This is a genomic window from Neptuniibacter caesariensis, from assembly GCF_000153345.1.
Taxonomy (GTDB): domain Bacteria; phylum Pseudomonadota; class Gammaproteobacteria; order Pseudomonadales; family Balneatricaceae; genus Neptuniibacter; species Neptuniibacter caesariensis.
This window is the reverse complement of sequence record NZ_CH724125.1, coordinates 1,658,082-1,715,752: the sequence shown is the minus strand read 5'-3', so window position 1 is coordinate 1,715,752 and position 57,671 is coordinate 1,658,082. Positions and strand designations below refer to the sequence as shown.

Here is a 57,671-nt window from a genome sequence, read left to right as displayed (position 1 = left end):
GGTGAAGACCTTATTACAGAAGATGAATTTGAAGCCTTGCTTGATGAGCTTCAAGCGCAAGGAAAGGGGGCGTTTACCCCATCAAGCGCACCAGCTCCAGCTCCGCAAGCTGCGCCAGCTCCTACTCCGGCTCCTACTCCGGCAGCTGCGCCGAAGCCTGCAGCTCCAGCTCCGGCCGCTCCAGAAACAAAAGAAAGTGCGGCTGCGGCTGCGGTTAAAGCTGCTCATCAGCAAGCCAAACCACAGGCTGAAAGCAATGTAAGGGTCGATACGCGCCTTCTTGATAAAATCATGAACATGGTGGGTGAGCTGGTATTGGTTCGTAACCGTCTGGTTCGTTTGGGTGTAACCCGTGAAGACGAAGAGATGGCTAAAGCTTTGGGTACACTGGACATGGTCACGGCAGACCTGCAGATGTCCGTTATGAAGACCCGAATGCAGCCCGTTAAAAAGGTGTTTGGTCGTTTCCCTCGCTTGATTCGCGACCTATCGCGTAATCTTAAGAAAGAGATCCGCCTGGAGTTGCGTGGTGAAGATACCGACCTGGATAAAAACCTGGTTGAAGCACTTGCCGATCCATTGATTCACTTGGTTCGTAATGCGGTCGATCATGGTATTGAAGCACCGGATGTACGTGAAGCTGCGGGTAAGCCTCGTGAAGGTCATGTATTGCTGTCCGCTGAACAGGAAGGTGATCATATTCTTCTGGTAATTCAGGACGATGGCGCCGGAATGGATGCAGAGAAGCTGCGAAATCTTGCGATTGAAAGAGGAATGATGGATGCAGAAGCAGCCCGTCGTTTGACTGAGCAAGAGTGTTTTAACCTGATCTTTGCCGCAGGTTTCTCAACGAAGAAAGAGATTTCTGACGTCTCCGGTCGAGGCGTGGGTATGGATGTGGTTAAAACCAAAATTACCCAGCTAAACGGCACGCTAAGTATTGATTCTGTTATCGGCCAGGGTTCTCGAATCGCTATTCAGGTTCCATTGACATTGGCGATCATGCCTACCTTGATGGTTATTCTGGAAGATCAGGCGTTTGCACTGCCACTGGTTAACGTTAATGAGATCTTTAATCTGGACCTGACTAAAACGAATGTGGTTGATGGTCAGCAGGTTATTATTGTTCGAGATCAGGCGCTTCCGCTATTCCACCTTAAGCGTTGGCTGATTGATGGTCAGCAAAGCGCTGATCTGCCTGAACAAGGGCACGTAGTTATCGTAACTGTCGGTACTCAGCGTGTTGGCTTTGTTGTTGATCAGTTGGTTGGCCAGGAAGAGGTTGTTATCAAACCTCTCGGAACGATCCTTCACGGTACACCGGGCCTGTCAGGAGCGACAATTACAGGTGATGGCCGTATCGCTTTAATTATCGATATTCCAAACCTGTTAAAACATTACGCTTCATGAGGCGCGTTGCGGAGAGCGTAATTTATGCCAGTTAAGGTTTTGATCGTTGATGATTCTGCTTTCTTCAGGCATAGAATCAGCGATCTGCTCTCTGGTGACAGCAGGATTGAGGTGGTTGGTTCCGCGCAAAATGGTAGCGATGGAGTTGAGAAAGCTAAGCTGCTAAAACCAGATTTGATTACGATGGATGTTGAAATGCCGCAGATGAATGGCATTGAGGCAGTTCGCGTTATCATGAGGGAATGTCCGACAAATATCCTCATGCTGTCGTCTCTGACGCATGAGGGGGCTCAGGTTACCTTGCAAGCACTTGAAGCGGGGGCTTTAGATTATCTTTCTAAAGATATGCGTGCTTGGATGGAGCATTCTGCGTCATTGGAAAAACAGCTACGTGATAAAGTAGTTGAGCTTGGTCGTTCCCGGCATGCTAAACAACGCAGTACTTTTACTAGCGAGTTCCGCAGCAGTGATTCGCGAAGTAAGTCCATGGTTTTTCGCCCCGACGCTGAAAAACGGCCTTCAAGGTTAGGTTCTGCTTCAGCTCCTCAGCGAAAGGCGATGTCGGCTACAAGCAATAGACCGCTGCCTTCATCTTCTCAATCTAAGAGCTCACCTTTAAATAAGCCGGCTACGCCTGAGCCTAAAACCGCTGTAACAAAGGCTTCGTTTTCTAAGAAAGTCTCTGTTCCTTCGGATTGTAAGATTGTCGTCATTGGTTCTTCAACGGGTGGACCTGCCGCTTTGCAGCAGATCCTGACGGAGCTACCTGCCAATTATCCTTATCCAATATTGCTGGTTCAGCATATGCCAAAAACGTTTACTTCAGTTTTTGCTACGCGGTTGAATCAACAGTGCAATATTAAGGTTAAAGAGGCTGAGGATGGTGACCAATTGAGGCCTGGTACGGCACTGTTGGCACCAGGTGGTCATCAAATGATTGTTGATCCCAGGTCGCAGGACAAAGTGCGAATTATGCCGGGTGATGAGCGTTTAACATATAAACCCAGTGTTGATGTGACCTACGCCTCTGTTTCAAAAACGTTTGGCAAAAAAGTACTCGCTGTTATTCTGACGGGGATGGGAGCGGATGGTTGCGATGGCGCAAAGATGTTGCGCCAGCAGGGAGCGACGGTTTGGGCACAGAATAAAGAGAGTTGCACGATTTATGGTATGCCGCAGGCGGTTGTAAATGCTGGGCTTGCGAATGAAATTCTGGATTTGTCGCAGTTTGCTGCAGCGCTGACTAGCAGGTAGTCGAATGGATTTAACGGCATTTTTTGGAGTCCTACTGGCTTTTGCCGCGGTGCTTGGTGGTAACTATCTTGAAGGAGGTCATGTTGAAGAACTCCTCAATTTACCTGCCGCAGCTATCGTTATTTTAGGAACCCTGGCAGCAGCTATCATTCAGTCTCCGGCTCAGGATGTGCGTCGGGCCGTTCGATTATTGGGCTGGGCGTTCGGTCGGAATAATCAGGATTTTAAGGGTAGCATCGATAGAATTGTGCAGTGGTGTGTAGTGGCTCGTAGAAAAGGACTTTTAGCCCTGGAGAAAGAGGCAGAAAAAGAAAGCGATCCTTTTGTTAAAGCGGGTTTGCTTTTGCTGGTTGATGGTAAAGGTGCAGATGTTATTCGCGGAACACTTGAAGTAGAGCTGATTACAGCTGAGCAGCGAGACCTGCAAGGTGCTAAAGTAATTGAGAGTATGGGTGGGTATGCGCCTACCCTTGGTATTATTGGTGCGGTGCTTGGGTTAATTCACGTGATGAGCAACCTTTCAGACCCTGATAGTTTGGGGGCCGGCATAGCTACCGCTTTTGTGGCAACAATATATGGTATCGGGCTAGCTAACTTATTCCTGATACCGGTTGCTAACAAGATTAAAAATCTGGTCTTGGTACGATACCAATATCAGGAAATGGTTTTGGAAGGTCTGATGTTTATTGCTGAGGGACAGAACCCTAAAGCAATACAGCAGCGCCTTCAGGGTTATCTGAGGTAAACAATGCCTCGCCGAAGACGTTTAGATGAAGACCTGCGCACTGATCGCTGGGTCATTTCATATGCTGATTTTATTACGTTGTTGTTCGCGTTTTTTGTAGTGATGTATGCGATCTCTTCGGTCAATGAGGAAAAGTATAAAAACCTGACTGATGCCCTTGCTGGCGTATTTGTCGGTTTAGACCAGGCTATTGAGGTAAACCCAGCCCCTGGGCAGGGTAAAAGTGAAAGCGGATTTGGTATCTTCATCGGTGGGAAGCATGATATCGATGTGCCAGAGGTAACAATCTCTCCCCCTGATCAGGAAGAGACTGATATTTTAAAGGCATTACAGAGAGAGCTTGAGGTTGCTTTCTCTCAGCATATCAGGGAAGGCCAGTTACGTGTTGTAGGTAATGATCTTTGGTTATCGATAGAGCTGCGTTCTAACTACCTGTTTGAATCAGGGGGCGCGTTACCAAATATTTTGGCAGATCAGTTGTTGGAACAGATTGCTGGGATGCTCAAAGATAAGAGTAATCCTATCCATGTTGAGGGCTTTACCGACAACCAGCAAATTTCAACCGATGAGTTTCCTTCCAATTGGGAGCTCTCAGCAGCGAGGGCTGCCGCGGTTGTACGTTTGTTGTCACAGTTTGGTGTTAATCCCGAGCAGATGGCTGCGGTAGGCTATGGTGAATTTCAGCCTGCATACAGTAATCGCACGGCTGAAGGTCAGCGCTTAAATCGACGGGTTTTGATCGTTGTTTCCAGAGACGAGAAGGTACGGAGGACAGTATCTTCTTTTGGGAGTCAGCAGGTGAGTGCTGATGCGGTATCAACTGTATTGGCTAATCCGGATAAAGAGAAAGTTCCTGTTATTGAGCAGGTTGAAACAGGTGATGGTGGGATTTTGTTCAGACAGTCTGAACAAGAAGGCGCCGAACAGGAAGATAGATGATGCATGTATGGTCTGTTGCTAACCAAAAAGGTGGGGTGGGCAAAACCACAACGGTAGTCACTATAGCGGGTTTGCTCGCTGAGGTTGGTTATCGTGTACTGCTGATAGATTTGGATCCGCATGGATCATTAACCAGCTACTTTGGCTATGATCCTGATGAGCTGGAAGACAGCGTATATGATCTGTTTAATGGTAATAAAAAAGTTGCTAAAGATGATGTGACTCGTTTGTTATTAAAATCCAGTCACGAGCGCATTGAGTTAATTCCAGCATCGACAGCAATGGCCACGCTTGAACGTAAAGCTGTGGGTGCGGAAGGCATGGGCTTACAGGTTGCTAAAGCATTAAGCCATGTAAAAGATCGCTATGATTATGTGCTGATAGATAGCCCACCGGTGTTGGGTGTATTGATGGTCAATGCATTAGCTGCATGTCAGCACCTGCTGGTTCCTGTGCAGACTGAGTTTCTGGCGCTTAAAGGCCTGGAGCGAATGGTGCGTACAATCAATATGATTAACAGGGCCCGGACCAAAAAACTCTCATTTACGATCATTCCCACTTTTTATGATCGCAGGACTCAGGCATCGGTGAGTAGCTTAAGAGAGCTGCACCATAATTACCCCAATGAAATATCTAATGCAGTGATACCTGTGGATACCAAATTCAGAAATGCCAGCATTCAGGGGCTTGTGCCTTCGGTCATGGATTCTAGCAGCCGTGGGGTGCACTCCTATGCGCGTTTACTCCGTTCCTTGCTTGAAAGACAGAAGCAGGAGGCCCTATGAGTAAGAAGAATAAGATCGATAATCAAAGTTCAATTGAGCAAGATGAGCTTGAGGTTCATGGCGTACAGAAGCTGGTTTTTGATTATCTGGAATCCTTACTTTCTGATCCGGATGCAGGGATTGATACCGAAACTGAAATCGCTGCAATTAAAGAACAGTTAGTTGCTGAAGAGCAGTTAGAGCATCAAGGTTTGGATGCGGAGATTGACGAAGTAGTTGCTGTCGTTGAGGAAGAAGACAACACTGATTTGCCAGAGCCAGAGCCAGAGCCAGAGCCAGAGCCAGAGCCAGAGCCAGAGCCAGAGCCAGAGCCAGAGCCAGAGCCAGAGCCAGAGCCAGAGCCAGAGCCAGAGCCAGAGCCAGAGCCAGAGCCAGAGCCAGAGCCAGAGCCAGAGCCAGAGCCAGAGCCAGAGCCAGAGCCAGAGCCAGAGCCAGAGCCAGAGCCAGAGCCAGAGCCAGAGCCAGAGCCAGAGCCAGAGCCAGAGCCAGAGCCAGAGCCAGAGCCAGAGCCAGAGCCAGAGCCAGAGCCAGAGCCAGAGCCAGAGCCAGAGCCAGAGCCAGAGCCAGAGCCAGCACCTGAACCACAGCCTGCCCCAGCTGCGCATGCGGGCACTGGGCGTGAAATAAACTGTGTGCTTATTAAAATGCACGGACTTAATCTAGCGATACCTTTTGATTATATCGAAGGTGCGGTGCATTTGAGTTCGGTCTCTTTAACGCTCGATGCAGCACATGACTGGTGTTTAGGTCGTTTCGGAGGCATGACCTCCGATACTAATGTGATTGATACCGCTTTGTGGCTTATACCGGAGCGTTATAATCCTGAAATGGCTAAATACGATGAGTTGATCATTTTACGCGGAAGACACTGGGCTTTGGCTTGTGATGAGTTGGTGAAATCTGTCCGTATCCCGGAAGATAAAGTGTCCTGGGCCGCTCAGGATAATCCAAGGAAGTGGCTATGGGGCACTTATATGGAAGAGCGCTGTGCCATTCTGGATATTCCGGAATTGATGAAACAGTTTGATCAGGCGTTTTAATCAACAGGAGCGGGATAGAGCATGCAGATTAGCTGGATAGATATTTTGCTCATATTGCTGGTACTGCCGTTAGGTGGAGTCTGTTTTATGTTGTTTCGCCGGTTGCAACAGCAGGAGAGGCGTCATCAGGCGTTAATCAATGTACTTCGCAATGAAATACAAGCGATGACTAATAGTTCTATTGGAATGGGGCGCCGTCTAATCGAGGTTGAGCAGAAGCTCAATCTGACCGCGGATAAGCAGCTAGAACTGGAAAATCGTGATCCTGGTGTGCTTGCTTATAATCAAGCCGCTCGATTAATGGAAATGGGAGCGGATGTCGACGATCTGGTGCAGAGTTGCGGTATAGGTCGGCCAGAAGCTGAATTGATGGCGTTACTTCATAAAGAGTTGGAGGCGCCTCAGCATTCGATCGGCCAGGAGCGTTAAGGTTGTTCAGGGTTATGCTGCTTTGCAGCAGCAATAATCTCTTCCTGGGAGTGTTTAAGGCTGTAAGCAAACGCAATAACTTCAGCAATTGCTCGATAGAGTGATTCGGGTATCTCATCACCTAGTTCCAGGCGTATAAGCACTTCCACTAGCTCCGGACTCTCGTGGATGTGGATCCCGTTTTCCTCGGCAAGATTTATAATTTGTTCGGCAATCTCACCCATACCCTTTGCAACAATCAAAGGAGCTTTACCCAGCTCCTGATCGTATTTAAGCGCAATCGCTTTTTGGCGCTGGTCATCATTTTCGGGTTTTGAAAACTTCATGTATGTAAGTCTACCAGCTGCTTATGGAGTACCTGCTTCTGCTCGGGGGCTGACCCCTCGTGCCAGTTTACCTCGGTATTATTGAAACCGCATTCACGTAGCCTTTCTGAAAACTCTTCAGAACGTTGTCTGAGCCTCTCTGCGGTTTCGGGTTGCTCGCACCAAAATAGGGTACTGATTTCATGTCCGTCAGTTAAGCGGATCTCTGCATCGACACCGCCGAGCTCTTCCAGATCAAAGTGAAGCCTTACGCGCCAGACGGATACCATTTCACCAGCCGCATTACTCCCTCCCTCGCGGCTTAAGCGTAGTTCTAGGTTCTCCCAGTTTTCACCCTGTTTGATCGGTAGGTCAAGCTGGAGTACTCGTTCAAAACCTCCGTCGGGTAGTTCGCGCCATTGTTGCAAAGAGGTGAGTTGCTGACTGGTGATACGTGACTGAATGCCATTGAGAAGTTGTTCAAGTCGATCTCTTTGGCCTTCGGGGAGTTTTTCTGCCAACTGCTGTAGCTGGTTGAGTTGCGAACGCATCTCTTGGGGCTGAGGGACGAAGCCTTTGCTGAGTGTGCGCTCGGTTCCGTATCCTCCAAGCTCAACATTGTTTCTTATTTGTGATGTGGCTTCTGAACTGCCTGGGCGAACGCCGAAAAGCTGCAGCATCGAGCGAACAACCCCGCTGATCTGGCCCGCCTGAGCGGTTTCATTGCTCACCGTTGCGGCGAGTTGGCTAAAAGCGTTTCCTGTCGGAATCTGATTTGGCAGGCTGTTGCGCAGTACTTCCTGAATGGCGGGCTTTTCAAGTGCCGATGCTTGTGTAAGCGGGGGCTCACGCATTCTAAGGATCTGAAGTTCCTGCCCGCTGCTTTTTTCAAGTTGAATCTGCGCACCTTGCGGAAGTGGCTTAGCTGCGACTGTCTCTAATTTTGATCCGTCCGGTAGCGCGAGCGTTACAACATGATGAATAGGAGGGCCGCTCGGTCTCGGTGATACAGGCGCTGTTGTGGTCCCAGCTGATTGAGGCGCGGGCTGATTAGGTGTCGTGCTCAGGGTATTTGAACGTGGGCCTGTGTTGTTACTTGTTTGCGGAGGTTGTCCACTGCCTGAAGCTAACCCCTTACTCTCAGTTGGCGTATTCGTTAAAGGTGGGCTGCTGATTGGCCCGGCTTGCGGTGTAACTGCCTGATTGGGCGATTGGGTATGAATTGCTTGTGCCTGACCTTGATTAGCAGTTGGTAAAGGTGTTTGTGGAGTCGGTTGCGAAATCGTTGTTGTAGCGCCCGCAGATTGGGCAGGTGTTCCGCTTGCATTAGGTGGTGTAGCTTGCGCCGAAACGATCGCGCTATTGGGTGCCTGGGTGGATTGTGGTGATGAGGTAGATTGCCCAGCCCCTGTTTGTGTAGTGTTAATCGTCTGGGGCGAAATAGGTGTTGAGGGTTGGTTTTGTGCCCCGGGTGGTGATGTGGTCTGGTTTGCATATACAGCACGACTACTAATCACCGCTGCGATGATTCGCGTATCAGCAGGAATCTTTGCGGCAGACTCGCTATTTGGAAGGCTGAGCTTTGTTAAATTGGCTTGTTGCTGGTTATTCGGTGCTTGCTCATTTCTTCCTGCGATCGGATTCTGGGGCGAAGGCTGTATGTTCCCCTCGGATTTTGCTGCAGACTGCTGAGGTTGCGGTGTGATCTGAATCTGGCCGTCACTTTGCCGGTTAACGTTGATCTTTTGGCCAACAGGTAATGCCTGGAAGACGCCCATCTGAATCAGACGGTTGTTAACTTCTAATTTAAGGCGGAATATTTCCGGTTGAATCTGGTCCCTGCTAACGGCAACAACAGTCGCACTGACATTCTGCCCGACAGGTAGCAACCGATTGAGGTTTTGCCCTGAATCATTGCTTGAGCCGGTTGTTTGTAGTGGTATTGCTGCTAGTTGAGGTAGCAATCTCAGATCCTCATAGTTTAAGTGCTATAAACGCTGTTTAACTCTTTGAATATGTAGGAAAGATAGATACTCCTAAATGTGGATAAGAATCAACCTTTCAGAAATGAGACAACAGTGTAGAGCAGCTGGATAATCGTATATAATCTCTCGCTTAATAATCGGCAGGTAGTGTCAAAAGTATAGTTTAGAGCACAAGTTTTAGGTGCTGCATTAGCACAGACTGACCATTGTTGCTTTGGGGAAAGGTTTGAGTACAGCGTTATTACAAGTCAATGATCTGTTTTGCGAACGGGATGAACGTATCCTGTTTGAAGGTCTGTGCTTTTCGGTTACGGCGGGAGAGGTCGTCCAGATCGAAGGCCAGAACGGCAGTGGTAAAACAACGTTGCTCCGCATCCTTAGTGGCCTGTCGAATAATTTTGAAGGTGAAATACTTTGGCAGGATGAACCTGTTGAAGAGGTAAAAGAGCAGTTTAGATCTGAACTGCTTTATTTTGGCCACCATCCAGGCGTTAAAGCGGTTCTGACGCCGGAAGAAAATCTCAAGTGGTATGCAGCTATGCACCCTTCTATTTCAGTCGGAGATATTTATTCCGCATTGGAAAAAGTGGGTCTGCAAGGCTATGAAGATGTTCCATGCCATAACTTATCTGCAGGTCAAAATCGTCGGGTGAGTCTTGCGAGACTTTATCTGAGCAAGGCAAAACTATGGATTCTGGATGAGCCCTTTACCGCGATTGATAAGAAAGGCGTAGCTCAAAAAGAAAACCTTATTCTTGAGCATGCCCGTGCCGGCGGCAGTGTGATTTTGACAACTCACCATGAATTGACCCTGGGAGAACAGATCCGACGCCTAAATTTAGATGAATTGGCTGGAACTTAATGAATCAAATGGTGACAAACGAACAGTCTAAGCAGGTTAATGATTCGGTTCTTGGTCTTTTCTGGGCGGTATTGAAGCGTGATCTGATGCTGGCGTACCGAAGAAAGAGTGATCTGTTTAATCCGCTGATCTTCTTTTTGATGGTGGCAACATTATTTCCTCTGGGGGTGAGCCCAGAGCCGGAGTTTCTTGCAGAGGTTGCTCCAGGTGTTGTATGGGTTGCGGCTTTGCTCGCAACATTGTTGTCCATGGATAGTTTGTTTCGATCTGATTTTGAAGACGGAACATTAGAGCAAACGCTTTTGAGCCCTCAGCCTTTGTTCATTATCGTGTTGGCTAAAGTACTGGCGCACTGGATGATGAGCGGCCTTCCTCTAACCATATTGGCGCCATTGCTTGGGGTAATGTTATTCCTGCCATCGGAGGGGATGGGGGGATTAATGCTTAGTTTATTGCTAGGTACGCCAACATTAAGCCTGATCGGCGCCATTGGCGCTGCTTTAACGGTAGGTTTAAGAAAGGGAGGGGTATTGATTTCACTATTGGTTTTGCCCCTGTATATACCTGTTTTAATTTTTGGTACCAGTGCTGTGCAAGCAGCAGTGACTGGATTGCCTCTGGCTGGCTTCTTTGCTCTTTTGGGGGCAATGCTGGCTTTAGGGGTTGTTATGGCGCCCTTGGCTATCGGGGCTGCACTTAGAATTTCCGTGAGCGGATAGGTTGTTATGAGTGAGAAGAAGAATTGGATGCCTCGCTGGTTTTACCAGTTAGCATCACCGCGTTGGTCCTATAACATTATGGGCAAGTTGTTACCCGGTTTTGCCATCTGCGCAGCATTATTGCTTATCGGTGGTACCATCTGGGCGCTTATGTTTGCTCCCGAGGATTATCAGCAGGGAAATAGCTTTCGTATTATCTACATTCACGTGCCTTCCGCTATTCTTGCTCAGTCATGCTACATGCTTATGGCTGTGGCGGGTGCCATTGGTTTGATCTGGAAGATGAAAGTCGCTGATATGGTGGCTAAGTCATGCGCCCCAATCGGTGCGTCGATAGCGGTCCTGGCTCTTGCCACGGGTGCAATCTGGGGGAAACCTACCTGGGGTTCCTGGTGGGTATGGGATGCTCGATTAACTTCTATGTTAATTCTGCTGTTTCTTTATCTAGGCGTTATCGCACTTCATTCTGCGATTGAGAATGAAGCGACGGCTGCACAATCCTCAGCAGTCCTGTCATTGGTCGGTCTGGTTAATATTCCTATTATCAAATACTCCGTGGAATGGTGGAATACGCTTCATCAACCAGCCACCTTTACCCTTACTGAGCGCCCTGCGATGCCTGCCGAAATGTGGGTGCCGCTATTAGTCATGGTTATCGGGTTTTATTGTATGTTCGCGGTCTCTCTTATGATGCGAACCCGTAATGAAATTTTGTATCGTGAGCGCCGTGCGAGTTGGGTGCGCGAATTATTGGAAAAACAGTGAGGTTTTCTAGATGAGTTTTGAAAGTTTTTCCGACTTTTTAGCTATGGGCGGACATGGTAAATATGTCTGGATGAGTTATGCCATTGCCCTGGCGGTTATTGTTTTCAACATTGTGGGTCCTCTGCTGCAAAAGAAGAAAGTTATCTCTGATCTTGCGCGTCGCCTTCGTAGGGAGAAAAAAGCTTCATGAATCCTAAACGCAAACAGCGTCTAATTATTGTTTTATTTATTGTTTTCGGTGTGGGCGCCGCTGTCGGGCTGACTATGTTTGCTCTTAGTCAGAATATTAATCTGTTTTACTCTCCGACCCAGATTGAAAATGGCGAAGCGCCGCAGGAAACACGTATTCGTGCAGGGGGTATGGTTGTAGAGGGATCTGTGAAACGTGACCCTAATAGTTTGAACGTAACGTTTGATCTGACCGACTACGAAGGCACTATCACTGTGCACTATGACGGTATTCTGCCGGATCTATTCCGTGAGGGGCAGGGTATTGTTGCCCAGGGGGATCTGGATGCGAACAACCATCTGCAGGCATCCGAGGTGCTGGCTAAGCATGATGAAAATTATATGCCTCCTGAAGTGGCGGAAGCACTTGAGAAAAGTGGCAAGATGCCTAAGCCAGAAGGTGAGGTTTTTAACAAATGATTCCTGAGTTAGGTCAGTACGCACTGATTTTGGCGCTTTGCTTATCTGTGCTTTTATCGATTGTTCCTTTAGCAGGAACCTACAGTAAAAATATTATCTGGATGGGCTTTGCCCGCCCATTGGCAACAGGCTTGTTTGCCTTTTTGATGGTCAGCCTTATCTGTTTGGGATATGCCTTTGTTACCGATGATTTCTCGGTAGTCTATGTCGCAACTAACTCCAATACCGCGCTGCCAATTTATTACAAAATTAGTGCGATTTGGGGAGGTCATGAAGGCTCATTGTTGCTTTGGGTGGTTATTCTAGGCGCCTGGACCTGGGCTGTTGCGGTAAAGAGCGACAATCTGCCCCTGGATATCGTTGCACGCGTGCTATCGGTCATGGGGATTATCAGTGTTGGCTTTATCCTCTTCACACTTCTGACTTCCAGCCCATTTGAACGCCATTTGCCTCGCTTCCCGCAAGAGGGTGGAGACCTTAATCCACTGTTGCAGGATATAGGCCTGATTCTGCATCCGCCTATGCTTTATATGGGCTATGTGGGTTTCTCTGTTGCATTCGCTTTTGCCATTGCAGCACTGCTAAGTGGCCGATTGGATGCAGCCTGGGCGCGTTGGTCACGTCCCTGGACTGTTGTTGCCTGGGCATTCTTGACTCTGGGTATTGCTCTTGGCAGTTGGTGGGCTTACTACGAGCTTGGCTGGGGCGGCTGGTGGTTCTGGGATCCAGTAGAAAATGCTTCGTTCATGCCATGGCTTGTGGGCACAGCATTAGTTCATAGCCTTGCGGTTACTGAAAAGCGCGGCGTGTTCAAAAGCTGGACGGTGTTGCTGGCGATATTTGCTTTCTCACTGAGCCTGCTAGGGACTTTCCTTGTTCGTTCGGGTGTTTTGACTTCAGTACACGCTTTTGCAACGGATCCTGAACGTGGCTACTTTATTCTGGCATTACTTGCGATCACTATCGGTGGGTCTTTGTTGCTCTATGCCATTAAAGCTGCGCATGTGAAAAGTGAATCAAGCTTCCAGCTACTATCGCGGGAAACGTTCCTTCTCGGGAATAACATTCTGCTCTTTATTGCTGCCTTGATGGTGCTGTTGGGCACCTTGTACCCGTTGCTAATCGACGCCCTGGGTCAGGGTAAAATTTCTGTAGGTCCTCCATATTTCAATGCGCTGTTTATTCCGATTATGTCGATCATGGTTGGTTTCATGGGCTTTGGTATAGTGTCTCGCTGGCGTAAAACCAAAGGCGATTTCCTGGTCAAACAGTTGCTTATGCCATTTGTCGGATGTTTGATTCTGGGTGCTGGATTCTCGGTAGTCTATGGTGGTGAATTCGATTGGTATGTAACGCTAGGGATGGTTTTAGTTTTCTGGATTAGCCTGGTTTCCATTCGTGATATCTGGAACAAGGTTGGTCACCGTAGCAGCATTGCAGCGGGCCTCAGGGGATTGTCTCGCAGCTATTATGCAATGGTACTGGCACATATCGGCGTTGCGGTAACCATCGTAGGGATGACGTTAGTCAGCATCTACAATGAGGAACGTGATCTGCGGATGGCTCCGGGTGATAAATTAAGTTTCAAGCAGTACGAATTTATCTTCGATGGCGCAAGCAAAGTGCAAGGACCAAACTATGTTTCTGATCAGGCCCGCATCAGAGTCCTGAAAGACGGCGAAGCTTATGGTGAGTTGTTACCAGAGAAGCGTTTATATACTGCTCGCGGCAATGTAATGACAGAAGCTGCATTGGATCCGGGTTTTACACGTGATCTTTACGTGGCATTAGGTGAGCCACTACCTGGTGGTGCATGGGCTGTGCGTATTCAGCACAAACCATTTGTACGTTGGCTATGGCTGGGTGGGTTGCTCATGACGTTTGGTGGATTGTTGGCTGCTACAGATCCTCGCTATCGTAAACAGGGCAAACGAGCTGCTGCTACAGCTTAGTTTTTGGAGTTAAGATTGTGCGTCGTTTAATACTATTTATCCCTTTAGCGATTTTTCTCGGTATTGGTGTCTTTCTGTTTCGGGGATTACAGCTAGATCCCACTGAGCTGCCATCGGCATTGCTCAATAAGCCGTTTCCTCAATTTGAATTAACTTCTCTTTATGAAGAGGATAAGTTGCTTACTGAGAAGGCGTTGATTGGCGAACCCGCATTAGTCAATGTTTGGGCTACCTGGTGTCCATCCTGTAAGCAGGAACATGCACAATTGAACCGTATTAAGGCAGAAGGCTATAAGGTCATCGGGATCAATTACAAAGATGATCGTCTTAAGGCGAAAATCTGGCTGGAAAAGTATCTGGACCCTTATGCTGTCAATGTGTTTGATCCTAAAGGCAGTTTAGGCTTGGATTTAGGCGTATACGGAGCGCCTGAAACCTATGTGATCGATCAACAAGGCGTTATTCGATACAAACACGTAGGCGTAGTCGATGAGAAAGTCTGGGCGCAGTTAAAACAAATTTTGGATAACCTCCAGCAGGGTAAGCAGGTAGCTTTACAATGAGAAAGTTGATCGCGCTTTGTTTACTTTTTGTACCTGTATTGTCTTGGGCTGCAATTGATACCTATGAGTTTAAAGATGAGGCGACCCGTGAACGCTTCAAACAGCTCACTTTCGAACTGCGTTGCCCAAAGTGTCAGAACCAGAATCTCCAGGATTCTAACTCTCCCATCGCAGCAGATCTTCGCAATGAAGTGTACAAAATGCTCACCGATGGCAGTGATAATGACGAAATAGTCGATTTTATGGTGGCGCGTTACGGCGACTTTGTTCTTTATAAGCCACCTGTGAATAAGATGACCTATGTTCTTTGGTACGGACCTTTTGTATTGGTCGCTGTTGGTATCGTTGTAATGTTAGTGATTTCTAGAAAACGTAAAAAAGTCTCTAAAGAGGGAGTTGATCTTGAGAAGCAACTGTCTGAAGACGAGTCTCAGCGTTTGAAGAATATCCTTGATGGAGACCGTAATGATTGAGTTGTGGATAGGGATTGCGCTACTTACCCTATTGGCTGTTGCTTTTGTATACCTACCGTTCCTGCGTGCACGAAAGCAGATTCTAGGTGAACAGGTAGAAGATAGAAGCCAGCAAAATGTTGATATCTTTAAAGAGCGTTTGGCAGAACTAGAGCAGGAAAGAGCATCAGGGAATCTTGATGAAAGTGATTTTGCAGCGTTAAAAACCGAACTAGAACGAAACCTGCTGACGGATGTCGATCAGAAGCAGGCTACGCAAGGTAAGTTAGCGGTTACTACCCAAGTGCTGATTACTATCACAATTCTTGCGTTAATGATTCCAGTTGCCAGTATTGGTATGTACTCTGTTTTTGGCCGCTCTGCCGACCTTGAATTGTCGATGCAGCAACCGAAAGACCCGTTTAATGGTCAGCAACCGACATTAGAACAAGCGATTGCTCAGCTAGAAAAAGAGCTTGAAATTCAGCCGGAAAACCCAGAAGGCTGGTTCCTCTTATCTACGACTTATATGAACCAGGGGCGTTTTGCTGAAGGGGCGAATGGTTTTAAAAAGGTATTGGAGCTTCTGCCTACAGATGCCCCTCAGTATGCGAGTGTTATGGGGCAGTACGCTCAGGCACTGTTCTTTGCCAATGACAGTAAAATGACTGATGAGGTCAAAGTTCAGATCAATAAAACCTTGGAAATCGAACCTTTCGAAATCACGGTCTTAGGTCTGCTGGGTATTGAAGCGTTTGAACAACAAGATTATGAATCTGCACTGGATTATTGGTTAAAGGCATTACGAAATGCGGATGGTCAAACCGCAGATTCTCTTCGCTCCGGTGTCAGAAAGGCGCGTGATGAGCTACTTGCTCAGGGTAAAGACGTACCGGAAATACCAGAATTAATGGAAGCAACTATTCAGGTTAAAGTTTCTTTGAGTCCTGAATTAGCTGAGCAGGTTTCACCTGAGCATAATGTGTTTGTTTTCGCTCGCGAAGTGGGAGGCAGAATGCCATTGGCAGCGGCGAAAATTTCAGTTGCTGATTTGCCGGCCAATATCGTACTTGATGACTCTATGGCTATGAGTCCTGAGGCGAGACTTTCATCAGTACCAACCGTTGAAGTTTCCGCAAGGATATCCAAGGAGGGGCAGCCTCAGGCTCAGGTTGGTGATTTTTATGGAACAATTTCACCTGTACAGGTTCGCGGAACGACACTTCCTCTGTTTCTTGTGATCGATAAAGTTGTCGAATAATTCCCGCTCTTTTATAGTGGGAAGATAATTAAATAATAATATTCATAGGGGCGAGACTGGGTAGATGGAGATCAGTCTGAAAGAATGGCTGATTATCGGTGGAGTGGTCCTTATTCTGCTGATAATCCTGGACGGTTGGCGACGTATGCAAAGTGGCCGAAACCGTCTCAAGATGAACATAGATAAAAACTTTGTTGATCTGCCAGAAGAGGAAACGGAAAGCTTTAATCCTGAGTTACCGAGTGGTGGTGCCAGGGTTGTTGCTTTAGATAGTGATCCTCTGTTTTCTGATCATCGCCCTGAGATAGCTCCTGATCCGACTATCAAGGGATCGCCAACCCCTTCCGGTTCCGATGATCCTATTCATGTTGATCCTGACCTGACTCAGGATAATGACCTGTTGGCATCTTCTCATCAAATCGAGGCCGCTGAAGCACTACCTGATGATGGTATAGTGGGTAGCGCTCGACGAGTGCAGGTAACAGAAAATGAAGCGGTTAAGCAATCTCCCTCGAGCCAGTTACCTGACTTAGAGTTTGCGCCGGGTTCACCTGAAATTGATCAAGAAAACTATCCGGTAGATGAAGGAATCATCAGCAAACCTCGTGTTGTACCGAACACTGTTTTCGAATCCTATTCATCTGATAAGAGTAGCGAAGAAGCATTTGAAGAGGAGCCAGCCACAGTAACTGAAAATGATGAGCCGCCGGCTTCTGATTTTCCTGTTTTAGATGATGTCTGGTCGACTACACCTGAAACCCGCGATGATTCGATACTAGAAGCCCCTGGTATTGAACTCAATTCTGCCCCTGAAGGTGATAGTCCATCAGAGATTGATGAAATACCTGAATCTGAAACCTTCGTTGACGTTGAAGAGAGTAATGAACTTCAAGATGAGTCTGGTTCTGAAGAGCTATTGGCTGCTGAACTAGACCTATCCAGCGATTCTGCTTTGGACTCCGAGCTGTCATCATTGGAGGAGCAAGGAGCAGCCTCTCTTACTGAGTCTGAGAAGCTTCCGTCTGAGCCTTTACCTGAGTCAGCCCCTGTTGTTGATACAACATGTGAAGTTAACAGCGAGCTTGAGAACGATTATGAATCGATCACAGAGCTCGTATCTGAATCTGAGCTTGTTGATGAAGCTACAGATCAAACGGTGCTAGAAACTCAGTTTGAGACAGAAGTACCAAGTTCTGCAGAGCCTTTGATCGAGTTAAACCAAGATTCTAAAGTTGAATCTTTAAGCGAAATCGCTAATGAAGAGTTAGAGACTTTTGGCGAGACAGAGCTGGATATAGACGCACAGACTTCAAAGACTGAAGAGCTAGCAATTGATGCGCCTGGAACAGAAGAGCATAGTGATACTGAAACTAAGCAGGCGTGGGAGCCAGAACTGGTAACTTCTGATCAACCCGAGATCGATTTCGATAAGCCGATTACGACGTTGTTGCAGGATCATGGGCAGGATGTTGTTAGTGAGTCAGAACTAACGGCAGAAGAGCCATTCCCGCAGTTAGATCTGGCTGGTGTTGAGAAAACCGCGGTTGCAGAGGAAGAGCTGGACCCGCAAACCCCATTTGATTTTGGTTTTGAAGAAGTTAATGCTATTCAGCCAGAGCCAGAGCCAGAGCCAGAGCCAGAGCCAGAGCCAGAGCCAGAGCCAGAGCCAGAGCCAGAGCCAGAGCCAGAGCCAGAGCCAGAGCCAGAGCCAGAGCCAGAGCCAGAGCCAGAGCCAGAGCCAGAGCCAGACTTCGTTAACGAGGATTATTCTGATCTCAAGCTGGGGTCAGCGCTGGATGACGATTTTTCATCCACGTCAGAGTTACCTGAGACGGTTGAGCGCTTTGCTGTTGACGAGCCTGTTGAGACTGAAGCCGTCGTGGTTCAGGAGGCGTTTGATAGCGAGGCTGAAAACTACGATTCTGAGTCTGTTTTGGCAGCTTCAGATGCGGCTGCCGCAGCGACGACGGCTTTAACCCGAAGACCGCTAGCTAAAGATCCAGAACCAGAAAATGTCCTGGTGATCTCTGTGATTTCCAAAGCAGCGGATAACTTTAATGGTCCGTTACTGCAACAGGTCATTGATGCTTGCGGGCTCACATTCGGAGAGATGGATATCTACCACCGGTTTGAAAAGCCGGCGGGTATCAGCGCTGTTCAATTTAGTATGGCAAATGCGATAGCCCCTGGGACTTTTGAAAAAGAAAATCCCCTGTCGTTAAGTACTAAAGCGATTATGTTCTTTATGTCCATGGAAGAGCCTGATGATGTTATGGAAGCATTTGAGTGTATGTTGGCAACTGCTGAAACCGTTGCTAAGCACTTAGGAGGCGAGATGCTCGATGAAAATCGGTCTGTCTTACGAAGTCAGACGATGGAGCATTACCGTCAACGCATCCGCGATTATGAAATGAAAAACCTTAAAAAGCGCGGCCGATAGAGCCGCGTTTTTCTTTATAGATTGATATCGAGTAAACAGTGTCTATAGAACAACACCTTCAGCAACTGCGTGATCAGCTCAATCATCATAATTATCAATACTATGTTCTGGATGACCCTGAAGTTCCGGATGCTGAGTACGATCGTCTATTTCGTGAGCTTAAAAAGCTCGAGTCAGATAATCCTGAACTGATTACTGAAGATTCCCCAACACAACGGGTCGGTTCTACGCCGCTGTCCGCATTCAGCCAGGTGAGTCATGAACTTCCTATGCTGTCATTAGATAATGCATTTAATGACGAAGACATGGAGGAGTTTGATCGTCGGATTAAAGACCGCCTTAATATGCAAGAGACGATAAGTTACGCCTGCGAACCTAAATTGGATGGTATCGCAGTTAGCTTGTTATATGAGCAGGGGCTATTAGTCAGGGGGGCAACCCGAGGCGATGGCTCTACCGGCGAGGATATTACCCAGAATGTAAGGACGATACCGACAATACCTTTGAAACTTACGGGTGATAATTTCCCTGATCGTCTGGAAGTTCGCGGTGAGATCTATATGCCTAAAGCGGGCTTTGATGCGCTCAATGATAAAGCGAGAGCTACTGGTCAGAAAACTTTTGTAAATCCGCGTAATGCTGCAGCAGGAAGCCTGCGGCAACTAGATTCTCGTATTACAGCGAGCCGACCGCTTGAGATGTGTAGCTACAGTGTGGGTGTTGTAGAAGGTGGAGCACTTGCCGGTAAACACTCCGAAATTCTTGCCCAGCTGAAAGAGTGGGGGTTCCGCCTTAACCCGCTATTAGAGTCTGTAGAGGGTGTGGCTGGTTGTTTGGATTATTACCGCCGTATCAGTGAGTTACGTGATACTTTACCTTATGAAATTGATGGCGTTGTGTTTAAAGTCGATCAATTGGAATTGCAGCAGCGCCTGGGTTTTGTCTCCAGAGCGCCCCGTTGGGCTATAGCGCATAAATTCCCGGCTCAGGAAGAGCTGACGAGTATCCGCTCTATCGAATTCCAGGTTGGACGTACCGGTGCTGTGACGCCAGTCGCGCGCTTGGAGCCGGTATTTGTTGGGGGGGTGACGGTTTCAAATGCAACTTTGCATAATATGGATGAAATTGAGCGCCTTGATGTCCGTGCTGGAGATACGGTGGTTATCCGTAGAGCGGGGGACGTCATTCCACAGGTAGTCCGGGTGCTTCATGAGAAGCGTCCGGCCGATACTGAGGCAGTGATTATTCCAGATGCTTGCCCAATCTGTGAATCTAAAATTGAGCGGATCGAGGGTGAGGCGGTAGCTCGGTGCAGTGGTGGCTTATATTGCGAAGCACAGCGTAAAGAAGCGTTAAAGCATTTTGCTTCACGTAAGGCGATGGATATAGATGGGCTGGGTGATAAGCTGATCGAGATGCTGGTGGATCTGGATATGGTTCATAACCCGGCAGATCTCTATGCGCTGCAGCAAACAGAATTGGCACGCCTTGAACGAATGGGGCCTAAGTCAGCGGAGAATCTGGTTAATGCTATCCAGGCTAGCCGTAATACTGAACTTCCACGTTTTCTTTATGCACTAGGTATTCGTGAAGTAGGTGAGGCGACAGCGCGGTCTTTGGCTATGCATTTCTTGGATCTTCCTGCATTGATTGAGGCTTCTGAAGAAGCATTGCTCGAGGTGCCTGATGTCGGGCCAATCGTAGCGAAACATATTAAAAGCTTCTTTCAGCAGTCGCATAATATTGAAGTCCTTGATGCGCTTCGGGAAAAAGCAGGTGTGTCTTGGAGTGTCTTAGAAACCAAGGATGAAGAAAGTCAGCCTATATCCGGTGAAACCTGGGTGTTAACAGGTAAGCTTGAGCAAATGGGGCGTAGTGAAGCCAAGAATTATTTGCTTGAGTTGGGTGCTAAAGTTGCTGGCAGTGTCTCTGCTAAAACTGACTGTGTTGTAGCTGGGCCTGGCGCAGGTTCAAAATTAAAAAAAGCAACGGAACTTGGCATTAAAACAATGGATGAAGATAGCTTTGTAAGCTTTCTTGCAGAGCAGGGGATAAATATCTGATGCAATTTTTAGCTAAGGGTATCGTTTGGGGTGTACTGAGTATTGTGTTAACGGGTTGTTTTGGTGCTGGGAGCCAAAAACCGCTCCATCCATCCATCTGTGAAATTCTCGATGATAACGATGAGTGGATCGAACCCTCCCTTAGAGCTAAAGAAAACTATGGTACACCCGTGTTTTTGAGTCTTGCACTATTAGAATTGCCGCTGTCGGATCTTGATAAAAAGCATGTCCGCCCCAGAACGGCTGATTGGGATGAGTATCGTATTCGTAGTGAACGTTGGGATGCATCACCTTACGAGCCAGCTGATGCTGTGGATTTTGCTGCTTGGTTTGCGAGTGAAACCAGTAAGCGGAATAAAATCTCCTGGGGCAATGTCAGCGGCCATTATTTGTCGCTTCGTCTGGGGCATGGAAGCTTTGCGAGATTTGAAAAAGGTCAGTTTCCCCAGTTGGAGCAACAGGCTCAGCAGGTTTCTATCAGGGCGCAACGCTGGGAGCGTGAGCTGGCCGGATGTAAAGATGTCTGGCTAAGCGAAGGTTGGTTAAATAAGCTCAAGCTTTGGTAATTCGTTGTGATTATCCCTTTTGAACAGCTCAACCCTGAAACTTTGAATGCACTCATTGAAGAGTTTGTCAGTCGTGATGGTACTGATTATGGGGAGTTTGAGGCCTCGCTTGTAGAAAAAGTCTCACAGGTGAGTCGGATGCTACGTTCAGGTGAGGTAGTGATTCTGTTCAGCGAAAGTACAGGCCAATGCAATATAGTACCTAAAGAGCTATTGTAAAACAGGGCTGTTATTTACTGTGCGCCCTGTGAGTATGAGGTACTTATATGGATCAGTTAGAACAGATTATCAGTTTAATAGCATTAACGATGGGTGTCGGCTGGGCCAGCGGCATCAACCTCTACGCCACTGTCCTGATGTTGGGTGTATTAAACAATATGGGGCATGTCACCTTACCTGAAGAACTACAGGTGGTGGGTGATCCTTTAGTCCTGATGGCCGCCGGGTTCATGTATTTTGTCGAGTTCTTTGCCGATAAGGTACCTGGGGTAGATACCGGATGGGATAGTCTTCATACCTTTATTCGTATTCCTGCCGGTGCCGCGTTGGCAGCAGGTGCTGTTGGCGATATGGCGCCAGCTGTGGAAATAGCTGCAGCGTTAGTCGGTGGCTCGCTCGCTGCTGGAAGTCATGCGGCGAAAGCCGGTAGTCGGGTGTTAATAAACACTTCCCCTGAACCGGTAACAAACTGGACCGCTTCGATCAGCGAGGATCTGATGGTATTGGGTGGAATCTGGGCCGCTTTAAATCACCCTGTTTGGTTCCTGGCAGCTTTGGTTGTCTTTGTGATTTTATTAATATGGTTACTGCCTAAAATTTGGCGTGGCGTGAAAAAAGTGTTTAGATTTATTGCGGGTTTATTTGGCGCGAAAGTTGATGATGCGCCTGACGACAGGCAACTACCGAATAAATCTGCGAGCCGCTAAACCCAACGCTCAAGGTGCGGGCCGCTAACGAGCAATCTAAGCAGGTCGGTTCGACAGACAATACCGACTACTTTATCGTCTTTATCTACCACGGGTATGGAGTTAATGTCGTTCTCAATGAAATTGATAGCGACATCCTGAACCCGGGTTTCCGGTGCGGCAGCAATCAGCTTCTGCGAATAGATCTCTTTAACTTGCGTGACGGAACTAGGGCCCGCTTCTAGTAGATCGGTTTTGGAGATCAGCCCGAGCGGTCGCTGATCTTCTTCGCAAACGATTAAATGACTGATATTTAGTGAATCCATCCTTTTCCAGGCGGTACTGATCGGAGTGTAAGGTGGAATAGTATGGACAGGTGAAACCATTAGATGGCTCACCGTCAGGCTTGCTGTCGAATCAGACTCATACTCTTGTTCAGAGGATATTGAGGCGTAAGCACGACTAGCGTTATCGCTATTTTCAGGTCCCTTGTCTGGCGCAGGGATGACAAATTTCTCCCCGTCAGCATGCAGCTTATCTTCAACATCTGCACTGCGATGACTCGCTCGGCTTTCTTTAAGCGAGTTCACCCCTCTCTTTGGGAACAGAGAATCTTTAGGCGTTTGTATTCGATAACCGTGATCGTATACGTATAAGGCCATAATCTCTCCAGCTAGGCTTTTCTAAACTATAAAGCTGCCGTCTATCGTTTTGCAACTATAGGTATATCTATCTATATCGCCTGTTTTATCAAGTTCTTAATGATAAATCTTGCCGGATTGATTGTATCGACAAGATCTTTAGGGAGCGGAAGTGGCTCATCACAGATCATCGCAGTCAGTAATTCGGCTGATATTGGGCAGGTGATCAGCCCTTTTGAACCATGCCCCGTATTAATAAACAGGTTAGGGTGGTGCTCTGCGCGTACGTTTTCAAACTTCCATTTCCTGTCTTTGCGGAGCTTGCCAAATGTCTCAGTAAAGCTGTCATGAACAGGAACCGGGCCAACGATAGGCATGTAGTCAGGTGTACTGCAGCGGAACGCTGTCCTGCCCTCAAGCTGTGGTTTGTCAGGACCGGTAATTGCGCTATGAATTTCAGGGAGTACCTGACTTAAATTATGCAGATTCTTTGCGTGGTCTTTATCAGTGACATTCCGCTCTTTGCCTTTTAGATCAAATGTCGCACCAAAGCAGAACAGGTTATCTTTGGCGGGTGAAATGTAGCCTTCACCACAAATTACTGTGTCTAAGTGAAGGCTGCTTTCGCTGACAGGAGAGATGGATACCTGTCCACGTATCGGCTTCAGGGGTATATGTGAGGTTTGCTCAAACTGGTTAGCCAGTTCAGCATTACAAATGATCAAATGTGAGGCATGCAACGCATTGCCCTCATTGTCAGTAAGTACCCACTGGCCATTGTTGTATTCAGTGGTTGTGATACTGGTATTCTGGATCTGAATGTTTTTGTGTTCAACAAGTGAGCGACAAAGATCTCTAGGAGAGACCCAGCCAGCATCAGGGAAAAATAGCCCGCTGTGCTCTACTCTGGAGCCCGCAAGAGTTGATAATTCTTCTGCGCTTTTCGCGGTTACCAGCTCATCAGAATAGCTGCCATGTTCAATAAGTTCCTGCTGGCGCTTGAGCTCTTTTTCATTGGTGGCAAGTTGAGCAACTCCGCACTGAGACCATAAGGTTTGTTCCGGGTCGAGTTGTTTTAGTTTGTTAACCGTATGCAGAAAACCGGCTAGATGTAGCTCACCCTGATTAGTAGGTTTAACCGGTAGTTTGGCGTAAAGGGCGCCTTGCCGGTTTCCTGAGCCGCCTGTTGCAAGCTGATCTTCTTTCTCTATCAGTGTGACCTGAATATCCCGTTCTGCTAGCGCTCGCGCAGTCGTGCAGCCTGATAGCCCCCCACCAATAATAGTTACAGACTCAGGCTTATCTCCTCTAGGTAGCTCAAACCAGGGCTTAGCAATTGTTTTCTGTTTCTGCTTTCCGGTAAAGGTGCCAATCAGCATCTCACGTTTACGGCCAAACCCCTTTTGTTTGCTAACCTCGAAGCCTGCTTCCTGTAGTCCACGGCGCACGATCCCGGCTGCTGTAAATGTGGAAAAGGTCGTGCCCGGGTGACTCAATCGAGCTATCTGCTGGAATAACTCTGGGCTCCACATATCAGGGTTTTTTGATGGAGCAAAACCGTCTAGGTACCAGGCATCTACATGTTCGTTGAGTCGTTGGTAACCTTTGCTTGCGTCATCAAATATAAGGGTTAGGCGAACTTTACCATGGTCAAAAATAAACTTATTTATTCCGCTGGATAAGGTGTTGTATTGATCTATGAATTGGCTGGATAGCCCCTTCAGAACTTCCTGTTTTTGTAATGCTATGGCTATATCTGCCTTCGATAAAGGGAACTTCTCGACACTGATGAAATGTAGATGTGCATTGCTATTGCTGTTATTGCGAAATGCTAGCCATGAGCATAAAAAATTAAGGCCGGTGCCAAACCCGGTTTCGGCAATAGTAAAGGTGCCAGAACAAAATTTTATTCTTTCTGGTAACTTGTTGCCGTCGATAAACACATAATCGGTTTCTTCTTTGCCATCTGTTGGAGAAAAATAGATGTCATTGAATGTAGATGAAAAGGGAGTATCCGATTTCCACTTGATCGAGGATGCGGACGTAGTGGAACTCATGTTTGAGGTGCACCTATCTTGCCTGAGGGTAGGGGGGATGAGCTTATTTTTATTCATTAAGGAGGATGCCTGCAGTTCTTATCAAGGATTCTATGAGTAAAAGGTAATTCATACAAAGCTTCGCTTTAGTTTATTAGGCCTTACTCAGGAAAGGGCCTCAAAGGCTTGATTAAACTCTAGTCTGTCTAAGTTAATTTAACGTCCAGTTGTTATTGTTATACTATTTGGATAGTCTTCCTCCTTCAAAATTTTTACGAAGAAATTCAAATGAAAAAGTTTGCCTTAGTGGGTGCCGCTGGCTATATCGCTCCACGTCACATGAAAGCGATTAAAGAAACAGGGAACGAGCTGGTTTGTGGGTATGATACTAATGACTCTGTGGGAATAATTGACAGTATTTCACCAAATAGCGAATTTTTTACAGAATTTGAACGTTTTCTTGATTTTGCGTGTTCTAGGAATGAGCAAGCTGAAGAAAAATTGGATTATGTTTCTATTTGTTCGCCAAACTATCTTCATAAAGCGCATATAGCAGCCGGACTTCGTATGGGATGTGACGTTATTTGCGAAAAACCTTTAGTTCCATCGCCAGAGTTACTGGATGAGTTAAAAAATATTGAAATGCAAACGGGTAAGCGGGTTTATAATATTCTCCAGCTTAGACATCACCCTGCAATTCTAGCGCTGAAAGATAAAGTGGCTAGAGAAAAACGCTCAGATAAACATGAAGTAGAGCTAACCTACATCACTTCAAGAGGCAAGTGGTACATGGAAAGCTGGAAAGGAGATCCTAGAAAGTCATTTGGTGTCGCTACAAATATTGGGGTCCATTTTTTTGATATGCTGCATTTTATTTTTGGGGATCTTCAGAAAAATATCCTTCATTATTCTGATGATTTTAAGGCTGCAGGTTATCTGGAATATGAAAAGGCCCGTGTCCCGTGGTTCTTATCAATCGATGCGCATGATTTGCCAGACAGTATTAAAGGAAAGCAGCCCACATTTAGATCTATTACATGCGATGGTGAAGAGATAGAGTTTTCTGGAGGTTTCACTGATCTGCATACTTTGAGTTATCAGGAAATACTCGAAGGGCGTGGGTATGGAATCGAAGACGCTAGGCATTGTATCGAAACGGTAGACTCAATTCGTAATGCAGATGCTGTGGAAGCCCGCTCGGCTGAAGAACATCCATTTCTGAAAAAGTACCTCACATGATAGAAAGGCATATTCATTCTAGTGCAATTGTTGATGAGGGCGCTCAGTTGGGGAAGGGGACCCGAGTTTGGCATTTTACCCATGTGTGTGCAGGTGCCAGAATTGGTAAAGATTGTTCGCTAGGCCAAAATGTTTTTATTGGAAATGATGTGGTTATTGGCGATCGTTGCAAGATACAAAACAATGTCTCGGTTTATGATAATGTGCGGTTAGAAGATGGTGTTTTTTGTGGGCCTAGTATGGTTTTTACAAATGTGTACAACCCCCGGTCATTTATCGAGAGGAAAAAGCAATATTTGACCACTCTTGTTAAAAAAGGGGCTACTTTGGGAGCAAATTCTACCATAGTTTGTGGAAATCAAATTGGTGAATATGCTTTTGTTGGAGCGGGCTGTGTGGTTACTCAAGATGTGCCCGCGTATGCATTAGTGGTAGGGGTCCCAGCGAAACAAATCGGATGGATGAGTGAATACGGGGAGCAATTGGATCTGCCTTTAACTGGGCATCAGCGGGTTGTATGCCCCCATACCGGAACAATCTACCAGTTAGATGGCTCAACTTTGGGTGTTATTTCTGAATGATGAATTTTATTGATCTTGCTGCTCAGCAAGACGTCATCAGGGATCGATTAAATGCTGCAATACAGAATGTCTTAGCTCACGGGCAGTATATCGGTGGTCCTGAAGTGGTTGAGCTGGAAAATAGATTAGCCGCTTTTTGCGGAGCTAAGTATTGTATTTCATGTGCCAACGGCACAGATGCTATTCAAATTGCATTAATGGCGCTAGATATTGGAGTGGGGGATGAGGTAATAACACCAAGCTTCTCCTATATCGCTGCTGCTGAAATGATTGCTTTATTGGGTGCAACACCTGTCTTTGTTGATATTGATCCCGATACTTACAATTTGGATAGTCAGAAGCTCGAAGGCTTAATAACCGAGAGTACGAAGGCAATAATACCTGTCTCACTCTATGGCCAATGCCCTGATATTGATGAAATAAATGCTATTGCTGCTCAATATGGGGTGCCCGTTATTGAGGATGCAGCTCAAAGCTTCGGTGCTACGTACAGATCTAATCGTTCCTGTAATCTTACAACGATTGCGACTACGAGTTTTTTTCCTAGTAAACCTCTAGGCTGCTATGGTGATGGTGGTGCACTTTTTACAAGTGATGAAATATTGGCTCGGAAAATTCGGGAAATTGCGCGGCATGGCCAGTCCGGGCGATATAATCATGTACGTGTTGGAATCAATAGCAGGCTTGATACATTACAAGCTGCAATCTTAATTCAAAAAATGGAAGTTTTCGAAAAAGAGATTGCTCTAAGACAGTTGGTTGCAGATAGATACAATCAACTGTTTTCTTCTGTTGACGAGGTGATAACACCAACCGTTCTCCAGGAAAGTAATAGTGTTTGGGGGCAATATACTATACGGCTGAAACAAAGGGCGAAAGTGATAGAGGCTCTTAAGGCTGAAGGTGTCCCGACAGCTATACACTACCCTAAGCCAGTTCATTCTCAGCCAGCTTTTCTGAATATGAAGAGTGAAGGGCTTTCTGTAAGTGAGGTTGCAGCAAAGGAAGTTTTAAGTTTGCCTATGCACCCTTATTTGTCGCCTGAAAATTCAGCTGACATTGTCGATATTGTGACAAAGGCATTAGTTAGTTAATTATGATTAAAGAAAAAATTGGGGTTGTAATTCGCACCAAAAATGAAGGCCGTTGGATTGCTTATTGCCTCAAAGCTTTGGCTGAGCAAGAGGGTGTCGTTCTGCCTACAGTCGTTTTGGTGGATTGTAAGTCTGAGGATAGTACTGTAGAACGTGCTAGGCAAGTCTGGCCTAGTATTAAGGTTCTTACCTATGAAGGGGAGTATTTCCCCGGCAAATCCATCAATCAAGGAATGGATGCGTTAGCTGGTTGTGAATATCTGGTTGTGTTGTCAGCACATTGCGTACCAGTAGGGAAAAACTGGCTGCATGAGATGGTGAAGCCATTGCTTAACGACCCGAAAATCGCAGGTTCATACTGCCGTCAGCTCCCTACTACCGCAAGTAATTATGAGAACTATAGAGACCTTGTTAACTGCTTTTCTGAAGAAAGTAGGGTGCAACGCAAGGATTCGTTCTTTCATAATGCGGCATCTGTTATACGCAAGGAAGTATGGCGGTCAAATAAGTTTGACGAGTCATTAAAGCATATTGAAGATCGCTACTGGGCGCGTGAAGTGCTAAGTAATGGTTGGCTTATCCATTATAATTCAGATGCCAGTGTTGTTCATGAGCATGGTCTAAATCAGCATGATGATGAGTACCGATCATTCAGGGGTAAAGGCGTCGCATCTTTATTAGATTCTTCTGCCTTGATTGATTATTGGCATGACTTCGCTGAGCGTGTGTCGGATACATTAGTAATTGGGCTATGTAGTGACCTGAAAAACGTTCACGATGATAGTTACCATGAATTAAATACAGATGGGAATCAGATTGTACTAATACCTAAGCGAGGGACGGAAGAGCTGGTCGGACATTACAGATCGATGAAAAGGAAAGTGGACTGGGATGATCTATCTCTTTACGACTTATTGAGCCGAATAGTCAAAGATTTTGCAGCTCAGGGCGATCTGTTTGATTATGTTTATTTTGTTGATCTTGATAAAAACTGTTTGTCCGAATCTAAGATAAAAGACTATCTAAGTGCGAGCCTTTCATACGGCGCGGATATGTGTGTAAAGGTTACTAGCTATAAAGAAGATTTCTTCATGCTGGATAGTGGAGAGCAATCCTGGGTCCCTTTAAGTTCCAAATTAATGGATACATATGAGAATAAACCTCATTTTAAAAAAGCTCGTTATGGAGATGGTACGCTGATCAGATCAGTAAACCTGATATCGGGTATTATTCCTAAGGATGTGTTTTTTGATGAGTAAAGGGGTAACGCTGGTTGATGTTCGTACTCCTTATCAGGTCTCTCTATTACAGCAGTTGCTTAGAGATGACTCTGTTGCCCAATTAGTTGCTGATGTCCATATACTTGCGCCTGAGGGGTTGGATTTAAAGGATCTTTCCTCACATGCTTCTACACGTTATACCTACAAGCCTTCTGACTATCGAGCTTTTCTAGCTATTGCTAAGCAAGTGCTTTTACTTAAGAAAAAGCTGAAAGTTAAACCGCTTAGTTTATTAACAGCGCTGAACTTTGGGCCTCAGTTCGAAACAATCGAAGCGTTGCTGAAGCCTAAGCAGGTTTTTCTTTATGAGGATGGAATTTCCAGCTACTTAACTCTGCCTATTAACTATGCAAGGTTGAAGTCGGCATTCTATTCTTTGCTTTCATTATCCATTATTGCCCCTAGGAAATATAAGTTCTTTAAGGGGGGGCATCTGCAAGATATAATCGTGTGTAATAAGTCGTCATTACTAGCCTCACATGCATTTTCTTGCAGCTTATTGCCAGTTAAGTTTGAAGAACAGGTCGTTGAGAATGAGTTTGATGGGTATTATTTCTTAAGCTCTTCAAGTGTCGAATATGGTCTCCAAACGATGGGCCAATATGAGCAGATTATTGCAGATATAGCAGAGAAGTATTCTGGATCTAAGCTTCGTGTATCTTTTCATCATAATGAAGGGAAATGGCCTGAGAAGCTTGAACTATTGAGACGTTTTTTTGATATCGATCAGGTCGTACCAAGAGAGATTGCGGTTGAACCTATGATCTTAGGACAAAAGCCAAAAATTAAGTTGATAGCCCCCTTCAATACAACGGCTATGAACGTTTTAGCTTTTGAGGGGAGAGAAGCTTGTGTTGCTCTCTATGATGATGGTGGTCCAAATATAAAAACACGGAAGGCTTTTTTTAATGATGTTGAAGAATTAAGGGTCTCTGGAAAGGAAGTGTTTTTTCTATGAAGAATGTTGGTGTAATTGGTTTAGGTTACGTGGGTATACCCCTAAGCCTATCTTTGATCAAAGCAGGCTATTTTGTTTCTGGCTTTGATAAAAATGAAGCAGTGGTTGAAGCTCTTAATAATAGCGATTGCTTGTTGGAACTATGGCAAGAAAGGGTTTCACGGGAAGTACAGGTGGACGTCAACGCCAGGTTTGCTTCCTCATCGGAGGTCTTGAATGGGGCTGATGCAGTGGTTATTTGTGTGCCGACGCCGCTTGATGCTGAGGGTAACCCTGATCATGGATATGTGGATGCCGCGGTATCAGAAATTCTTAAAATGGAATCGTTGCCTTCTTTGGTAATCTTAGAAAGTACGGTTTCGCCGGGGTACACAAGGCAAGGAATTGTAGATCGCCTGAATAGTGAAGCTGACCGAGTAATTGGTGAGGAAATTCATGTATGTTTTTCTCCAGAGCGTGAAGATCCGGGAAATGAGGTTTTTTCTAATGTTGAAATACCCAAAGTAATTGGTGGTTTCACTGCTGAGTGTTTGGCAAAAGGTGCTGAATTGTATATGCCCGTGTTTAATCATGTCGTCCGGGCTTCTTCATTGGAATCAGCAGAACTCTGTAAGCTTCATGAAAATACATTTCGGGCTATTAATATTAATTACGTTAATGAACTTCGTGATTTTGCTGCAGCAATCGACATCGATTTTGATGAAGTAGTAGCTTTGGCCAAAACAAAGCCATTTGGTTTTATGCCTTTTGATCCGGGAATCGGTGTCGGGGGGCATTGTATTCCAGTTGATCCTCACTTTTTGTTAAAGGCTGCTAGGGATAAAGGCGTTGAACTGCGAGCAGTTGAAGATACGATGCAAAGTATTCATGCCTCCCCGAAAAAGATTGCCAGATGGATAGAAAAACAGTGTGAGATTGCGGGGGATCAATCGGTACTAATAACCGGTGCCGCATACAAAGATGGTGTTTCGGATATTCGCTGTAGTCCGGCAATCGAAGTAATCAATGCATTGTCAGATAGTATATCTATTCACGTATGGGACCCCCTTGTTGCTCTCGTAGAAAAAGGTGGTGATACCATTCATTCATTGAGTGATGAAGAGTTTAGGTCTTTTGAAGGTGTAGTTGCTATTGTGAATGCGCAAGGGCGAAAGTTTGTTGATCATAATTGCCTTGCAGCAAAAAGGGTCATTGATGCTCGCTATAAATTGGTTATGAATGTCGACTAAAATCAATTGCTGTCAGTACTCTAAACGATTGAATGGTGGTAATCAGGCGTTACATGCCTTTTATGTAGCGTTGTTGACCAACATCGATGATGCTTCGGGGAATACAATCTACTTGCGTGGAGGGGTCCTTAATGCGCTTTGGCAGATGTTGTTGAAGCGAAAAGAGATGTTTGTTGTTTCGGACCCTTTTACTGCAATTCTTCTTGGCTGTTTTCGTTGTCCTGATGTTATCCACTTTGTTCAGAGTGATGATCTTAACTTGTTTCACCAACGAGGTAAGCTATTTAACACGATATATCGTGGGTCATACAGATTGTTTGTTGGAAGAAGGAAATGGCTAAGAGTTTTTAATTCAGAGTTCTCCCGACAACGATTTAATTCGGACTTTTCTCATTTTTGTGGTGCTTGGTCGGTAATGCCTATGTTAGGTATTGATGAACTATTTCCCGCAACACAGCTGGTAAAGAAAAGCTTTACTCGTAATAGGCAGTATATCTGGATTGGTTCAGCCCATTCTTTTAAGGGTGGTATCAGCTTTGTGAAAGCTATGGAAGCTACAAATTGCAAAGGTACAATGATTTTTAATGGCCAAATTCCTGAATGGGCTGTGAGTCAGCACGTAGACATCATAAGTAATGTAGACAAAGAACGTATTTATACCGAGTTGATGAATACGGAAACCCTTATTTTTACTTCTCAGTTTGATAGTTTTGCTTTACCTATCTTTGAAGCTCTTATGGCTGGTTGCTCCGTAGTAGCAACGGATGCTGGTTTTCTTCGTGAAAATGGTACGGATAAGTATATAGAGATAGTAAAAGGTGAAGAGGATCTGATAAGTAGGATAAAATATGCTGCTGAAGTAGAAGCTGATAATACTGAAAAGATAGACTGGCTGGCTGAAAGGGAATCCTTTAAATCCTGGGTTTCCGAATTATCAAGACATTTTATTTGATTTATACAACATGATTCATGTTCTCAGAGGATAATTGTATGGAATATATTGCTGAAATTGGTTGGAACTTCATGGGAGACATGAAGTTAGCAGAAGATATGATTGCTGCCGCCGCTCAGTCTGGTGCGACAACTGCGAAGTTTCAATACTGGAACCCTGAGAAACTTAAAGCTGGTGCATGGGATAATGATGGCCGAAGAGAAATTTATAACAAAGCTTGTCTTAATGCAGATAAGATCCAGCAATTAACTGAACTATGTAGCAAGCATAATGTAAAATTCCTTCTTTCTGTATTCAATAAAGAAGACGCTGAATTTGTGAGCCAGTTCTCAACTGAAGCCATAAAGATACCTTCTCATGAAGTAGCCAATATTGAACTTATTCGGTATGCGCTATCTACATATAAGCGTGTCTTCTTAAGCTTGGGAGCCTGTACAGAAGAAGAATTAAAAGATGTCTCTGAACTCGTAGGTTCCATAAGAAGCAATGGCGAAGATGTTGTCGCCATGCACTGTGTCTCTTCCTACCCATGCCCTGTTGAAAAAGTAAACTTACCTCGGATGGCTGAACTACAAAAGTTATTTAATGGTGAGTTAGGATTATCAGACCACAGCCAGTCAGTAAACGTTCCTGCTTATGCAGTAGCAATGGGGGCGACAGTCATAGAAAAACATTTCACTGTGAACCATGATCTCCCTGGTAGGGATAATAAATTTGCGGTACTTCCAGAAGGCTTCGAAGCGATGGTTGCTAACTGTCAAGAAGCTAAATCAGCTCTGATATTCCATGGTGTATCAGCACAGGATATAGAACAGGATACAATGAATAATTATCGCGGGCGCTGGGGATAATAATGATACTAGCAGTTACCTTAGCCAGAGGTGGTTCAAAGTCTATCCCGAAAAAAAATATTGCGCTGATCAATGGTAAGCCTCTTTTGTGTTACACCATTGATGCCGCGCGTAAAAGTAGAAAAATCGATAAACATATAATCAACACAGATTGTGCGGAGATTGCAGCTGTCGCCGAAGAGTATGGGGCAGAAGTGCAGTTTGGCAGGCCTGAAGAGTTATCAACAGATTCGGCCCCAAGTGGGGCGACTTTGGAATATGTTGTTCGACGGTACGAAGAAGAAAATAATGTAGAGGTTGATACAGTCGTTGAACTGATGGCAACAAATCCACTTAAAAATGAAGTTGATATTGATTGTTGTATTGAGATGCTACAAGAGAAAAAAGCTGATTCTGTGATTGCAATGGGCTGTCTCTACGATCATCACCCTTCAAGGATTAAATATCTAGATGAAAACGGAGTGATTCGTGACTTTTATCCAGAGGTTCCTGAATCACGACGACAAGATTTAACACCAAAAGCCTTTATTCGAGCCGGATCTATCTACGTAATGACAACGCAGCAGTTACAAACAGGGTTGCGATACGGTGGTGACAAATCCTTCGGGTATATTTTACCGGATGAGAGATTCCTAAATATAGATGAGCCGCGCGATCTGCTGGTGGCACAAGAGCTTATTAAGGGTTAAAAGATGCTTTTATGTATTACAAAGATAGATGACCTTGTAGAGGTAAGAGCAACGCTCAATGATATTGCAGATTCCCTGAATATACCATTTGAGCAACGTAACGCTCCTGAGATGAGTGAACTTGCTGATATCGTCAAGGAAGTTAAGATTATATTCATGAATCCAAATCGATCACACATTACATTTAATCGTGATACTTTGGAAAAGTTCTCATCCCTCAAAGTTCTATGTACAGCTTCAACAGGAACGGTTCATATCGACATGGATGCGGCGCGTGAATTTGGCATTGAAGTTATCAGTATAAAGCGTTATCAGAGCGTATTAAGAACAATCCCATCTACTGCTGAGTTAGCTTTAGGCCTAACAATGGATGGTCTGAGGAAAATAACGCGATCTCATAATCATGCCGTTAATGATTTTACCTGGAATTTCGAGAACTATATCGGTAAACAACTACAGGATAGCCATGTGGGCGTTCTTGGTTATGGCCGTTTGGGGAAAATATATTGTGATCGGTTGAAAGGTAGTGGGGCTAAAATCAGTATTCTAGATCCTCGATTAAGCTTAGACTTTAACAAGGATCTTGAAGTATTTATTAATAAATGCCCTGAATTTGATGTTGTGGCGCTGCATATACATGCGGAAGGTAATGAGAAGTTTATTGATGAAACGTTTTTCAAGCGCATGAAAAATGATGTGGTATTGGTAAATACTTCCCGCGGAGAGATTGTAGACCATGAAGCTCTATTTAAGTTCTTAGATGGACATCCGGATGCATTCTATTGCACAGATGTGATCCCTGCTGAATCTGATGATCGCCTAAGAATGCAGATTTTGAAAGAGTTTAAAGTACGTGAAAATATCATCGTTACACAGCATATTGGTGGTATGTCTAGTGGAGCTAGGCAAACTGCTTTTGGTCTGGCGGCAAACTTATTAAAAGAATATTACGGGAAAGTAGGTTCATGAAATCTGTACTTATAACAGGTGTTGCCGGGATGATCGGATCACACCTTGCTGATATTTTATTAGAAAAAGGTCATCATGTCCTTGGTTTAGATGATCTCTCTGTTGGTAGCGATGTAAATCTGGTAGAACATGAGAGCTTTAAATTTATCAATGGTTCCGTATTAGATTCTGTCCTAATTGAAAATCTGGTTTCGAAAGTGGATGCTGTGGTTCATCTAGCTACCTTTAAGAAGGGTAGTAACTTGCATGAATCTCGCTCAACATTGCGCCTGATTACCCAAAGTGCAGATATTGTATTGGATGCAGCTTACCGCCTAGGGAAACGTGTTGTTTTAGCTTCTACTTCAGATGTGTATGGTCATGGAACTTCTTTCCCTTTTCGTGAGAGTGATCCTGTATCTTATGGACCATTCAATACTAGACGTTGGGCATATGCAACCGCGAAACAGTATACCGAACAATTAGCATTCGATTATGCGCATGATGGTCTTGATGTTCGCATTATTCGCTATTTCGGCGGTTTTAGTGAGCGTTCTTGCTCTGGATGGCAGGGTGGTCATCTACCAATCTTCATTAAGAGAATACTTGAAAATGAAGCTTTGGAAATACATGGAGATGGTTCCCAAACACGTTGCGTGACTTACGGTGCTGACCTAGCATTGGGCACATACCTTGCACTTATTACAGAAGATGTAGAAGGTGAGTTATTCAACATAGGGGGCACTGAAGAGATCAGTGTTAAAGATACAGCCTTAAGAATTGCAGAAATTGCAGGGTTGGAAGAGCCTGCAATTAACTATATTGATACGAAGGAAATTTTTGGTACCTACCAGGAGATTCAACGCCGTTTACCTTGTCTTGATAAGGCCAAAGAGATGTTAGGCTATGAGCCTCAGTGGAGCTTTGAAAAGGGTGTGAAACAAATGATTAGTGCATATAAAAAGCAAGCGTAAGAGATGCTCAAAATAATTTACCCTTGTTTTAATAATTATGATTTGATGTTCGGGGAAAATGCAGATTTTCTCCTTGAATATCGTGAACAGATCATAGTTATTGATGATCACTCCTCCGAAGCGGAAGCAGAAAAAGGCAAAAAATGGTGCCAAAAACATGGTATTCAGTTCTGCCTTAACCCTGGGAAAGGTATACCTGCAGCCGTACATTATGTCGTCCATAATTATTGTGGCCATAATGATTGGTTGTTAGTCATGCAGCAGGATGTTTGTTTCGTAGATAAGCAGGCCGTTTCAAAGCTGAATGTGCGTCTAGAGGCTGTTAACCAGAAAGGCCATAAAATAGGGGCGATTGGTTTTCCTAACTTCGTCAGTTCCTCTCATTATCATCCTGATGTAGAAGATCTTAAATCTGTTAAGTGGCATCAGTGTTGGTTAGGTCTTTTTACACTCTCCCACTCGTCTCACTATAGTAAAGCAAGCTTTATAGACAGAGTGTTTAGGGTGATATCTAGATTGCCTGTTATCAATCAACAGTATCGAAAATTCTGGCACAAAGTTATTTTTCAACGTAATTTTGCGCCTTCAACGTTCCCAAAATTTACAGAGATAAGCAGGAAATATGAGGGCTTGTGTGCGGTTGAGCTTCCTGTATGGACTTCTATAGCTATAAACACAAATGCGTGGAGGGATTCTGTAGAACTTGATTCGCGGTTTGTTTTTCATCTTTGGTTCCCTGATATTGCTAATCAGTTAATGAATAAAAACTGGTATATCTGTAATGATACTGATTTCATTGTTCATAATAACTGGCAAGTTAAATTTAAATACGATCAACTAGGTTCAGTTGAAGAAGGAAAGAAAAAAGATGGAAAGATGGAGCGATATGGTAACCATCTTAATATCTGGAAAATTAAATGGGGATATGACTATGAAGACCCATACCCGAAACAGGTGAATAACCCTTTTATAGAAAAAGGGAGCGTTTTAGAATTGATGATAAGACATGATCCTAAAGAACCTATCAAGAAATTCGATGTGAATAGTTAATGATATTAACAATTATGGGAACAAGACCGCAGTACGTAAAATGTGCGGTTCTACGAAGTGCTTATAAAGAAGCGGGTATAAATGAAGTTCTTTTAGATACCGGCCAGCATTACGATTCCAATATGTCGACCGGAATTTTTAAACAGTTGAATGTACCTGAGCCGGACATAAAGCTGACTTTGGGTGGGCAGTCGCAATGTACGGCCATAGGCTCAATGATCATCGAATTAGAACGTATTGTTAACGAGCTTAACCCAAAAGCAGTAGTCGTACTTGGTGATACAAATTCTACTTTAGCTGGTGGCTTAGTCGCTAAAAGGCTTGGTAAACCATTACTGCATATCGAAGCTGGCTTGAGATCTTATGATAAGACAATGCCTGAAGAGCAGAACCGTATCGTAATAGATCACTTGAGCGATCAACTTTTCTGCCCAACGCAAAGGGCGATTAAAAACCTTAAATCTGAAGGTTTAGAAGATGGTGTTCACTTTACGGGCGATGTGATGTTTGATGCCGTCCATAAATATCGCGCATTATTTGTTCGTCCAGATGATATTTCTGAGAGCAGTTTAAAGACAGACTTTGACCTTGTTACATTACATCGGGCCGATGCCTTAGTATCTCAGGACGCTCTTCAAGCTCGTATTAATTACATTAGAGAATGCTCATTGGCGAAGTCCAAGCTGTTTTTGGTTCATCCCCATACAGCAAAAAAATTAAAAGAATATAATATTGATGTAGATGACTTCATGTGTATTGGTCCACAAGGGTATCTTGAGACACAATGGTTATTATCAAGAGCTAATCACTTATTTACCGATTCTGGTGGAATGCAGAAGGAAGCTTTTTTTCATAACTGTAAAACTACCACACTAAGAAATTCTACTGAGTGGGAAGAAACAATTGAATCTGGGCTGAACTCACTTTGGAATTCAACTAAAGTTCGAAGTGAAAATATAAACAAAACCCAATATCCATATGGATCTGGGCAGGCTGCAGATATAATTGCAAGTTTAATCTTGGGTGTGATTTGAAAATGTATATTTTAATTGGATCCTGCCGCCTGTATCAGCCTTTTTTAGATTTTTCGAATAAAAGGGAATATTTGATTAACCCTCTCGGTATTGTTTCTGGTGCACCGGAAACAATACAAAGTCTCAACTATATCCTGGGTGAAAATTCAATTGATTTGAATTCTTTTTCTGAGAGTGAAATTAAACGTTATTTTAAGAAAACGACAAATAGAGGTAGGATTTCAAAACTTATTTTTGGCCCTGAAGTTGACGTAAGCCGCCCTACTAATCTTTCAGACTATAATTGCTTGGTTCTTGAACTAAGTTCTTTAAAGTATATTTCTCTAAAAAACCATAAGGGAATAGAATTTTACTCATTTATGCCTGCAGAAGGAGCTAAGAATGCAGGAGGGGCTACTAGTTATTCAGAGTTAAGTGTTGAAGAATTTAAGTGTAAGCTAGCCCAAATAAGTGAGCTTGCTGATTCTTTAAAATGGAAAATAATCATTTCTGTTCCGCATAATCTTCATAATATTAAGAAAAGGGAACTTTTGAGAGAAATGGTTATTCAATGGGCAAAAGAGAAGCATTACGGCTTGCTCGATTATGATGAAATAGCTAAAACTTACTTTAATGGTGTTGATGCCGAGGTATTCCTTCCAAGCGAAATTGATAGTGGTCGGTACATTAGGCATACAAAGAAATTTTATCGTATTGTTTCTGAAAGAATAGATGAGTTAGTTAGGGAAAATTGAATTGATAAACTTTGAGAGAAAAATCTATTATTGCCACATTAATAAATGTGGAGGTACTTCGCTGATTTCACAGGTGTCAGATTTATTTCCGACAATGGAATCTCAAGAGGCAGGTCTTAGAGATCACTCATCGGTAGCAGAAATCAAAGGGTACCTAGGAGAGGATTTTGAGGAATACAATGGTTTGTCAATTGTTCGAAACCCCTATCATCGCTGCTTGTCATATTATAATCATATCAAAAGATCTAATTCCTGGTTATATCAAGAGTTTTCAAAGTTTGGGGATATATCTTCAGTTTCAAAATTTGTTGCGCTCTTGCCAGAAATTATTATTGATTTTGAGAATAATAAGTGGGGTGATAAGTCTATTTGGCCACAAACTAAATGGTTAGAAATAGATGGTAGCGTTGTGACTAAAACAATAATTAAGCTTGAGGAATATGACGAGTCAGTTAATACGTTGAGTGAGTTTTTTGGCAGGGAAATTTCTACTGCGGTTGTTAAAAATGCACGCCCCAAAATACATAATTTACTTTCACCTTATGAAAAGCAATTGGGTGTAGAGGAACGATCAGCTATTTTTGATATTTATAAGTCTGATTTTGAGACTTTCGGTTATAGTAAGTAAAAGGTGCATCTTGGCAAGTTACGGAAGGAAGGTTCAGGAGGTTTGGGATTGCCTTCATTTTGATAGAAAACGCAGGGCTATTGGATTTGTATTGTTTGCAATTTTAAGTTCATTGATGGAGCTCTTTTCGTTGGCTTTTCTTTATGAAATTGCAAGCTATCTTATTTCTGATAAAAAAGATGACTTTTTCTTAATGGACTTTTTTTCTGGCTTAAACTATCAGGGTGTGGCTGATTTTTATTATGTGATTTTATTCTTTCTTGTCTTTTATATATCTATTGCTTTTCGAATTAAAGTTTTGAAATTAGGCTCGGGGCTAGCTCATGCAATGGGAGGGGATGTTGCTTCTTCATTGTATAAATCGGTTATTAAGCGAATTGGTGTCGACGTTTCTGTTGCTCACGATTCAAATGAAATTACATCACAAATTGCCACCAAGGCATTAATAGTCGCTGAGCGCTTTATTAATCCTTTGTTGCACCTTTTCTCGACAAGCCTTATTTTTGTTGTGATTTTTTTGTATTTGTTGTTTGTTGCCTGGGAGGAAACTTTAGGTATTGCACTTATTGCGGGGGGCTATTATTTAATAGTGATCAGGCTCACCCGAAGTCGGCTTTTCACTATGGGATCAATTGCTAACAAAGAAACAACGAGATTAGTTAAGTTTACATCAAGAGTACTTAATTCTCCTCGTGAATTTCTGCTTTATGGAGAATTGAAACCATCGGTAAATGATTTTGATAGTTGTGCGCAGAAACTCGCAGAGGCTAATGGTAAGGCCGCATTTATTTCTCAGTTGCCAAAGTTGTTGCTAGAGGGTGTCTTAATTTCTATAGCAATTATATATTTTTATTATATAACTGGCAGTGGTAGTTATGATGGTGCCTCATTAATGATACTGCTTGTAGCTATTTTGAGGTTGTTGCCTCTGATGCAGCAAATATTTTTTATGCTTTCTTCAATGAAGAATGGAGAATCCATCGTTGCTTCAGTTCTCGAAACAATCTCTCATGGCAGCCGTTTTCATCAACATCAATCTCTAGATATTCCCGACTGGCATACTCTAAGTTTTGATTCTGTTAAATATAAATATTCAGCTGATCAATCACCGTTTTTATATAATATCCAGGTTCATAGAAACTCAATAACTGCAATTGTCGGCCCATCAGGAGTTGGTAAGTCAACATTTGTTAATATTCTTTTGGGTTGTAGTCCTCATAATTCAGGTCGGATTTATTTTGATGATTTCGAGCTGGGTTCTCTTTGCCACGTGGCCTGGAGAAATAAATGCAGCGTTGTCTCTCAGTCTCCAACTTTAGATCTTGTCCAAAAATATGTTGTAGAGGGTACTGGTTCCCGAAGTGATTTTGTTCGTGAGATCTTTGATGAAAATTTGAGCCATCTTGGATTTAATTTTGGCTTAGAAACGGTTCGTGAAAGAATAGTTAATCACTCTGATTTCTCGGGTGGTGAGCTTAAGCGTATATCTTTAGCTTTCGCCTATTCCTTTTCTGAAGTCAAGCTAATCGCGCTCGATGAATTTACAGCAGGCCTTGATGCGGCTTCACGGGAACTAGTTCTTGACTTTGTAACAGAAAAATCTCATGGCAAAACAGTAATTATTGTCACGCACCTTGAGTCAGATCTGAGAATTTGTGATCAAGTATGTTCTATTCAAAAGAATGACGTTGTTAAATAATATGGCAGCGTCATTCCTGATAAGCCCGGTAAAGATTTCATTGGTTTTTTTTACCCTGTTTATATTTACACCTAGAATTAATTTTTTTCAACTATCTGGTGGAGTCAGTGATTTACGGCTAGACGTTTTATCGATGTTTCTATTTTGGGCGGCACTAATACCTTACTTGTGCTTCAAAAAGTTCAAAGTAACTAATCCGTGGGTTTTATTTTTTATTTTTCTTTGGTTTCAAGTCGCTCTAATTCTTCCAATTACTAGTTCCCACCCTTTCAATGCTCTTGGCCAGATCCTTTGGTATTCAAGTATGATTGCTTGTGTTTGGCTTGGTTATGATGCAGGCAGGATAAAAACCAGTAGTGCACTAAAGATAGTAGTTTACTTCTCGGCATTAAATTCATTGATGCACCTCTCTGGGTTGTTTTTATATCATTTTCTCGGAATCTACACTAAACACTTATGGTTTGGTTTTTTTCATGTGCCATCACCTTTTGCCTTTGTTGTAGCAATCGGCTTTATTATGATGATACATACATGGGAAGATTCAGCGATAAGCAAGCGTATTTTTATTACATTATTTGTAATCAATATGTCAGCATTGCTGCTTAGTGATTCAAGAGTAGGTGCAGGAGCCTTCTTCATAGCGCTCATTATATCCAAGATAAATAATGTTAGATGGTTTTTTGCTGTTGGTGTAGCCGCTTTGGCCAGTTTGCTTGTAAAGTCCAAAGCACTTTCTATTTTTTTAATGGATTTTGAAACTCTCAGCGCGGATCCGTCTTTAGGGGTGCGGTTTTCTAATTTTGTAAGGTACTTAGAATGGGTGGATCTAGAAAAGTTCTTTTTTGGAGGGGGTGCCCTTTCTTTTTTGGAATACTCCATACAATATGGAAGGCCGGGTCATCTTGATTCCTTCTATGCTAAGATCCTCAGTGATCATGGTTTTATTTTTACAGGCCTGGTCCTTTTGGGCTTTGTTGCTGCCATGTTGCAATCTCTGAGTCGTAACTACCGTCTTGCTGGGGGGCTTGCCTTAGTTGTTTTTATCGCCGTTTTTTCATTAGTTAATGAAGCGCTTTCTAGTGTTAAATCAGGCCATTTTGCTTTTTTTGCACTCGGATTGTGTTTTTTTGTAGCGCATCATAAGGTTATAAAAAAAACTACTTAGATAGTAATAGACTGATCATCCAGCCCCTAAATTACATCAAGTAAGGTCAGTCATTGACTTAATCTTGGCGAGCTTAAACTCGAATAAGTTGGAATCTTCATACGACAGGTAAATAAACTGTGTCAGCCCATATTGTAGGAAATAAGGAATCAAAATTACCCAGTTGTGCCATTTTACTCGCAGCATATAACGGTGATCGCTGGATAGAAGAGCAGATCGATTCGATACTGGCACAAACAGGGGTAAAGGTAAAAATATTTGTTAGCGCCGATCTTTCGAATGATACAACTTTGGATATCATCCATAAAAAAGCGAATGTAGACTCACGAATAACATTATTACCTTATGGTGAAAAATTTGGCGGTGCTGGACCTAATTTTTACAGGCTTATTTGCGATGTAGAGCCTCAAGAATTTGATATGGTGGCTTTTTCTGACCAGGATGACATCTGGTACGAGACTAAACTTCACACTGCCTGGCATCACATATCGGAGCGTGGTTTCGATATATTTTCCAGCGATGTACTCGCTTTTTGGGAAGACGGCAGACAAGAACTTATTAAAAAGTCATATCCTCAGGTTGAGTTTGATTATTTTTTTGAAGCTGCAGGCCCAGGATGTACATATGTTTTATCATCATCAGTATATAAGCCTCTCCGTGAATTTATTGTCTCTGATGTAAGGGGATGTAAACAAGTCGAGTTGCATGATTGGCTAATCTACGCATTTTGCCGCAATCAGGATTATAAATGGCTTATCTATGATCAGCCAACAATGCTGTACCGGCAGCACGAAGGTAATCAGGTTGGCACAAATAATAACTTGAAGGCGTACTATAAGCGTATAAAAAAAATTAAAAATCAGTGGTATAGGGACGAAGCAAGAAAAGTTGTTTTCGCAGTTACAGGTGAGCCTTTAGATTACTTTTTGCAAAATAATTCCCCCTACTTAAATATATGTAAGTTCCGTAGGCGTCCACGTGACAGGGCTGCCTTTCTGTTTGCCTATGTATTAGGAGCCTTTAAGTGAATGTATTGCTAACTGGGGCGACAGGCTTTGTAGGGAAGGGCCTATTAGAGTATTTGTCTCAAAATCATTCAGTAACAGTGGCTCTCCGAACTGCTAAAACAGGTTTTCAGTGTTCCACTTATTCTATTGGTGAAATGGATGGATACGCTGATTGGTCGCACGCCCTTTATGGGCAACAGGTGGTAATTCACGCTGCCGCACGTGCTCATATTATGAAAGATGAATGTTCCGATCCCTTGGAAGAGTATCGACGAGTTAATGTTTCTGGGACTATAAATCTGGCAAAGCAAGCAGCATCAGCAGGTGTTAAACGTTTTATTTACATAAGTTCTATCAAAGTAAACGGAGAGAGTACAATTTCGTCCGCACCGTTTAAAGCAGACGATATCCCTGCGCCAGAAGATGCATATGGTATTTCAAAATTTGAAGCAGAGAATGCTTTGTTTAAACTTGCATCACAGACGGGGATGGAGGTTGTTGTTATCCGGCCGCCTCTAATCTATGGGCCTCACGTTAAAGGTAACTTAGCTAATATCATCGGTCTCATTGATAGAGGAGTTCCCTTACCTCTCGGCCAAACTAATAATTTACGCTCATTTGTGGCTTTGGATAATTTAGTTGATTTGGTTAGTACTTGTTTGGATCACCCAGAGGCTGCAAACCAAGTGTTTTTGGTTAGTGATGGCAAGGATTTATCAACTACGGACCTAATTAAAAAGTTAGCTATTGCTAAGGGGCGAGCGATTCGCCTATTTTCTGTCCCTGAATCTGTATTAGTGGGTCTGTTAACCCTTTTAGGGAGAAAGGTGATTGCCCAAAGACTGTTTGGATCTCTACAAGTTGATATTGCTAAAACACGAGAGTTATTAGATTGGGAGCCAACTGTATCTGTAGATGAAGGTTTTAAGCGCTGTTTTTTTGAGGATTAATTCCATGATACGTTTTATAGACATTACACTTGCCCTTTGTGGTCTTTTATTTGGTTTTCCAGTTTTACTTGTGATTTTTATTATTGGTCTTTTTGATACCGGGTCTCCTTTATTTGTGCAGGTGCGTGTTGGACGGGGAAAAAAACCTTTCAAATTGGTGAAGTTTCGCACAATGACCAAAGATACCCAATCGGTAGCGAGTCACCTGGCTTCGGCGGCATCGATAACTAAGTTAGGAGGAGTGTTAAGACGAACTAAGTTAGATGAGTTGCCTCAACTATGGAATGTGCTTACAGGTGCTATGAGCTTGGTCGGGCCACGCCCAAATTTGTTTAATCAAGAGAGGTTGATAAGGGAAAGGGATTTACTAGGAGTATATAATGTTCGCCCTGGAATCACAGGCTTGGCGCAGATTAATGCAATAGATATGTCAACGCCTGAACTACTGGCTAAAACTGATCGGGAAATGATTGATAATCTAACTGTTCCTAATTATTTCAGATACATACTCGCAACGTTACTGGGTAAAGGTAGTGGAGATCGAGTTAGTTAGGAGCCATAAATAACATTTTTTATTCTGACATCATTTTTAATGAAGCAGCGATTAGGGCTAGGGCCAGTCCTTTCTTGATAATATGTGGTGATACCTTTTTGATTATATTGCTAGAAAAAATTGCCCCAGGGATTGAACCAGATAACATGAGAATAAGAATCTCTATATTTACATGCCCAAGTAATAGGTATCCAGCGCCAGCAATTAAAGATACCGGGATGGCATGTATGGTATCTGTTGCAACCAGTTTTTGGGTATTCATCCTAAGCGGGTATAACGATCGTAGTATGACAGCACCAAGCGCTCCTGCGCCTATAGATGTTAAGGTGACTAAAGTGCCTAGGAGTGCGCCTGATAAAGTGGTTGTTGGCGCCTGCATTTTTTTGAATTGATCTGGTGCCTGAATCCGCTGAGTTCGTTGAAATAATTGAAGCTTTGAACCAAATAGTATTGAAATTCCCGACATGAAAATCAGTCCGCCGAGTAGTTTGATAATCCATTCGGAATTGGATTCAATAATGCCATAAGAAACAAGGGATAATGTAAGCAGCGATGCTGGTATGCTCCCCAGCCACATTCTTTTTGAAACTTGCCAATCTATAAGCTTGTTTTTGTTATGTACTGTGCTTGATGCGAGTTTTGTTACTGCTGCAAAAAGAAGATCAGTTGCAACTACAGCAGTGAGCTCAAGTCCAAATCCCAAAAGTAATATGGGTGCCATTAAGGCTCCACCCCCCACTCCTGTAAAGCCAACAACTGTTCCTATCAATGCCCCTATGAGAGGAGCCCACTCAAGTCCGATCATCCCTTAGCTGACGCAATGAAGTAGGGGTTTAATATGTTCTCTTTGGCATAAACCAGGGGCTGTAGACTATCTGCTTGTAGAACTTTACCGCCTGCGCCTTCAAGAATAGCGTGAGCAGCTGCTGTATCCCATTCGCATGTGGGGGCGAGTCTTGGATAAAGATCTGCTTCACCTGTCGCGATTTTCAAGAATTTAAGACTACTGCCTGCTTGAATAAGCTCAATTTTTCCTTGTAGCTGAGCTATAAATTCCTGAGTCTCAGCATTAAGGTGACTCTTACTTGCAACAACTCGCGTTGCTCCTTTCTTGGAAGAGTGGTGAATCGGTGTTGGCTCATGCTGTTTGTGTTGTTTAAACGAGCCTAGTTCTTTGCCCCCGTAATAAAGTTCTTGCTTGGCTGGAATACTGACAAATCCAAGAGTTGATGCACCACTTTCTATGAGTGCGAGGTTGCATGTGAATTCGTCATTTCTTTTAATAAACTCTTTGGTGCCATCAAGTGGGTCGATTAACCAATACGCCGAATGTTCTGCAGGAATTGTAAGAGAAGAAGGGTCTTCTTCGCTTACAATAGGGATGTTCGGAGTTAATTGTTGTAACCCATCAACAAGTAACTGATGGGCTGCCAGATCTGCTTTGGTAACTGGAGAGTCATCGCCTTTGCTTTCTTCACCGAAATTATTGCTGTTATAAATCTCTAAGATGGAAGTATCAGCATCATTCATGAGCTTTTCAAGTTGTTGAAACAGTTCTGAATTTTTGAAAATTTTTTTGGCTATGGACATGTCTAAAACTCCATTGACTCCATAAGTTCTGAAACTAAAGCGTCTACACTTTTATCTTCTGTATTCAAAATAAAGTCAGGTGTTTCTGGGGCTTCGTAAGGGCTACCAATGCCTGTGAAGTTAGGTAATTCTCCTTTTCTTGCTTTCTTGTAAAGCCCTTTAGGGTCCCGAGATTCAGCAACTTCGATTGGTGTATTGATGTAGACTTCAGAAAACTCTCCCTCGTCAAACATCTCTCTAGCCATCTGCCGTTCTGCTCTGAAAGGGGATATAAACGCAGTGATAACTACGATTCCTGCGTCGACCATAAGTTTAGCGACTTCGCTTATACGGCGAATGTTTTCAATTCGGTCTGCATCAGTAAATCCTAAATCTTTATTCAGCCCGTGCCGGATATTGTCGCCATCTAGAATATAAGTTCGTATACCTTTAGCATGTAGCTCTTTTTCCAGAGCATTGGCTATGGTCGATTTTCCTGAACCAGAGAGGCCGGTAAACCAAAGTACTTTACTTGAATGGCCATTGAGCCTGCGGCGTGCACTTTTATCCACGTCAAGCTTGTGTTGATGAACATTGCTTGCTCTGCGCAAAGCAAACTTAATCATACCTGCAGCTACTGTTTGGTTGCTAATACGATCAATCAGGATCAAACCACCCAGTCCTGCACAGTTTCTGTATGATTCGTAAGGAACCATACGATCAGTTTTGATTTTAACGACACTTAAATCATTGAGCTCAAGCTTTGAGGCGGAGAGTTTATCAAATGTATTGATGTTGAATTTATGCTTGATATCAGTGATTTGAGCATTAACGAGAGCGGTACCTATCTTCATAAGGTAGGAACGGCCGATATAGCCAGGCTCTCTATCCATCCATACAAGCTCCATTTCGAATTGATCCGAAACCTGACATGGCGAGTCAGCTGCTGCTATTACATCTCCTCGAGAAGCATCAATCTCTTTATCTAGAGTCACAGTTATAGCTTGGCCTGCCCGCGCATTTTTGAGCTCATTTTTAAAGAGGATGATATTTTTAATATTAGCGGTTTCGCCTGATGGAAGAATCCGTACAGGCTGGTCAATTGCAATGCTACCGGCTTCAACTGTTCCAGATAAGCCACGAAAATCCTGGTTCGGCCGGTTAACCCATTGAACGGGCATGCGGAAAGGTTGTTCGGATTCAGAACTGCGTGTATCAACTGTCTCTAAATAGCCGGCTAGAGTTGGACCGTGGAACCACTCTGTATGTTTTGAACGTTCAACAACATTATCGCCTTTGAGTGCGGACATCGGTATGGGAGTAATAGAATCGAAATCGAGTTCATTGGCGAAATTGCGATAGTCCGCTTCAACTTTCTCATAGGTTTTTTGTGAATAACCCACAATATCCATTTTATTGATCGCTAAAACAACATGCTTAATTCCCAGTACCGAACAGATCATAGAATGGCGGCGCGTCTGGGTAAGGACGCCTTGTCGAGCGTCAATTAGTATGACTGCAACGTCAGCTGTTGACGCACCTGTAACCATATTGCGAGTGTATTGTTCATGTCCTGGTGTATCTGCAACAATGAACTTGCGTCTATCTGTAGAAAAAAAGCGATATGCGACATCTATAGTGATGCCTTGCTCTCGTTCAGCAGCAAGCCCATCGACCAGTAGAGCAAAGTCAATATCCCTGCCTTGTGTCCCTATTTTCTTGGATTCATTCTTTAGCGCTGAAACTTGATCTTCAAAGATCATTTGTGCTTCATATAACATGCGTCCAATTAAAGTACTTTTCCCATCATCGACGCTCCCACAAGTTATAAAGCGCAGCGTATCCAAACTGGCCTGTTCAGCAAGGTAGGCGTTGACACGTTCTTTTGAAGTTGGGTTAGTTGTCATCAGAAGTATCCCTCCTGCTTTTTCATTTCCATTGAAGCAGAAGAGTCGGAATCAATTGCGCGCCCCTGTCTTTCACTAGTTCTTGCGCTCAGTAATTCTAGAACGATGGAAGCAAGATCGTTTGCATCAGATTCTATTGCTCCGGTAAGGGGATAGCAGCCTAAAGTACGGAAGCGCACTTTTTTAATAAAGATTTTTTCATCTGGGTAAAGCTTTAAGCGATTATCGTCAATCATTACTAGCATTCCATCACGCTCAACTACAGGTCTGTCTGTAGCGAAATACAGAGGAACGATGGGTATTTGCTCACGATAAATGTACTGCCATATATCAAGTTCCGTCCAATTAGATAATGGGAAGACTCGCATGCTTTCATCAGGTTTTTTTCGACCATTGTACTGATGCCAAAGCTCAGGTCTTTGATTTTTTGGATCCCAGCGGTGAGTGCTGGTTCTGAAGGAGAAAATTCGTTCTTTAGCGCGGGACTTTTCTTCATCTCTTCTGGCGCCGCCAAATGCAACATCAAAATTATAATGATCAAGAGCTTGTTTGAGTCCTTGTGTTTTCATGATGTCTGTATGTAAAGCTGATCCGTGGTCTAATGGATTGATATTTTTTTCAACGCCTTCGGGGTTGATGTGTACCAATAAGTCCATTCCACTGGTTTCTGCCATATAGTCCCTAAAATCATACATAGCCTGAAATTTCCACCTTGTATCTACATGTAGTAGGGGAAATGGTGGTAGGCTCGGGTAAAATGCTTTCCGTGCTAGGTGCAGCATGACGGAAGAATCTTTACCGACTGAATAGAGCATCACCGGATTGTCTGCTTCAGCAACAACCTCACGAATAATATGTATTGCTTCAGCCTCAAGTCTATCTAAGTGACTCATGGAGCTTTCAGGGAGAAGTTGTTCTGAATTGCTCACATAGGCAGAAATATCTCTTTTTCCATGTGAATAAATCTCCAACGAAATTCTTAAGGAGTTGGTCTTAAGCTTAAAATCATGCGTTTGCTTTTGATGTGCTATCTCTCTGCAGGTTTGAACCATAAGGCCTGATGGGATAAGAGTTATATCTTTATCTTCACCCTCGGCTAGAACGGATAATGCTTGTTCCAGTTGTTTGCTCGATGGATAAGAACTAGGAATGAAAACCCAGCGACGCCCTGCTCGCCCGTCGTTGGCAAAAAGCACAGAGCAATCCATGTTGACTGAATAAATAGAAGCAAAGAGGACCGTTTTTCGTTTCCTGCGGCTGAGCTCCAGTATTTGCGATATTACAGCAGATTTTGCTGGACGTTCATGCTCATCACGAAGAAACGAGGGGGCTAAAGCCGTGAAGTCAATAGAATGCTTTGCCAGCCAGCGTTCGGTCTTTTTAAGGTCCGAGGGTTCTTCTGAAGACCACAGATAGTTTGAAATTGATCGTGTAGTCCAGGCTGTGCGTTGTTTTTCATTAATAAGCTTTGAAAAATCAGTCATGTCGCAGTATGTAGAGGATTTTGAATTATTTCTGTAATTCTATCATTTAAAACTAGAATTCCATATATTTGTACTGGTAATTGCAATTGGCGACATGCTGGTTGGGCTGAGCTGTCTACTGTTGCTGATTTTATCTATTGGATAAGCGATAATTAATGTCGTTAGGTTGTATTTGGTGTGCTTAGTTCAAGAAGGGTTTTGAGTTGTTTGGAGTTACCTTCTCCATCTGCTTAAGCGCTATTAGGGTTAATTTACGGATTTCATTTTAGAGAGAATATCGGCAAGTCTTTATGGATGAGTATTACGGAGCTTCTACAAAGTCGGCACATTATCGTTTCTTGACTTTGGGGAGAAATACAAAAAAAGCAATCATGGTAATAGCTGATCTGATAGCTTTGCCCTTGGCTTTATGGTCTGGTTATGCATTGCGTTTTGCTGAATGGTGGCCGGTTTCATACATGGAGCAAGCATTAGAGCTATTTATACTCATACCCTTTGTGGGTGTTGTGATCTTTACGAGGCTTGGTTTGTATCGGGCAATAGTAAGATTTATGGGAGCTCAAGCGATTTTATCCGTTTGTAAAGGGGTGCTCACACTTGCAGTATTGCTATGGGCGGGTGCGATCTTGTTACAAATACAACTCTTTCCACGTTCAGTTCCTATTATTTTTGCTTTAGCTGCTTTGGTTTATGTTGGAGGTAGCAGGCTGCTGGTTAGAAGTTATTATCATTGGCTCTTAAGAAATTATATTAATAAAGAGCCTGTTCTGATCTACGGGGCTGGGGGATCAGGGGTTCAGTTGGCTGCGGCTCTGGGAAGCGGTGCAGAATTCTTACCGGTTGGGTTCTTGGATGATGATAAAGGCTTATGGAAAAGTACTGTAAATGGCCTTCCAGTATATGATCCTGAAAATTTACAGGCTCTAATTGATGATCTGGGTATTAGTTATGTTTTATTGGCCTTACCATCTATTGGGAAAACGCAGCGTAGGGAGATACTCGAAAGATTAGCTGACCATGGTGTTCATGTAAAAACCATTCCTAATATGTCGGATATTATTTCCGGTGAATCTGTAGATAGCTTACGTGATGTTGAACCTGAGGATTTATTAGGGCGTGACGCAGTACCAGCGGATCCGACACTGATTGGTTGTAGTATTAATAATAAGGTTGTTTTGGTAAGCGGAGCGGGTGGTTCTATAGGGGCTGAAATTTGCCGGCAGGTTATTGAAAATAGTCCCACTAGCCTAGTTCTTTACGAAATGTGTGAATTTGCATTGTACACGATAGAAAAGGAGTTGCAGAAGGCTCTGTTGGAAGCAGGTAAGGTTATACCTATCTATTCTGTTCTTGGAAATGTTCTTGATGATTCGCGAGTGCGTCGAGTTATTCAGCGTTTTAAAATTGACACAATTTATCATGCTGCTGCGTACAAGCATGTTCCAATGGTTGAACATAATATATTTGAAGGTATAAGAAATAATGCATTTGGGACAAGAGTGATTGCTCGTGCAGCTTTTGATAATGGAGTTGAGCGATTTGTGCTCATTTCAACGGATAAGGCGGTAAGGCCAACCAATATTATGGGTGCTACGAAGCGCTTAGCTGAGTTGATCTTACAGGATCTTGCGAATAAATCGGACAAAACCGTTTTTTCTATGGTGAGATTTGGTAATGTTCTTGGGTCATCGGGTTCGGTTGTACCACTGTTTCGTCAACAAATAAGTTCTGGAGGGCCTGTTACAGTTACCCATCCTGAAATTACCCGTTTTTTTATGACGATTCCTGAGGCGGCTTCTTTGGTTATTCAGGCTGGCTCAATGGCGAAAGGGGGGGATGTGTTTGTGTTGGATATGGGGCAGCCGGTTAAAATCACAGAGCTTGCTGAGAGAATGATAAAGTTGATGGGGTTTGAGATTAAAAGAACTGATGTGGCTGGCGGTATTGAAATTTCTTATAGTGGACTTAGACCAGGTGAAAAGCTTTATGAGGAGCTGCTTATTGGTGAGGATGTTATAGGAACTGAGCATGCGAAAATTATGCGGGCTCAAGAAGAAAGGCTTACTCACGAGCAGCTCCATAAACTAGTGGAAGGCCTGGAAAGAGCAATACTTAAAGAAGATAGTCGTTTGGCGAGGGAGTTGTTGGAAAATTCGGTTTCAGGGTTTAAGCCTTCATCTCCATTGGTGGATTGGTTGCAAAATCAGGAAGGGGTTCCCCCTTCCTTGCACTAGAGGGTCAGGTGCGGCGATGTCTAACAAGGTTCCCTGCGAGTACCGTCATAATGCCAATAAGTAGCCCGGCCACTATTGATAAAAGTATTATTATTGTTTTGCGGGGCTCAATTGGCTTTGGGGCAGGCTCCGCTGCTAGATCCAGAATCATTGCGGAAATTAATTTGCTGTCTAAATCGATGTTGGCTAAAAGTTCTAGTTTTAGTTTTTCATCTGACAAGCCTGGTATGTTATCTAGGTTTTTTTCTCTGGCTTTAAGGGCATTTAACTCCGCATTGAGTGATTTGCTTCCTAAGCGGTATATGCCTCTCATTTGATCGATTATATGTTGCTTGCCAAAGTTAGTTTCAGTCTTTAATGGATTTACCAGTCCAATCTCGTTGGCAATGATTAATGCTTCTTCAATGCTTTTGATCTCTTCAATTAGATTGGAATGGTAGTTTGCTTTCTTTGATTGAATTGTAAGTAAAAGGTTGTTTTGGGCGGCATGAATGCGGGCTTGAAGATTGTTGGTTAGCTCTTTGGAGAACTGTTGATGCGCGAAGCTTATATATTCATTTAGCCAACTAGAGGATAATTCTGGAGATTTTGTTCTTAGTGATATCGTAATGTGATTGATCTCTTCGGTGTCGGGAAGTGTTACTTTCAATGCTCTATTAAATTCTTTGCGGGCTTGCAGTTGTGTCGTATTGTCATTGCGAAAATGGTCCAGCAATTCTGGTTTTGACAAAAAGCTATTTTTATATCTGTTAGAGTTCAGTGCACTAATGAACTGGCCAAAAATATCAGTAGTTGAGGCTTCTTCTGATGCAGTTTCACTGTAAATAATTTGTTGTAGTAGGGTGTGAATTTTTCTTATTTCAATCAAGTCGCTTTCTGATGGTGAGGCTAAAACAGCTGAGCTCTGGTAAATAGGTGTAGAAAGAAAAGAATATGCAGCCCCGCAAAGGGTAATGAGTGCTGTGATTCCAAGAATTAAAAGCTTCGAGCGCCACAATTGCAGAAACAGAAAAAATAAGTCTATATGATCATTAAGTGGATGCTCTGGGGAGTGCTTTTGTTCCATATTAAGAATTCTCCAGGGGTATTTCACGCGATTATACAGTTTTTAATATTTGAAAAGTTACTTATCTGTTGTTTGAAGGTGAGAGCTTCTGGTGAGTTGCTTGGATCTCGAGGTCGCAGTGCTGATTGAGTTTAGATGGTGGGCCTTCCGGGACTCGAACCCAGGACCTGCCGATTATGAGTCGGATGCTCTAACCAACTGAGCTAAAGGCCCCCAAAATTGAGGGTGCCCATGATACCGATATGGTTGCATGGGCACAAGGATTTGATTTAAAAGAATTTACTGTTCGTCGAGGAAGCCGCGTAAGTGTTCTGAGCGGCTTGGGTGACGAAGTTTGCGAAGTGCTTTAGCTTCGATCTGACGGATACGCTCACGCGTAACGTCGAACTGCTTGCCGACTTCTTCCAATGTGTGGTCGGTGTTCATCTCGATACCGAAACGCATACGTAGAACTTTAGATTCACGTACAGTCAGACCAGCCAGTACCTCTCTAGTCGCTTCGCGCAGGCCTTCGCCTGTTGCTGAGTCTACAGGAGACGAGATGGTTGTATCTTCAATGAAATCGCCCAGACTGGAATCTTCATCGTCACCGATTGGTGTTTCCATAGAGATAGGTTCTTTAGCAATTTTCAGCACCTTGCGAACTTTATCTTCTGGCATTTCCATACGTTCAGCCAGCTCTTCCGGCGTTGCTTCTCGTCCCATTTCCTGAAGCATCTGACGGGAGATGCGGTTCAATTTGTTGATCGTCTCGATCATGTGAACAGGAATACGGATTGTGCGCGCCTGGTCGGCAATCGAGCGAGTGATTGCCTGACGGATCCACCATGTTGCGTAGGTAGAGAATTTGTAACCACGACGGTATTCAAACTTATCAACAGCCTTCATCAGACCGATGTTGCCCTCCTGGATAAGGTCCAGGAATTGCAGTCCGCGGTTTGTATACTTTTTGGCGATGGAGATAACCAGACGTAGGTTGGCTTCAACCATCTCTTTCTTGGCACGTCGAGCGCGTGCTTCGCCAATAGACATGCGGCGATTAACTTCTTTGATCTCGGCGAGACTAATGCCTGTTTCGATCTCTGCCTGAATCAGCTTTTTCTGCGCACGCTTCAGTTCGATCAGATTGGTTTTGATCGCACGAGAATAGCTCTCGCCGGATTCAATAACCTGATTGAACCAATCAGCATTAACTTCATTGCCCGGGAACTCTTTAATAAATGTTTTCCGTGGCATTTTTGCACGTTGAGTGCAGATTCGCATGATCGTACGTTCCTGATTGCGAATGTTCTCAATCGTGGAGCGAACCTGGTTTACCAGTGCTTCATAATAGCGAGGAGCCAGTTTAATCGGTGCAAATGATTCGCTCAGTTCAACCTGAGCAGCGCCGAACTCTTTGCTATCACGGCCATGCTTGTCTAATGCGATTAGCAATGCGTCATAGTTATCAGAAAGAAGGCCGAAACGACGCGCTGCTTCTTCAGGGTCAGGGCCTTTCTCTTTCTCATCTTCTTCATCGTCATCGTCATCGCTGTCTTCGTCTTCGTCATCGTCTTCATCAGAGAGATCTTCTTCAGAGCCAGGAATGACGGCAGCAGGGATCTCTTCATCGTCGTCTGCATCGATATAACCGCTGAAGATGTCGCTCAGGCGACCTTCCTCTTCAAGGGTTAGTTTGTAAGCTTCAAGGATGCTTTCTACAGTGCCTGGGAAGCAGGCAACCGCGGACATTACTTCACGAAGTCCTTCTTCGATACGCTTAGCAATGCTGATTTCGCCTTCACGCGTCAGCAGCTCTACTGTACCCATTTCTCGCATATACATACGAACAGGGTCAGTGGTACGGCCAGCGTCAGATTCAACGGCGGCAAGTGCTGCTACTGCTTCTTCATCTGCCTCTTCTGCAGAGTCACCCTCTGTCATAAGCAGGGTTTCTGCATCTGGAGCTTCTTCCGACACGGATATACCCATGTCATTGATCATGCGGATGATATCTTCAACCTGATCTGGATCGGCAATATCCTGTGGCAGGTGGTCATTCACTTCGGAGTAGGTTAGGTAACCCTGCTCCTTACCACGGGCGATCAATTCCTTAAGGCGAGACTGCTGTTGCTGAGAAGTATCGGACATAGGACCCTGTGACTAGAAAATAGATGAAAATTCGAGCAGGCCATTATAGCGATGAAGCATGCGCTTTGCTAGAAAAATGACCTATTGAGTTATATCTTCGTGCAAGTTAAAAATAGACTATTTATCAGCAACTTGCTGGGAAAATAGCAGTGTTGAACGTATATATGGAGATTTGTTGGGGAAATTTCAAGTGCTTCCCCTAAATTTCCTTTGCATATGAGGATTTCAGTTCATTCAGACGTTTAAAGTGTTGCAGTAATCTTTGCTTCTCTTCAGCTTTTAATTCGTGCTTCTTTTGTAGGCTGGAAACGTCTGCTTCAATGGCTTTTAGCTCAAGTTCTTTAAGGGCGTCATTTAGGTAAACGCGCCCTTCTGCTTCAGATTTTATCTCTAGTGAGCTGGATATTTCATAAAGCTGCACGATAGTTTCAGACAGTGCTGCATCTTCTCGCCAGTCTACAACCAATTGACCCAGGGATGAATCTGGATTTCTGGAGTAATAATCCACAAGCTGAGACAAAATTTTAATGTTGCTATCGTTTATGAGCTCTGTGCCTTCAGGTAATCGATACTCTGATGCTAGTTTCGGAAAGTGGAGTAACAGGCTGACCAGTTTCTGGGCAAAGCTCAATTCTGTGTTTCTTGGTGGTGGCTGGAAAGAACGGGGTTTTCCGTCTCTTTGTTTGTAATTTTTCTTCGGTTTTGGGGCGTAATCATCACCGGAAAAATTGTAAGCATCTTCATAGCCTGGCTGGTATTCCCGCTCTTCAGGACTATAGTCATAACCTGAGTAATCGTACTCATTTTCAGAGTAGTGCTGGACCGGATTGTTGTTCTGGGCTTGGGCAGGTTCCTGGACCGATTCGCGAAAGTTAATGGCTGTCTGGATCTGTTCCAGTGAAAGGTGTGTTAATTCGCATATTTTATCCAGCATCATCTGTTGTAAGAGGCTGGTTTTCATGGAATTAATCGCGGGTAGCACTTCTGTGCTGAAGCGCGCTCGTCCATCCATGCTATCCAGGTCGGCACCTTCTGAGTGGCACTTGAAGAAGAATTCCGACAAGGGTTGAGCTGTGCTGATTCGATTTTCGAAATTCTCTTTGCCTTCCTGGCGAACAAGACTATCGGGATCCTCTCCATCGGGCAGGAATAGAAAGCGAGCTTCTTTTCCATCTTCAATGACCGGTAGTGTGGTTTTAAGTGCGCGCATCGCAGCTTCACGCCCGGCGTTGTCGCCATCAAAGCAGAAAATGACTTCCGGTACTATTTTAAACAGCCTTTCCAAATGTTGGCTGGTAGTGGCGGTACCTAGTGTGGCAACAGCGTAATGAATATCAAACTGGGCCAGCCCTACGACATCCATATACCCTTCAACAATAATTAGTCGCTCGAGCTTTTGGTTGTGTTTTCTTGCCTCATACAGGCCGTATAGCTCTCTGCTCTTGTGAAAGGTGGGGGTTTCTGGTGAGTTAAGATACTTTGGTTTGTCGTCACCGAGGACTCGACCACCGAAGCCGATTACACGGCCGCGTTGATCGCGTATTGGGAACATGATTCGATTTCTAAAGCGATCATAGCGACTATCACGTTCTTCGTTGTGAATAAGTAAACCGGATTCTTCCAGAAGTTGAATCTCTTCTTCTGATTTGCCTAAGTGATTGAGAATATTATCCCAGCCAGAGGGGGCGAAGCCGATCGAAAAGGCTTTTGCGGCCTGACCAGACAGTCCACGCGACTTTAGGTAGTTTACTGCGCTTTCTCTGGTTTGGTGGCTGCGCAGTTGATCTTCGTAGTAACTGCTGGCTGCTTTCAGTAGCTCATAAAGTTTGCTGAGCCTTAAATCATGTTCGCGCTGCTGCGGTGAATCATCCCGTGGAACTTCCATGCCAGCGGTTTTGGCTAATTCTTCAACGGCTTCTGGGAAATTCAGGTTCTCATAATCCATAAGAAACCCTAATGCATTGCCGCCTGCGCCGCAGCCGAAGCAGTAGTAAAATTGCTTCTCTTGATTAGCAGTAAAAGAAGGAGTTTTTTCTTTATGGAATGGGCATAGCCCTGAATAGTTTTTGCCAGTTCGTTTCAGCTTTTGAACGCGTCCATCCAACACATCAATAATATTAATGCGAGCAAGGAGGTCGTCTATAAAATGCTGAGGAATTCTACCGGCCATGGAGAGCTCTGCTGAATAAAGAGTATCAGCAGGAGTTTAACCGGATAGCTGCTCTTTGACGAGTTTGGAAATGATGCCCATATCGGCGCGGCCCTGAACCTGTGGTTTCAGTATTGCCATTACCTTGCCCATGTCCTGCATGGACTGTGCGCCTGAGCTGTCGGCAGCTGATTTAACGAGCGCTGCAATCTCTTCTTCGGTTAGCGGTTGCGGCAGGAAAGTTTTAATCACCTCCAGCTCCTGTCGCTCAGCATCTGCAAGATCCATGCGTGCCGCTTCTTCAAATTGCGAGATAGAGTCACGGCGCTGCTTAGACATTTTATCTAGCACCGCCAGTACTCGGGTGTCGTCCAGTTCAATACGCTCGTCAACTTCGATGCGCTTTAGTTCTGCCAGGATCATTCGAATAGTTGTCAGGCGTGCTTTCTCTTTGGCACGCATGGCAGCTTTCATCTCATTAGTGATCTGCTGCTTCAACTCAGACATCTGGCAATTTCCTCTGGACGGGATCTAATTATCTCGTGGATTAGTACAGGCGAACGCGGCGAGCGTTTTCGCGAGATACTTTTTTAGCGTGACGTTTCACAGCTGCTGCTGCTTTACGCTTACGTACAGATGTTGGCTTCTCGTAGAATTCACGACGACGAACTTCAGCCAAGATACCTGCTTTTTCGCAAGAACGTTTGAAACGACGCAGAGCTACATCAAATGGCTCGTTTTCTTTAACTTTT

At 44.0% G+C, this 57,671-nt stretch carries 55 protein-coding genes and 1 tRNA gene (1 of these 56 only partly in view); 42 read left to right on the top strand and 14 right to left on the bottom strand.

All coding sequences use genetic code 11. The features are described from left to right. The 7 genes in view from MED92_RS08095 to MED92_RS08065 are tightly spaced (at most 24 nt apart) and all read left to right on the top strand, a layout consistent with a single transcriptional unit that may run on beyond the window. Positions 1–1,410 carry the 3' portion of a chemotaxis protein CheA gene (locus MED92_RS08095; protein WP_007021042.1) on the top strand. The gene continues 669 nt to the left of window position 1, outside the view, so only the last 1,410 of its 2,079 coding nucleotides appear in the window; the start codon falls outside the window, past its left edge; it ends in the stop codon at positions 1,408–1,410. Between the two features lie 24 nt (positions 1,411–1,434). Beyond that, positions 1,435–2,664 (top strand): protein-glutamate methylesterase/protein-glutamine glutaminase, encoded by a 1,230-nt coding sequence (locus tag MED92_RS08090; protein WP_007021041.1) that lies wholly within the window; start codon positions 1,435–1,437, stop codon positions 2,662–2,664. A 4-nt stretch (positions 2,665–2,668) separates the two neighbouring features. Continuing rightward, complete coding sequence (locus tag MED92_RS08085; protein WP_007021040.1) at positions 2,669–3,409, top strand: flagellar motor protein; 741 nt, start codon at positions 2,669–2,671, stop codon at positions 3,407–3,409. Positions 3,410–3,412: 3 nt separating this feature from the next. After that, on the top strand, positions 3,413–4,348 hold the full coding sequence (locus MED92_RS08080; protein ID WP_007021039.1) for a flagellar motor protein MotB: 936 nt from the start codon (positions 3,413–3,415) through the stop codon (positions 4,346–4,348). Continuing rightward, positions 4,348–5,133 carry a ParA family protein gene (locus MED92_RS08075; protein ID WP_007021038.1) on the top strand — a complete coding sequence of 262 codons (786 nt, stop codon included), beginning with the start codon at positions 4,348–4,350 and terminating at the stop codon, positions 5,131–5,133. Before MED92_RS08080 ends, MED92_RS08075 begins: the two co-directional genes overlap by 1 nt. Continuing rightward, entirely contained in the window at positions 5,130–6,173 is a 1,044-nt protein-coding gene (locus tag MED92_RS19135) for a chemotaxis protein CheW (RefSeq protein WP_007021037.1), read from the top strand. Before MED92_RS08075 ends, MED92_RS19135 begins: the two co-directional genes overlap by 4 nt. A gap of 21 nt (positions 6,174–6,194) precedes the next feature. After that, positions 6,195–6,602 (top strand): DUF2802 domain-containing protein, encoded by a 408-nt coding sequence (locus MED92_RS08065; RefSeq protein WP_007021036.1) that lies wholly within the window; start codon positions 6,195–6,197, stop codon positions 6,600–6,602. Here MED92_RS08065 and MED92_RS08060 read toward each other — a convergent pair. Then, on the bottom strand, positions 6,599–6,928 hold the full coding sequence (locus tag MED92_RS08060) for an EscU/YscU/HrcU family type III secretion system export apparatus switch protein (protein WP_007021035.1): 330 nt from the start codon (positions 6,926–6,928) through the stop codon (positions 6,599–6,601). The two genes, MED92_RS08065 and MED92_RS08060, sit on opposite strands and share 4 nt — an antisense overlap. Continuing rightward, positions 6,925–8,871, bottom strand: coding sequence for a flagellar hook-length control protein FliK (fliK, locus tag MED92_RS08055; RefSeq protein WP_007021034.1), 1,947 nt, complete (start codon positions 8,869–8,871; stop codon positions 6,925–6,927). Before fliK ends, MED92_RS08060 begins: the two co-directional genes overlap by 4 nt. A 247-nt stretch (positions 8,872–9,118) precedes the next feature. On the opposite strand from fliK, the gene ccmA reads away from it, so the two are divergent. The 14 genes from ccmA (at position 9,119) to MED92_RS07985 (ending at position 22,109) form a co-directional block, all read left to right on the top strand. Continuing rightward, positions 9,119–9,754 carry a cytochrome c biogenesis heme-transporting ATPase CcmA gene (gene ccmA, locus MED92_RS08050; RefSeq protein ID WP_007021033.1) on the top strand — a complete coding sequence of 212 codons (636 nt, stop codon included), beginning with the start codon at positions 9,119–9,121 and terminating at the stop codon, positions 9,752–9,754. Beyond that, on the top strand, positions 9,754–10,473 hold the full coding sequence (gene ccmB / locus MED92_RS08045) for a heme exporter protein CcmB (protein ID WP_007021032.1): 720 nt from the start codon (positions 9,754–9,756) through the stop codon (positions 10,471–10,473). The genes ccmA and ccmB overlap by 1 nt, the downstream gene beginning before the upstream one ends. Before the next feature lie 6 nt (positions 10,474–10,479). After that, entirely contained in the window at positions 10,480–11,238 is a 759-nt protein-coding gene (locus MED92_RS08040; protein ID WP_040661669.1) for a heme ABC transporter permease, read from the top strand. 10 nt (positions 11,239–11,248) lie between these two features. Continuing rightward, positions 11,249–11,428, top strand: a complete 180-nt coding sequence (gene ccmD, locus MED92_RS08035; protein WP_007021030.1) for a heme exporter protein CcmD — start codon at positions 11,249–11,251, stop codon at positions 11,426–11,428. Then, entirely contained in the window at positions 11,425–11,886 is a 462-nt protein-coding gene (gene ccmE / locus MED92_RS08030) for a cytochrome c maturation protein CcmE (RefSeq protein WP_007021029.1), read from the top strand. Before ccmD ends, ccmE begins: the two co-directional genes overlap by 4 nt. Continuing rightward, a complete protein-coding gene (locus tag MED92_RS08025; protein ID WP_007021028.1) occupies positions 11,883–13,838 on the top strand; it encodes a heme lyase CcmF/NrfE family subunit in 1,956 nt (651 codons plus the stop codon). Before ccmE ends, MED92_RS08025 begins: the two co-directional genes overlap by 4 nt. A gap of 17 nt (positions 13,839–13,855) precedes the next feature. Next, complete coding sequence (locus MED92_RS08020; protein ID WP_007021027.1) at positions 13,856–14,401, top strand: DsbE family thiol:disulfide interchange protein; 546 nt, start codon at positions 13,856–13,858, stop codon at positions 14,399–14,401. After that, positions 14,398–14,874: a cytochrome c-type biogenesis protein gene (locus MED92_RS08015; protein ID WP_007021026.1), complete on the top strand. Its 477-nt coding sequence runs from the start codon at positions 14,398–14,400 to the stop codon at positions 14,872–14,874. Before MED92_RS08020 ends, MED92_RS08015 begins: the two co-directional genes overlap by 4 nt. After that, the gene (gene ccmI / locus MED92_RS08010; protein WP_007021025.1) at positions 14,867–16,114 is read left to right on the top strand and encodes a c-type cytochrome biogenesis protein CcmI; all 1,248 of its coding nucleotides are present in this window, start codon (positions 14,867–14,869) and stop codon (positions 16,112–16,114) included. Before MED92_RS08015 ends, ccmI begins: the two co-directional genes overlap by 8 nt. 64 nt (positions 16,115–16,178) lie before the next feature. Continuing rightward, complete coding sequence (zipA, locus tag MED92_RS18490) at positions 16,179–18,554, top strand: cell division protein ZipA (protein WP_007021024.1); 2,376 nt, start codon at positions 16,179–16,181, stop codon at positions 18,552–18,554. Positions 18,555–18,592: 38 nt separating this feature from the next. Next, the gene (gene ligA / locus MED92_RS08000) at positions 18,593–20,617 is read left to right on the top strand and encodes an NAD-dependent DNA ligase LigA (RefSeq protein ID WP_007021023.1); all 2,025 of its coding nucleotides are present in this window, start codon (positions 18,593–18,595) and stop codon (positions 20,615–20,617) included. After that, a complete protein-coding gene (locus MED92_RS07995) occupies positions 20,617–21,183 on the top strand; it encodes a transglycosylase SLT domain-containing protein (protein ID WP_007021022.1) in 567 nt (188 codons plus the stop codon). Before ligA ends, MED92_RS07995 begins: the two co-directional genes overlap by 1 nt. A 6-nt stretch (positions 21,184–21,189) precedes the next feature. Continuing rightward, the gene (locus tag MED92_RS07990) at positions 21,190–21,402 is read left to right on the top strand and encodes a YheU family protein (protein ID WP_007021021.1); all 213 of its coding nucleotides are present in this window, start codon (positions 21,190–21,192) and stop codon (positions 21,400–21,402) included. Between the two features lie 47 nt (positions 21,403–21,449). Further along, a complete protein-coding gene (locus MED92_RS07985; protein ID WP_007021020.1) occupies positions 21,450–22,109 on the top strand; it encodes a DUF4126 domain-containing protein in 660 nt (219 codons plus the stop codon). Here MED92_RS07985 and MED92_RS07980 read toward each other — a convergent pair. Both MED92_RS07980 and mnmC read right to left on the bottom strand, forming a co-directional pair. Continuing rightward, complete coding sequence (locus MED92_RS07980; protein WP_007021019.1) at positions 22,106–22,750, bottom strand: CBS domain-containing protein; 645 nt, start codon at positions 22,748–22,750, stop codon at positions 22,106–22,108. The two genes, MED92_RS07985 and MED92_RS07980, sit on opposite strands and share 4 nt — an antisense overlap. Positions 22,751–22,821: 71 nt before the next feature. Further along, a complete protein-coding gene (mnmC, locus tag MED92_RS07975; protein WP_040661666.1) occupies positions 22,822–24,786 on the bottom strand; it encodes a bifunctional tRNA (5-methylaminomethyl-2-thiouridine)(34)-methyltransferase MnmC2/FAD-dependent 5-carboxymethylaminomethyl-2-thiouridine(34) oxidoreductase MnmC1 in 1,965 nt (654 codons plus the stop codon). Between the two features lie 267 nt (positions 24,787–25,053). Here mnmC and MED92_RS07970 point away from each other — a divergent pair, with 267 nt between their 5' ends. The 20 genes from MED92_RS07970 to MED92_RS07875 all read left to right on the top strand — a co-directional run bounded on the left by MED92_RS07970 (position 25,054) and on the right by MED92_RS07875 (position 44,380). Then, entirely contained in the window at positions 25,054–26,004 is a 951-nt protein-coding gene (locus tag MED92_RS07970) for a Gfo/Idh/MocA family oxidoreductase (RefSeq protein ID WP_007021016.1), read from the top strand. Continuing rightward, complete coding sequence (locus MED92_RS07965) at positions 26,001–26,585, top strand: acyltransferase (RefSeq protein WP_007021015.1); 585 nt, start codon at positions 26,001–26,003, stop codon at positions 26,583–26,585. Before MED92_RS07970 ends, MED92_RS07965 begins: the two co-directional genes overlap by 4 nt. Continuing rightward, positions 26,582–27,679 (top strand): DegT/DnrJ/EryC1/StrS family aminotransferase, encoded by a 1,098-nt coding sequence (locus MED92_RS07960; RefSeq protein ID WP_007021014.1) that lies wholly within the window; start codon positions 26,582–26,584, stop codon positions 27,677–27,679. Before MED92_RS07965 ends, MED92_RS07960 begins: the two co-directional genes overlap by 4 nt. A 2-nt stretch (positions 27,680–27,681) precedes the next feature. After that, on the top strand, positions 27,682–28,938 hold the full coding sequence (locus tag MED92_RS18485) for a glycosyltransferase family 2 protein (RefSeq protein ID WP_007021013.1): 1,257 nt from the start codon (positions 27,682–27,684) through the stop codon (positions 28,936–28,938). After that, positions 28,931–29,917 carry a hypothetical protein gene (locus MED92_RS07950; protein WP_007021012.1) on the top strand — a complete coding sequence of 329 codons (987 nt, stop codon included), beginning with the start codon at positions 28,931–28,933 and terminating at the stop codon, positions 29,915–29,917. Before MED92_RS18485 ends, MED92_RS07950 begins: the two co-directional genes overlap by 8 nt. Further along, positions 29,914–31,146, top strand: coding sequence for a nucleotide sugar dehydrogenase (locus MED92_RS07945; RefSeq protein ID WP_007021011.1), 1,233 nt, complete (start codon positions 29,914–29,916; stop codon positions 31,144–31,146). Before MED92_RS07950 ends, MED92_RS07945 begins: the two co-directional genes overlap by 4 nt. Beyond that, entirely contained in the window at positions 31,136–32,098 is a 963-nt protein-coding gene (locus MED92_RS07940; protein ID WP_007021010.1) for a glycosyltransferase, read from the top strand. Before MED92_RS07945 ends, MED92_RS07940 begins: the two co-directional genes overlap by 11 nt. A gap of 38 nt (positions 32,099–32,136) precedes the next feature. Continuing rightward, complete coding sequence (locus tag MED92_RS07935; protein WP_007021009.1) at positions 32,137–32,949, top strand: N-acetylneuraminate synthase family protein; 813 nt, start codon at positions 32,137–32,139, stop codon at positions 32,947–32,949. Between the two features lie 2 nt (positions 32,950–32,951). Then, positions 32,952–33,638 carry an acylneuraminate cytidylyltransferase family protein gene (locus MED92_RS07930; protein WP_007021008.1) on the top strand — a complete coding sequence of 229 codons (687 nt, stop codon included), beginning with the start codon at positions 32,952–32,954 and terminating at the stop codon, positions 33,636–33,638. A gap of 3 nt (positions 33,639–33,641) precedes the next feature. After that, a complete protein-coding gene (locus tag MED92_RS07925; RefSeq protein WP_007021007.1) occupies positions 33,642–34,607 on the top strand; it encodes an NAD(P)-dependent oxidoreductase in 966 nt (321 codons plus the stop codon). Next, complete coding sequence (locus MED92_RS07920; protein ID WP_007021006.1) at positions 34,604–35,560, top strand: NAD-dependent epimerase/dehydratase family protein; 957 nt, start codon at positions 34,604–34,606, stop codon at positions 35,558–35,560. Before MED92_RS07925 ends, MED92_RS07920 begins: the two co-directional genes overlap by 4 nt. A 3-nt stretch (positions 35,561–35,563) precedes the next feature. Then, positions 35,564–36,610, top strand: a complete 1,047-nt coding sequence (locus MED92_RS07915; protein WP_007021005.1) for a glycosyltransferase family protein — start codon at positions 35,564–35,566, stop codon at positions 36,608–36,610. After that, positions 36,610–37,644: a non-hydrolyzing UDP-N-acetylglucosamine 2-epimerase gene (wecB, locus tag MED92_RS07910; RefSeq protein ID WP_007021004.1), complete on the top strand. Its 1,035-nt coding sequence runs from the start codon at positions 36,610–36,612 to the stop codon at positions 37,642–37,644. Before MED92_RS07915 ends, wecB begins: the two co-directional genes overlap by 1 nt. Before the next feature lie 2 nt (positions 37,645–37,646). Next, positions 37,647–38,378 (top strand): hypothetical protein, encoded by a 732-nt coding sequence (locus tag MED92_RS07905; protein ID WP_007021003.1) that lies wholly within the window; start codon positions 37,647–37,649, stop codon positions 38,376–38,378. A gap of 1 nt (position 38,379) precedes the next feature. Then, positions 38,380–39,006 carry a sulfotransferase family 2 domain-containing protein gene (locus MED92_RS07900; RefSeq protein ID WP_162010861.1) on the top strand — a complete coding sequence of 209 codons (627 nt, stop codon included), beginning with the start codon at positions 38,380–38,382 and terminating at the stop codon, positions 39,004–39,006. A gap of 10 nt (positions 39,007–39,016) precedes the next feature. Then, positions 39,017–40,705, top strand: coding sequence for an ATP-binding cassette domain-containing protein (locus tag MED92_RS07895; protein WP_154715153.1), 1,689 nt, complete (start codon positions 39,017–39,019; stop codon positions 40,703–40,705). Next, complete coding sequence (locus MED92_RS07890) at positions 40,695–41,870, top strand: hypothetical protein (protein ID WP_154715152.1); 1,176 nt, start codon at positions 40,695–40,697, stop codon at positions 41,868–41,870. The genes MED92_RS07895 and MED92_RS07890 overlap by 11 nt, the downstream gene beginning before the upstream one ends. A 119-nt stretch (positions 41,871–41,989) precedes the next feature. Continuing rightward, a complete protein-coding gene (locus MED92_RS07885; RefSeq protein WP_007020999.1) occupies positions 41,990–42,898 on the top strand; it encodes a glycosyltransferase in 909 nt (302 codons plus the stop codon). Further along, on the top strand, positions 42,895–43,827 hold the full coding sequence (locus tag MED92_RS07880; protein ID WP_007020998.1) for a UDP-glucose 4-epimerase family protein: 933 nt from the start codon (positions 42,895–42,897) through the stop codon (positions 43,825–43,827). Before MED92_RS07885 ends, MED92_RS07880 begins: the two co-directional genes overlap by 4 nt. A 4-nt stretch (positions 43,828–43,831) precedes the next feature. Next, a complete protein-coding gene (locus MED92_RS07875) occupies positions 43,832–44,380 on the top strand; it encodes a sugar transferase (protein ID WP_007020997.1) in 549 nt (182 codons plus the stop codon). 19 nt (positions 44,381–44,399) lie between these two features. On the opposite strand, the gene MED92_RS07870 is transcribed toward MED92_RS07875, so the two are convergent. Genes MED92_RS07870 through cysD form a run of 4 tightly spaced genes read right to left on the bottom strand, consistent with a single transcriptional unit; the run spans position 44,400 to position 48,749 of the window. After that, positions 44,400–45,185 (bottom strand): sulfite exporter TauE/SafE family protein, encoded by a 786-nt coding sequence (locus MED92_RS07870; protein WP_007020996.1) that lies wholly within the window; start codon positions 45,183–45,185, stop codon positions 44,400–44,402. Beyond that, complete coding sequence (cysQ, locus tag MED92_RS07865; protein ID WP_007020995.1) at positions 45,182–45,970, bottom strand: 3'(2'),5'-bisphosphate nucleotidase CysQ; 789 nt, start codon at positions 45,968–45,970, stop codon at positions 45,182–45,184. The genes MED92_RS07870 and cysQ overlap by 4 nt, the downstream gene beginning before the upstream one ends. A gap of 2 nt (positions 45,971–45,972) precedes the next feature. Further along, positions 45,973–47,856: a sulfate adenylyltransferase subunit CysN gene (gene cysN, locus MED92_RS07860; RefSeq protein ID WP_007020994.1), complete on the bottom strand. Its 1,884-nt coding sequence runs from the start codon at positions 47,854–47,856 to the stop codon at positions 45,973–45,975. After that, positions 47,856–48,749, bottom strand: a complete 894-nt coding sequence (gene cysD / locus MED92_RS19130) for a sulfate adenylyltransferase subunit CysD (protein ID WP_202899558.1) — start codon at positions 48,747–48,749, stop codon at positions 47,856–47,858. Before cysD ends, cysN begins: the two co-directional genes overlap by 1 nt. An 881-nt stretch (positions 48,750–49,630) precedes the next feature. Here cysD and MED92_RS07850 point away from each other — a divergent pair. After that, positions 49,631–51,574 carry a polysaccharide biosynthesis protein gene (locus tag MED92_RS07850; protein WP_050764141.1) on the top strand — a complete coding sequence of 648 codons (1,944 nt, stop codon included), beginning with the start codon at positions 49,631–49,633 and terminating at the stop codon, positions 51,572–51,574. A gap of 4 nt (positions 51,575–51,578) precedes the next feature. On the opposite strand, the gene MED92_RS07845 is transcribed toward MED92_RS07850, so the two are convergent. From MED92_RS07845 to rpsU, 6 genes are all read right to left on the bottom strand, one after another. Next, on the bottom strand, positions 51,579–52,640 hold the full coding sequence (locus tag MED92_RS07845; protein WP_007020991.1) for an LPS O-antigen chain length determinant protein WzzB: 1,062 nt from the start codon (positions 52,638–52,640) through the stop codon (positions 51,579–51,581). A 136-nt stretch (positions 52,641–52,776) separates the two neighbouring features. Then, positions 52,777–52,853, bottom strand: a tRNA-Ile gene (locus MED92_RS07840). Between the two features lie 66 nt (positions 52,854–52,919). Beyond that, a complete protein-coding gene (gene rpoD / locus MED92_RS07835) occupies positions 52,920–54,770 on the bottom strand; it encodes an RNA polymerase sigma factor RpoD (RefSeq protein WP_007020990.1) in 1,851 nt (616 codons plus the stop codon). A 199-nt stretch (positions 54,771–54,969) separates the two neighbouring features. Beyond that, entirely contained in the window at positions 54,970–56,940 is a 1,971-nt protein-coding gene (dnaG, locus tag MED92_RS07830; RefSeq protein ID WP_007020989.1) for a DNA primase, read from the bottom strand. A 36-nt stretch (positions 56,941–56,976) separates the two neighbouring features. Beyond that, complete coding sequence (locus tag MED92_RS07825) at positions 56,977–57,426, bottom strand: GatB/YqeY domain-containing protein (protein WP_007020988.1); 450 nt, start codon at positions 57,424–57,426, stop codon at positions 56,977–56,979. A 40-nt stretch (positions 57,427–57,466) separates the two neighbouring features. Beyond that, positions 57,467–57,671 (bottom strand): 30S ribosomal protein S21 (rpsU, locus tag MED92_RS07820; RefSeq protein WP_007020987.1); only part of this gene is annotated, 205 nt, incomplete at its 5' end.

Bases quoted from the DNA above. Each gene is read 5' to 3' on its own strand.
- MED92_RS08090 (WP_007021041.1), top strand. From the start codon at position 1,435: ATGCCAGTTAAGGTTTTGATCGTTGATGATTCTGCTTTCTTCAGGCAT.
- MED92_RS08085 (WP_007021040.1), top strand. From the start codon at position 2,669: ATGGATTTAACGGCATTTTTTGGAGTCCTACTGGCTTTTGCCGCGGTG.
- MED92_RS08080 (WP_007021039.1), top strand. From the start codon at position 3,413: ATGCCTCGCCGAAGACGTTTAGATGAAGACCTGCGCACTGATCGCTGG.
- MED92_RS08075 (WP_007021038.1), top strand. From the start codon at position 4,348: ATGCATGTATGGTCTGTTGCTAACCAAAAAGGTGGGGTGGGCAAAACC.
- MED92_RS19135 (WP_007021037.1), top strand. From the start codon at position 5,130: ATGAGTAAGAAGAATAAGATCGATAATCAAAGTTCAATTGAGCAAGAT.
- MED92_RS08065 (WP_007021036.1), top strand. From the start codon at position 6,195: ATGCAGATTAGCTGGATAGATATTTTGCTCATATTGCTGGTACTGCCG.
- MED92_RS08060 (WP_007021035.1), bottom strand. From the start codon at position 6,928: ATGAAGTTTTCAAAACCCGAAAATGATGACCAGCGCCAAAAAGCGATT.
- ccmB (WP_007021032.1), top strand. From the start codon at position 9,754: ATGAATCAAATGGTGACAAACGAACAGTCTAAGCAGGTTAATGATTCG.
- MED92_RS08040 (WP_040661669.1), top strand. From the start codon at position 10,480: ATGAGTGAGAAGAAGAATTGGATGCCTCGCTGGTTTTACCAGTTAGCA.
- ccmD (WP_007021030.1), top strand. From the start codon at position 11,249: ATGAGTTTTGAAAGTTTTTCCGACTTTTTAGCTATGGGCGGACATGGT.
- ccmE (WP_007021029.1), top strand. From the start codon at position 11,425: ATGAATCCTAAACGCAAACAGCGTCTAATTATTGTTTTATTTATTGTT.
- MED92_RS08025 (WP_007021028.1), top strand. From the start codon at position 11,883: ATGATTCCTGAGTTAGGTCAGTACGCACTGATTTTGGCGCTTTGCTTA.
- MED92_RS08015 (WP_007021026.1), top strand. From the start codon at position 14,398: ATGAGAAAGTTGATCGCGCTTTGTTTACTTTTTGTACCTGTATTGTCT.
- ccmI (WP_007021025.1), top strand. From the start codon at position 14,867: ATGATTGAGTTGTGGATAGGGATTGCGCTACTTACCCTATTGGCTGTT.
- zipA (WP_007021024.1), top strand. From the start codon at position 16,179: ATGGAGATCAGTCTGAAAGAATGGCTGATTATCGGTGGAGTGGTCCTT.
- MED92_RS07995 (WP_007021022.1), top strand. From the start codon at position 20,617: ATGCAATTTTTAGCTAAGGGTATCGTTTGGGGTGTACTGAGTATTGTG.
- MED92_RS07985 (WP_007021020.1), top strand. From the start codon at position 21,450: ATGGATCAGTTAGAACAGATTATCAGTTTAATAGCATTAACGATGGGT.
- MED92_RS07980 (WP_007021019.1), bottom strand. From the start codon at position 22,750: ATGGCCTTATACGTATACGATCACGGTTATCGAATACAAACGCCTAAA.
- mnmC (WP_040661666.1), bottom strand. From the start codon at position 24,786: ATGAGTTCCACTACGTCCGCATCCTCGATCAAGTGGAAATCGGATACT.
- MED92_RS07970 (WP_007021016.1), top strand. From the start codon at position 25,054: ATGAAAAAGTTTGCCTTAGTGGGTGCCGCTGGCTATATCGCTCCACGT.
- MED92_RS07965 (WP_007021015.1), top strand. From the start codon at position 26,001: ATGATAGAAAGGCATATTCATTCTAGTGCAATTGTTGATGAGGGCGCT.
- MED92_RS07960 (WP_007021014.1), top strand. From the start codon at position 26,582: ATGATGAATTTTATTGATCTTGCTGCTCAGCAAGACGTCATCAGGGAT.
- MED92_RS18485 (WP_007021013.1), top strand. From the start codon at position 27,682: ATGATTAAAGAAAAAATTGGGGTTGTAATTCGCACCAAAAATGAAGGC.
- MED92_RS07950 (WP_007021012.1), top strand. From the start codon at position 28,931: ATGAGTAAAGGGGTAACGCTGGTTGATGTTCGTACTCCTTATCAGGTC.
- MED92_RS07945 (WP_007021011.1), top strand. From the start codon at position 29,914: ATGAAGAATGTTGGTGTAATTGGTTTAGGTTACGTGGGTATACCCCTA.
- MED92_RS07940 (WP_007021010.1), top strand. From the start codon at position 31,136: ATGTCGACTAAAATCAATTGCTGTCAGTACTCTAAACGATTGAATGGT.
- MED92_RS07935 (WP_007021009.1), top strand. From the start codon at position 32,137: ATGGAATATATTGCTGAAATTGGTTGGAACTTCATGGGAGACATGAAG.
- MED92_RS07930 (WP_007021008.1), top strand. From the start codon at position 32,952: ATGATACTAGCAGTTACCTTAGCCAGAGGTGGTTCAAAGTCTATCCCG.
- MED92_RS07925 (WP_007021007.1), top strand. From the start codon at position 33,642: ATGCTTTTATGTATTACAAAGATAGATGACCTTGTAGAGGTAAGAGCA.
- MED92_RS07920 (WP_007021006.1), top strand. From the start codon at position 34,604: ATGAAATCTGTACTTATAACAGGTGTTGCCGGGATGATCGGATCACAC.
- MED92_RS07915 (WP_007021005.1), top strand. From the start codon at position 35,564: ATGCTCAAAATAATTTACCCTTGTTTTAATAATTATGATTTGATGTTC.
- wecB (WP_007021004.1), top strand. From the start codon at position 36,610: ATGATATTAACAATTATGGGAACAAGACCGCAGTACGTAAAATGTGCG.
- MED92_RS07905 (WP_007021003.1), top strand. From the start codon at position 37,647: ATGTATATTTTAATTGGATCCTGCCGCCTGTATCAGCCTTTTTTAGAT.
- MED92_RS07875 (WP_007020997.1), top strand. From the start codon at position 43,832: ATGATACGTTTTATAGACATTACACTTGCCCTTTGTGGTCTTTTATTT.
- MED92_RS07870 (WP_007020996.1), bottom strand. From the start codon at position 45,185: ATGATCGGACTTGAGTGGGCTCCTCTCATAGGGGCATTGATAGGAACA.
- cysQ (WP_007020995.1), bottom strand. From the start codon at position 45,970: ATGTCCATAGCCAAAAAAATTTTCAAAAATTCAGAACTGTTTCAACAA.
- cysN (WP_007020994.1), bottom strand. From the start codon at position 47,856: ATGACAACTAACCCAACTTCAAAAGAACGTGTCAACGCCTACCTTGCT.
- cysD (WP_202899558.1), bottom strand. From the start codon at position 48,749: ATGAGTCACTTAGATAGACTTGAGGCTGAAGCAATACATATTATTCGT.
- MED92_RS07850 (WP_050764141.1), top strand. From the start codon at position 49,631: ATGGATGAGTATTACGGAGCTTCTACAAAGTCGGCACATTATCGTTTC.
- MED92_RS07845 (WP_007020991.1), bottom strand. From the start codon at position 52,640: ATGGAACAAAAGCACTCCCCAGAGCATCCACTTAATGATCATATAGAC.
- rpoD (WP_007020990.1), bottom strand. From the start codon at position 54,770: ATGTCCGATACTTCTCAGCAACAGCAGTCTCGCCTTAAGGAATTGATC.
- dnaG (WP_007020989.1), bottom strand. From the start codon at position 56,940: ATGGCCGGTAGAATTCCTCAGCATTTTATAGACGACCTCCTTGCTCGC.
- MED92_RS07825 (WP_007020988.1), bottom strand. From the start codon at position 57,426: ATGTCTGAGTTGAAGCAGCAGATCACTAATGAGATGAAAGCTGCCATG.